At 71.9% G+C, this 57671-nt stretch carries 49 protein-coding genes (1 of these 49 only partly in view); 32 read left to right on the plus strand and 17 right to left on the minus strand.

What is annotated here, in order from left to right:
* The 6 genes in view from thyX to Voc01_RS21965 are tightly spaced (at most 36 nt apart) and all read left to right on the plus strand, a layout consistent with a single transcriptional unit that may run on beyond the window.
* Positions 1–729 carry the 3' portion of an FAD-dependent thymidylate synthase gene (gene thyX, locus Voc01_RS21940; protein ID WP_203929369.1) on the plus strand. 24 nt of this gene lie to the left of the window's left edge, so only the last 729 of its 753 coding nucleotides appear in the window; its start codon lies beyond the left edge, outside the window; the stop codon is at positions 727–729.
* A 35-nt stretch (positions 730–764) separates the two neighbouring features.
* Entirely contained in the window at positions 765–1715 is a 951-nt protein-coding gene (gene dapA, locus Voc01_RS21945) for a 4-hydroxy-tetrahydrodipicolinate synthase (RefSeq protein ID WP_203929370.1), read from the plus strand.
* Positions 1712–3400 carry a ribonuclease J gene (locus Voc01_RS21950; protein ID WP_203929371.1) on the plus strand — a complete coding sequence of 563 codons (1689 nt, stop codon included), beginning with the start codon at positions 1712–1714 and terminating at the stop codon, positions 3398–3400. The genes dapA and Voc01_RS21950 overlap by 4 nt, the downstream gene beginning before the upstream one ends.
* 36 nt (positions 3401–3436) lie before the next feature.
* On the plus strand, positions 3437–4936 hold the full coding sequence (locus Voc01_RS21955) for an NCS2 family permease (RefSeq protein ID WP_203929372.1): 1500 nt from the start codon (positions 3437–3439) through the stop codon (positions 4934–4936).
* Between the two features lie 10 nt (positions 4937–4946).
* Positions 4947–5321: a DUF2784 domain-containing protein gene (locus Voc01_RS21960; protein WP_203929373.1), complete on the plus strand. Its 375-nt coding sequence runs from the start codon at positions 4947–4949 to the stop codon at positions 5319–5321.
* 23 nt (positions 5322–5344) lie between these two features.
* Entirely contained in the window at positions 5345–7888 is a 2544-nt protein-coding gene (locus Voc01_RS21965; protein WP_203929374.1) for an FtsK/SpoIIIE family DNA translocase, read from the plus strand.
* Here the strand turns inward: Voc01_RS21965 and Voc01_RS21970 are convergent.
* Positions 7869–8495 carry a helix-turn-helix transcriptional regulator gene (locus Voc01_RS21970; RefSeq protein ID WP_203929375.1) on the minus strand — a complete coding sequence of 209 codons (627 nt, stop codon included), beginning with the start codon at positions 8493–8495 and terminating at the stop codon, positions 7869–7871. The genes Voc01_RS21965 and Voc01_RS21970 overlap by 20 nt on opposite strands.
* Positions 8496–8539: 44 nt before the next feature.
* Between Voc01_RS21970 and Voc01_RS21975 the strand changes: the two genes are divergently transcribed.
* The 8 genes from Voc01_RS21975 to pspM all read left to right on the plus strand — a co-directional run bounded on the left by Voc01_RS21975 (position 8540) and on the right by pspM (position 15285).
* Complete coding sequence (locus tag Voc01_RS21975) at positions 8540–8998, plus strand: DUF3291 domain-containing protein (protein WP_239160382.1); 459 nt, start codon at positions 8540–8542, stop codon at positions 8996–8998.
* On the plus strand, positions 8995–10167 hold the full coding sequence (locus Voc01_RS21980) for a low temperature requirement protein A (protein ID WP_203929376.1): 1173 nt from the start codon (positions 8995–8997) through the stop codon (positions 10165–10167). The genes Voc01_RS21975 and Voc01_RS21980 overlap by 4 nt, the downstream gene beginning before the upstream one ends.
* A 46-nt stretch (positions 10168–10213) precedes the next feature.
* Positions 10214–11626: a 30S ribosomal protein S12 methylthiotransferase RimO gene (rimO, locus tag Voc01_RS21985; RefSeq protein WP_203929377.1), complete on the plus strand. Its 1413-nt coding sequence runs from the start codon at positions 10214–10216 to the stop codon at positions 11624–11626.
* Between the two features lie 164 nt (positions 11627–11790).
* Positions 11791–12351, plus strand: a complete 561-nt coding sequence (pgsA, locus tag Voc01_RS21990) for a CDP-diacylglycerol--glycerol-3-phosphate 3-phosphatidyltransferase (RefSeq protein ID WP_239160383.1) — start codon at positions 11791–11793, stop codon at positions 12349–12351.
* Positions 12348–12833: a CinA family protein gene (locus Voc01_RS21995; protein WP_203929379.1), complete on the plus strand. Its 486-nt coding sequence runs from the start codon at positions 12348–12350 to the stop codon at positions 12831–12833. Before pgsA ends, Voc01_RS21995 begins: the two co-directional genes overlap by 4 nt.
* 107 nt (positions 12834–12940) lie before the next feature.
* Complete coding sequence (locus Voc01_RS22000; RefSeq protein WP_203929380.1) at positions 12941–13408, plus strand: helix-turn-helix domain-containing protein; 468 nt, start codon at positions 12941–12943, stop codon at positions 13406–13408.
* A 198-nt stretch (positions 13409–13606) separates the two neighbouring features.
* A complete protein-coding gene (locus Voc01_RS22005; RefSeq protein WP_203929381.1) occupies positions 13607–14467 on the plus strand; it encodes a PspA/IM30 family protein in 861 nt (286 codons plus the stop codon).
* 20 nt (positions 14468–14487) lie between these two features.
* Positions 14488–15285: a phage shock envelope stress response protein PspM gene (gene pspM, locus Voc01_RS22010; RefSeq protein ID WP_203929382.1), complete on the plus strand. Its 798-nt coding sequence runs from the start codon at positions 14488–14490 to the stop codon at positions 15283–15285.
* Positions 15286–15296: 11 nt separating this feature from the next.
* On the opposite strand, the gene Voc01_RS22015 is transcribed toward pspM, so the two are convergent.
* Entirely contained in the window at positions 15297–16130 is an 834-nt protein-coding gene (locus Voc01_RS22015) for a DNA-formamidopyrimidine glycosylase family protein (protein ID WP_203929383.1), read from the minus strand.
* A gap of 3 nt (positions 16131–16133) precedes the next feature.
* Positions 16134–16922 (minus strand): SAM hydrolase/SAM-dependent halogenase family protein, encoded by a 789-nt coding sequence (locus tag Voc01_RS22020; protein ID WP_203929384.1) that lies wholly within the window; start codon positions 16920–16922, stop codon positions 16134–16136.
* Positions 16923–17103: 181 nt separating this feature from the next.
* Here Voc01_RS22020 and Voc01_RS22025 point away from each other — a divergent pair, with 181 nt between their 5' ends.
* Entirely contained in the window at positions 17104–18048 is a 945-nt protein-coding gene (locus Voc01_RS22025) for an EamA family transporter (protein WP_203929385.1), read from the plus strand.
* 10 nt (positions 18049–18058) lie between these two features.
* Entirely contained in the window at positions 18059–18949 is an 891-nt protein-coding gene (locus Voc01_RS22030) for an LLM class F420-dependent oxidoreductase (protein ID WP_203929386.1), read from the plus strand.
* Between the two features lie 235 nt (positions 18950–19184).
* Here Voc01_RS22030 and Voc01_RS22035 read toward each other — a convergent pair whose 3' ends face one another.
* Positions 19185–20030, minus strand: a complete 846-nt coding sequence (locus Voc01_RS22035; RefSeq protein WP_203929387.1) for a hypothetical protein — start codon at positions 20028–20030, stop codon at positions 19185–19187.
* 24 nt (positions 20031–20054) lie between these two features.
* Here Voc01_RS22035 and Voc01_RS22040 point away from each other — a divergent pair, with 24 nt between their 5' ends.
* The gene (locus tag Voc01_RS22040; RefSeq protein ID WP_203929388.1) at positions 20055–20828 is read left to right on the plus strand and encodes an alpha/beta fold hydrolase; all 774 of its coding nucleotides are present in this window, start codon (positions 20055–20057) and stop codon (positions 20826–20828) included.
* On the opposite strand, the gene Voc01_RS22045 is transcribed toward Voc01_RS22040, so the two are convergent.
* From Voc01_RS22045 to Voc01_RS22055, 3 genes are read right to left on the minus strand one after another with little or no spacing between them, the layout of a single operon-like run.
* On the minus strand, positions 20797–25281 hold the full coding sequence (locus Voc01_RS22045; protein ID WP_203929389.1) for an ATP-dependent helicase: 4485 nt from the start codon (positions 25279–25281) through the stop codon (positions 20797–20799). The two genes, Voc01_RS22040 and Voc01_RS22045, sit on opposite strands and share 32 nt — an antisense overlap.
* Positions 25282–25285: 4 nt before the next feature.
* Entirely contained in the window at positions 25286–26254 is a 969-nt protein-coding gene (locus Voc01_RS22050; protein WP_203929390.1) for a DMT family transporter, read from the minus strand.
* A 41-nt stretch (positions 26255–26295) separates the two neighbouring features.
* Positions 26296–26955 (minus strand): pyridoxamine 5'-phosphate oxidase family protein, encoded by a 660-nt coding sequence (locus Voc01_RS22055; RefSeq protein ID WP_203929391.1) that lies wholly within the window; start codon positions 26953–26955, stop codon positions 26296–26298.
* Between the two features lie 28 nt (positions 26956–26983).
* Here Voc01_RS22055 and Voc01_RS22060 point away from each other — a divergent pair, with 28 nt between their 5' ends.
* The 8 genes from Voc01_RS22060 (at position 26984) to rny (ending at position 36063) form a co-directional block, all read left to right on the plus strand.
* Positions 26984–28309 carry an aminotransferase class I/II-fold pyridoxal phosphate-dependent enzyme gene (locus Voc01_RS22060; RefSeq protein ID WP_203929392.1) on the plus strand — a complete coding sequence of 442 codons (1326 nt, stop codon included), beginning with the start codon at positions 26984–26986 and terminating at the stop codon, positions 28307–28309.
* 16 nt (positions 28310–28325) lie between these two features.
* Positions 28326–28997, plus strand: coding sequence for a UdgX family uracil-DNA binding protein (locus Voc01_RS22065; protein ID WP_203929393.1), 672 nt, complete (start codon positions 28326–28328; stop codon positions 28995–28997).
* 40 nt (positions 28998–29037) lie between these two features.
* On the plus strand, positions 29038–29838 hold the full coding sequence (locus tag Voc01_RS22070) for a hypothetical protein (protein ID WP_203929394.1): 801 nt from the start codon (positions 29038–29040) through the stop codon (positions 29836–29838).
* Positions 29839–30150: 312 nt separating this feature from the next.
* Entirely contained in the window at positions 30151–31503 is a 1353-nt protein-coding gene (locus Voc01_RS22075; RefSeq protein ID WP_239160384.1) for an MFS transporter, read from the plus strand.
* A 9-nt stretch (positions 31504–31512) separates the two neighbouring features.
* A complete protein-coding gene (locus tag Voc01_RS22080) occupies positions 31513–31713 on the plus strand; it encodes a DUF3046 domain-containing protein (protein ID WP_203929395.1) in 201 nt (66 codons plus the stop codon).
* Positions 31714–31877: 164 nt separating this feature from the next.
* A complete protein-coding gene (gene recA / locus Voc01_RS22085) occupies positions 31878–32927 on the plus strand; it encodes a recombinase RecA (protein WP_203929396.1) in 1050 nt (349 codons plus the stop codon).
* Between the two features lie 2 nt (positions 32928–32929).
* Positions 32930–33571 (plus strand): regulatory protein RecX, encoded by a 642-nt coding sequence (locus tag Voc01_RS22090; RefSeq protein WP_203929397.1) that lies wholly within the window; start codon positions 32930–32932, stop codon positions 33569–33571.
* Positions 33572–34422: 851 nt separating this feature from the next.
* Positions 34423–36063, plus strand: coding sequence for a ribonuclease Y (rny, locus tag Voc01_RS22095; protein ID WP_239160396.1), 1641 nt, complete (start codon positions 34423–34425; stop codon positions 36061–36063).
* On the opposite strand, the gene Voc01_RS22100 is transcribed toward rny, so the two are convergent.
* Positions 36060–39356, minus strand: a complete 3297-nt coding sequence (locus Voc01_RS22100) for an ABC transporter substrate-binding protein (protein WP_203929398.1) — start codon at positions 39354–39356, stop codon at positions 36060–36062. The genes rny and Voc01_RS22100 overlap by 4 nt on opposite strands.
* A 121-nt stretch (positions 39357–39477) precedes the next feature.
* Here Voc01_RS22100 and Voc01_RS22105 point away from each other — a divergent pair, with 121 nt between their 5' ends.
* On the plus strand, positions 39478–39927 hold the full coding sequence (locus tag Voc01_RS22105; RefSeq protein WP_203929399.1) for a hypothetical protein: 450 nt from the start codon (positions 39478–39480) through the stop codon (positions 39925–39927).
* 91 nt (positions 39928–40018) lie between these two features.
* Here Voc01_RS22105 and Voc01_RS22110 read toward each other — a convergent pair whose 3' ends face one another.
* From Voc01_RS22110 to Voc01_RS22125, 4 genes are read right to left on the minus strand one after another with little or no spacing between them, the layout of a single operon-like run.
* A complete protein-coding gene (locus Voc01_RS22110; protein WP_203929400.1) occupies positions 40019–40990 on the minus strand; it encodes an amino acid ABC transporter permease in 972 nt (323 codons plus the stop codon).
* 3 nt (positions 40991–40993) lie between these two features.
* Positions 40994–41701, minus strand: coding sequence for an amino acid ABC transporter permease (locus Voc01_RS22115; protein ID WP_203929401.1), 708 nt, complete (start codon positions 41699–41701; stop codon positions 40994–40996).
* Positions 41702–41758: 57 nt separating this feature from the next.
* Positions 41759–42649: a glutamate ABC transporter substrate-binding protein gene (locus Voc01_RS22120; RefSeq protein WP_203929402.1), complete on the minus strand. Its 891-nt coding sequence runs from the start codon at positions 42647–42649 to the stop codon at positions 41759–41761.
* Positions 42650–42686: 37 nt separating this feature from the next.
* Positions 42687–43454 carry an amino acid ABC transporter ATP-binding protein gene (locus Voc01_RS22125; protein ID WP_203929403.1) on the minus strand — a complete coding sequence of 256 codons (768 nt, stop codon included), beginning with the start codon at positions 43452–43454 and terminating at the stop codon, positions 42687–42689.
* A gap of 206 nt (positions 43455–43660) precedes the next feature.
* Between Voc01_RS22125 and surE the strand changes: the two genes are divergently transcribed.
* Complete coding sequence (surE, locus tag Voc01_RS22130; protein ID WP_239160386.1) at positions 43661–44443, plus strand: 5'/3'-nucleotidase SurE; 783 nt, start codon at positions 43661–43663, stop codon at positions 44441–44443.
* A gap of 29 nt (positions 44444–44472) precedes the next feature.
* Positions 44473–45927, plus strand: coding sequence for a tRNA (N6-isopentenyl adenosine(37)-C2)-methylthiotransferase MiaB (gene miaB, locus Voc01_RS22135; protein ID WP_203929405.1), 1455 nt, complete (start codon positions 44473–44475; stop codon positions 45925–45927).
* A gap of 426 nt (positions 45928–46353) precedes the next feature.
* On the opposite strand, the gene Voc01_RS22140 is transcribed toward miaB, so the two are convergent.
* Complete coding sequence (locus Voc01_RS22140) at positions 46354–47562, minus strand: DUF349 domain-containing protein (RefSeq protein ID WP_203929489.1); 1209 nt, start codon at positions 47560–47562, stop codon at positions 46354–46356.
* A 294-nt stretch (positions 47563–47856) separates the two neighbouring features.
* Between Voc01_RS22140 and miaA the strand changes: the two genes are divergently transcribed.
* Together miaA and dapF are read left to right on the plus strand one after the other, a co-directional pair.
* A complete protein-coding gene (gene miaA, locus Voc01_RS22145) occupies positions 47857–48771 on the plus strand; it encodes a tRNA (adenosine(37)-N6)-dimethylallyltransferase MiaA (RefSeq protein WP_203929406.1) in 915 nt (304 codons plus the stop codon).
* Positions 48768–49538, plus strand: coding sequence for a diaminopimelate epimerase (gene dapF, locus Voc01_RS22150; protein WP_203929407.1), 771 nt, complete (start codon positions 48768–48770; stop codon positions 49536–49538). Before miaA ends, dapF begins: the two co-directional genes overlap by 4 nt.
* Here the strand turns inward: dapF and Voc01_RS22155 are convergent.
* The 3 genes from Voc01_RS22155 to Voc01_RS22165 are packed head-to-tail and all read right to left on the minus strand — an operon-like array spanning position 49503 to position 53243.
* The gene (locus tag Voc01_RS22155) at positions 49503–50081 is read right to left on the minus strand and encodes an adenylate kinase (protein ID WP_203929408.1); all 579 of its coding nucleotides are present in this window, start codon (positions 50079–50081) and stop codon (positions 49503–49505) included. The two genes, dapF and Voc01_RS22155, sit on opposite strands and share 36 nt — an antisense overlap.
* A gap of 38 nt (positions 50082–50119) precedes the next feature.
* Positions 50120–51727 (minus strand): sensor domain-containing diguanylate cyclase, encoded by a 1608-nt coding sequence (locus Voc01_RS22160; protein ID WP_203929409.1) that lies wholly within the window; start codon positions 51725–51727, stop codon positions 50120–50122.
* Positions 51728–51782: 55 nt separating this feature from the next.
* Positions 51783–53243: an NAD-dependent malic enzyme gene (locus tag Voc01_RS22165; protein WP_203929410.1), complete on the minus strand. Its 1461-nt coding sequence runs from the start codon at positions 53241–53243 to the stop codon at positions 51783–51785.
* 174 nt (positions 53244–53417) lie between these two features.
* Between Voc01_RS22165 and hflX the strand changes: the two genes are divergently transcribed.
* Entirely contained in the window at positions 53418–54887 is a 1470-nt protein-coding gene (gene hflX / locus Voc01_RS22170; protein ID WP_203929411.1) for a GTPase HflX, read from the plus strand.
* 52 nt (positions 54888–54939) lie between these two features.
* Entirely contained in the window at positions 54940–56604 is a 1665-nt protein-coding gene (locus tag Voc01_RS22175) for an NHL repeat-containing protein (protein ID WP_203929412.1), read from the plus strand.
* 233 nt (positions 56605–56837) lie between these two features.
* On the opposite strand, the gene lexA is transcribed toward Voc01_RS22175, so the two are convergent.
* Positions 56838–57518 (minus strand): transcriptional repressor LexA, encoded by a 681-nt coding sequence (gene lexA, locus Voc01_RS22180; protein WP_239160398.1) that lies wholly within the window; start codon positions 57516–57518, stop codon positions 56838–56840.
* Between the last annotated feature and the right edge of the window lie 153 nt (positions 57519–57671).

A 57671-nucleotide genomic window follows, 5' to 3' on the forward strand; every position in this document is an offset into this window, starting at 1 on the left:
GTTCAGCTGATCGCGTCGACCCAGTTCACGCCGCCCGACGACGTGCCGTGGTCGACCGACGCCGAGGGAGGCGAGGCCCTCGCCGAGTTCGCCGGCCGGGCCTGCTACCAGTCGTGGAGCAAGCCGAACCCGGCCACGGCCACCAACGCCGGGTACCTCCGGCACATCCTCGAGGTCGGCCACCTCTCCGTGCTCGAGCACGGCACGGTCAGCTTCTACATCTCCGGCATCTCCCGCTCGCTCACCCACGAGCTGATCCGGCACCGGCACTTCTCGTACTCGCAGCTGTCGCAGCGCTACGTGCCCGAGCGCGACGCCGCGATGGTCGAGCCCGACGTCATCGCCGCCGACCCGGAGCTGCACGAGCTGTTCCTCAAGGCGACCGCCGCCAGCGTCGACGCCTACAGCGAGCTGCTCGCGAAGCTGGAGGAGAAGTTCGCCGGCGCCGGCAGCGCGACGCTCCGCCGCAAGCAGGCCCGCCAGGCCGCCCGCGCGGTGCTGCCGAACGCGACCGAGACGCGCATCGTCGTCACCGGGAACTACCGCGCGTGGCGGCACTTCATCGCGATGCGGGCCACCGAGCACGCCGACGTGGAGATCCGGGCGCTGGCCGTGGAATGCCTGCGGCAGCTGCAGAAGGTCGCCGGAAACGTGTTCGCCGACTTCACGATATCCACCCTCGCCGACGGCACCGAGATCGCCGCCAGCGCCTTCGCCTGGGAGTCGTGACCGAAACCGCTATCGGCGGGCGATAGGTTGTCCTCATGACGCGCACGAGTTCCGACCCGCGGCGGCCCTTCGGCCGGCTGATCACCGCGATGGTCACGCCGTTCCGCGCCGACGGCTCCCTCGACGCCGACGGTGCCGCCGCGCTCGCCACCTGGCTGGTCGACAAGCAGGGCCACGACGGACTGGTCATCAACGGCACCACCGGCGAGTCGGCGACCACCACCGACACCGAGAAGGACGCCGTGCTCCGGGCTGTGCTCGAAGCCGTCGGCGACCGGGCGTTCGTGATCGCCGGCGTCGGCACCAACGACACCCGGCACTCGGTGGAGCTGGCGAGGGCGGCCGAGAAGGCCGGTGCCCACGGCGCGCTCGTGGTGACCCCGTACTACAACAAGCCACCGCAGGCCGGGCTGGTGCACCACTTCACCGAGATCGCCGACGCCACCGGGCTGCCGGTGATGCTCTACGACATCCCGGGGCGGTCGGTGGTCGAGATCGCCACCGAGACGCTGGTGCGGGTCGCCGAGCACCCGCGCATCGTCGCCCTCAAGGACGCCAAGGCCGACTTCGAGGGCACCGCGTGGGTCACCCAGCGCACCGACCTCGCGATCTACTCGGGCGACGACAAGATCACCCTGCCGCTGCTGGCGATCGGCGCGGTCGGGGTGGTCGGGGTGCCCACGCACCTGTTCGGCCCGCAGACCAAGCAGATGATCGAGGCCTACGAGGCCGGCGACGTGGCCGGCGCCCTGGCGCTGCACCACAAGCTGCTGCCCGCCTACTGCGGGTTCTTCCGCACCCAGGGCGTCATCATGACCAAGGCGGCGCTGCGGCTCGCCGGGAAACCCGCCGGTCCGGTGCGTCCGCCGCTCTGCTCGGCGACCCCGGCGGAGATCGCGCGGATCCGGGAGGACTGCGCGGCGTCGGGGCTCACGCTCGGCGACGCCGACCAGATGGCCCACCTGCACCCGGGTGCCGATCGGTGACGGCGGCACACGTCGAGCTCGACGCGCCACCGCCGCTTCCCGCCACCGGGCTGCGGATCACCCCCATGGGCGGGCTGGGCGCGATCGGCCGCAACATGACGTTGTTCGAGTTCGGTGGCCGGCTGCTCGTCGTCGACTGCGGGGTGCTGTTCCCCGACGTCGACCAGCCCGGCGTCGACCTGATCCTGCCCGACTTCGAGTCGATCCTCGACCGGCTCGACGCCGTGGACGCGATCGTGCTCACCCACGGGCACGAGGACCACATCGGCGCGGTGCCGTACCTGCTCGCGCACAAGCCCGACATCCCGCTGGTGGGGTCGCAGTTCACGCTCGCGCTGGTCGAGGCGAAGCTGGCCGAGCGGCGGATCACCCCGTACTCGCTCACCGTCCGCGAGGGGCAGACCGAGCGGCTCGGCCCGTTCGAGTGCGAGTTCTTCGCGGTCAACCACTCGATTCCCGACGCGCTCGCGGTCGCGATCAAGACGCCGGCCGGCACGGTGCTGCACACCGGCGACTTCAAGATGGACCAGCTTCCCCTCGACGGGCGGCTTACCGACCTGGCCGGGTTCGCCCGGCTCGGCGCCGAGGGCGTCGACCTGCTGCTCAGCGACTCCACGAACGCCGAGATCCCCGGCTTCGTCACCCCGGAACGGGAGATCGGTCCGGTGCTCGACCGGATCTTCGCCGGCGCCACCGGGCGGGTGATCGTCGCGTCGTTCGCGTCGCACGTCCACCGGGTCCAGCAGGTGTTCGACGCCGCCCGCGCGCACGGCCGGCACGTCGCGCTCATCGGACGCTCGATGGTGCGCAACATGGGCATCGCCCGCGACCTCGGCCTGCTCCGCATCCCGGGCGGCCTGGTCGTGGGCATGGACGAGGCGCTGAACCTGCCACCCGAGCGCATCGTGCTCATGTCCACCGGTTCGCAGGGCGAGCCGATGAGCGCGCTCGGCCGCATGGCCAACGGCGACCACCGGCACGTCACGATCGCGCCCGGCGACACCGTCGTGCTGGCGTCGTCGCTGGTGCCGGGCAACGAGTCCGCGGTCTACCGGGTGATCAACCGGCTGTCGCGGGCCGGTGCCGTGGTGGTGCACAAGGACGTCGCGAAGGTGCACGTCAGCGGGCACTCGCCGGCCGGCGAGCTGCGGTACCTGCTCAACGTGGTCAAGCCGCGCAACTTCATGCCGGTGCACGGCGAGTGGCGGCACCTGCGGGCGCACGCCGAGCTCGGCGTCGAGTCGGGCGTGCCGCGCGAGCAGGTGGTGCTGTGCGAGGACGGCGACGTGGTCGACCTGGTCGACGGCGTGGCCCGGCTCGTCGGGCACATCCGGTCGCGGTACGTGTACGTCGACGGCCTCGCCGTGGGCGACGTCAGCGAGTCGCTGCTCACCGAGCGGCGCATCCTCGGCGACGGCGGGTTCATCGCGGCCACCGTGGTGATCGACTCGGTCACCGGCAAGGTCGTGGGCGGGCCGGCGATCTCGGCGAAGGGCTTCTCGGAGGACCCGGCGGCGTTCGACGCGGTGCTGCCGGTCATCACGGAGGCGCTGCTGCGCGCGGCGGAGGAGGGCGTCACCGACCCGCACCAGCTGCAGCAGCTCGTGCGCCGCACGGTGGGCCGGTGGGTCAACGAGAAGTACCGGCGTCGGCCGATGATCGTGCCGAACGTCGTCGAGGTCTGAGATGCAGATGTAACAGGGGTTCCTTAGCGTCTTTGCATGGCGCACACCGAGGCGGGCCCTGACCTGCCGCCGGGCCCCGACCCGGAACCCCCAGCACCCCCGCGCAACGGTTTCGACCGGTACTTCGAGATCAGCGCACGCCGCTCGACCCTGGGTCGCGAGATCCGGGGCGGGCTGGCCACCTTCTTCACGATGAGCTACATCGTGGTCCTCAACCCGTTGATCCTGGGCGCGGGCGCCGACAAGAACGGCGACACGCTCGACATGACCCAGATCGCGGCCGCCACCGCCCTGGTGGCCGGGGTGATGACGATCCTGATGGGCGTCGTCGCCCGGTTCCCGCTGGCCCTCGCGGCCGGCCTCGGCGTGAACGCGCTCGTCGCGTACGAGATCGCACCGACGATGACCTGGGCCGACGCGATGGGCCTCGTGGTGATCGAGGGTGTGCTCATCACGATCTTCGTGCTCACCGGGCTGCGCGAGGCGCTGTTCCGGGCCGTGCCGCCGCAGCTCAAGATCGCGATCGGCGTCGGCATCGGCCTGTTCCTCACCATGATCGGCCTGGTCGACGCCGGCTTCGTGCGGTCGACGGGCACCGGGGCGCCCCCGATCCAGCTGGGCCTCGGCAACCGGCTCGTCGGCTGGCCGTCGCTGGTGTTCGTGATCGCGCTGCTGGTCACGCTCGTCCTGGTGGTACGGCGGGTGAAGGGCGCGATCCTGCTCGGCATCGCGTTCGGCACCGTGCTCGCGGTGATCGTCGAGGCGATCTTCAAGGTCGGACCGACGTTCGTCTCGCCGGAGAAGAGCAACCCGCACGGCTGGAACCTCAACGTGCCGGAACTGCCCGACAAGGTCTTCGACCTGCCCGACCTGGGCCTGCTCGGCAAGTTCAGCGTGCTCGGCGCCTGGGACTCGGGCATCACGCTCATCGCGATCATGTTCGTGTTCACGCTGCTGGTGACCGACTTCTTCGACACGATGGGCACGATGGTGGCCGTCGGCTACGAGGCCGGTCCGCAGGGCGGCCTGCTCAACGAGGACGGCACCCCGCCGCGCACGCGCGAGATCCTGCTGGTCGACTCGGTCGCGGCGGCCGCCGGTGGAGCGGCGAGCGTGTCGTCGAACACGTCGTACATCGAGTCGGCGTCCGGCGTCGCGGAGGGCGCCCGTACCGGCGTCGCGAACCTGGTCACCGGTGGGCTGTTCCTCGTGGCGATGTTCTTCGCGCCGCTCGTGGAGATCGTTCCGTTCGAGGCCGCGTCGGTCGCGCTCATCGTCGTGGGCTTCCTGATGATGACCGCCGTGCGCTCGATCGACTGGACCGACTACGGGATCGGCATCCCCGCGTTCCTGGCGATCGTGCTGATGCCGTTCACCTACTCGATCTCCACCGGCATCGGGGCCGGGTTCATCGCGTACGTGCTGCTCAGCGCCGTGCGGGGCAAGGCCCGCGAGGTCAGCCCGCTGATGTGGGGAGCGGCGGCGCTCTTCGTCGTCTACTTCCTGCGGGACCCCATCGAGCAACTCCTGTCGTAACACTGGAGCCATGGACGTTCTCGTCACGGTGATCCTCGTCGTGCACTTCGGTTACCTGGCGTTCGTGGTGGTCGGCGGATTCCTGGCCTGGCGGTGGCCGCGGATGTTCTGGGTGCACCTCGCGGCCGCCGCCTGGGGACTGGCCGTCGTCGGGATCCCGTTGACGTGCCCGCTCACCACCGCGGAGAACTGGGCGCGACGGGAGGCGGGACAGACCGAGCAGACCGCCGGATTCATCGACCGCTACATCGAGGGCGTGCTGTACCCGGAGCGGTACACGCTCCCGCTGCAGGTTCTCGTCGGCGTCACGGTCGTCGGGTCATGGGTGGGTGCCTATCTCTACCGGCGGCACCTGCGGCGGCGAGTCGAAACTGTCTCGCTGTAGATCCACCGCTACGGTGGGGACCTATGGCGGGCAGGACCTCTCAGCCGAGCCGTCGCCGTGCCCCGGCCAAGTCGGCCACCCCGGCCCGGCGGCCGACCCAGCGCACCCGCCAACCGGCCCGCAAGACCGCGCCGGCGCCGCGTAAGGCGGCGACGCGTCGCCGTACCTCGTCCGCCACCGGGTTCAACCCGCTGGCGCTGCTCGGCCGGGGCATGATCGCGCTGTGGATGGGCGTCGCCCACATCCTCGGCTGGATGGTGCGGGCGGTCGGCCGGCAGGCGGCCACGGCCCGCGACCTCGACCCGGAGCACCGGCGCGACGGCGTCGGGCTCGCCGTGCTCGGCATGGCGGTGCTGCTCGCGTTCGGGGTCTGGTTCAACTCGGCGGGACCGGTGGGCGAGTGGCTCGCCGACACCGTCCGCTTCTTCCTGGGTGGCATCTCCGCCGCGCTCCCGGTGCTGCTGCTGGTCGGCGCGGTGCGCCTGATGCGCAAGCCGGTCGAGGACGAGCCGCGTGGCCGGGGCGTCGTCGGCTGGTCGGCGCTGATCGTCGGCGTCGCCGGGCTGCTGCACCTCGCGTTCGGCCAGCCCGACGACCCGATCGACATGGAGAAGGCCGGCGGGGTGCTCGGCCGGTTCACCGGCGGCCTGCTCGCGAAGGCGATCAGCGGCTGGGTGGCCGCGCCACTGCTCCTGCTGCTCGTCGTGTTCGGCCTGCTCGTGGTGACGGCGACGCCGATCAACAAGGTCCCGCAGCGCTTCCGCGACCTGCGTGACCTGGCGCTCGGCCGCGCGCCGGAGGACGAGGAGGACGAGGAGGACTACCCCGCGGAAGCCGCCGAGGCCGCCGACGAGGAGGAGCCGAAGCCGAAGCGCCGCCCGTCCCGACGGCGGCAGAGCGCCCTCGCCGAGATCGACGCCGAGGCCCGCGACGAGCTGTCGATGGACGACGAGCCGCCGATGCCCGGCCCGATCGAGGCGCTGGAGACCCTCGCGCTCCCGCGCACCAAGCCGGCGCCGAAGAAGAAGGAGGCGCCGCCGCCACCCGAGCACACGCCGATGCCCACCCGGGCCGAGCAGCTCGCGCTCACCGACGCCGACTACAAGCTGCCGCCGCCGCACCTGCTGGCCAAGGGCGACGCGCCGAAGACCCGCACCAGGGCCAACGACGAGGTCGAGAACGCGCTGTCCGGCGTGTTCGACCAGTTCAACGTCGACGCGGCGGTCACCGGGTTCACGCGGGGGCCGACGGTCACCCGGTACGAGGTCGAGCTCGGACCGGGTGTGAAGGTCGAGCGGATCACCGCGCTCACCCGCAACATCGCCTACGCGGTCAAGTCGCCCGACGTGCGGATCATGTCGCCGATCCCGGGCAAGAGCGCGGTCGGTGTCGAGATCCCGAACCTCGACCGCGAGAACGTGACGCTCGGCGACGTGCTCCGCTCGCGCGCGGCGACCAGCGACCACCACCCGCTCACCGTGGCCCTGGGCAAGGACATCGAGGGCGGCTTCGTCGTCGCGAACCTGGCGAAGATGCCGCACATCCTGATCGCCGGCGCCACCGGTGCGGGCAAGTCGTCGTGCCTGAACTCCCTGCTGGTGTCGCTGCTCACCCGGGCCACGCCCGACGAGGTGCGGCTGCTGCTGATCGACCCGAAGCGGGTCGAGATGACCAGCTACGAGGGCATCCCGCACCTGGTCACCCCGATCGTGACCAACCCGAAGAAGGCCGCCGACTCCCTCGACTGGGTCGTCCGCGAGATGGACATGCGCTACGACGACCTGGCCGCGTTCGGGGTGCGCCACGTCGACGACTTCAACCGCAAGGTGCGGGCCGGGCAGATCGTCGCCCCGCCCGGCAGCGAGCGGGTGATCCGGCCGTACCCGTACCTGCTGGTGGTCGTCGACGAGCTGGCCGACCTCATGATGGTCGCCCCGCGCGACGTCGAGGACTCGATCGTGCGCATCACCCAGCTGGCCCGGGCCGCCGGCATCCACCTCGTGCTGGCCACCCAGCGGCCCAGCGTCGACGTCGTCACCGGTCTGATCAAGGCGAACGTGCCGTCGCGGCTGGCGTTCGCGACGTCGAGCCTCGCCGACTCGCGGGTCATCCTCGACCAGCCCGGTGCCGAGAAGCTGATCGGCCGCGGCGACGGGCTGTTCCTGCCGATGGGCGCGTCGAAGCCGACCCGGATCCAGGGCGCCTGGGTCAACGAGTCGGAGATCGCCGACATCGTCAAGTTCTGCAAGGACCAGCGCGAGCCGGAGTTCCGCGACGACGTCACCACCGCGCCGGAGTCGACCAAGAAGAAGATCGACGAGGACATCGGCGACGACCTGGAACTGCTGATCCAGGCCGCCGAGCTCGTCGTGACCAGCCAGTTCGGGTCGACGTCGATGCTCCAGCGCAAGCTGCGGGTCGGGTTCGCGAAGGCCGGCCGCCTGATGGACCTCATGGAGACCCGCGGCATCGTCGGCCCGTCGGAGGGGTCGAAGGCCCGCGACGTGCTGATCAAGCCCGACGAGCTCGAGGAGATGCTCGACAGTCTCAGGGCCGGGAGCGACTGAGCTTCACGCAGCACCCCTCGGACGCGGGGTCGAGCTCGGCCAGCGACTCGGGCAGTCCGCCACCGGCGAGCATGCCCCGCACGAGGCCGAGGTTCATCCCGCACACCAGCGGCGGGAACTCCTCGGCCACCGTGCCGAACGGGCAGTTGCGCAGCCGGATGCAGGCGCCGTCGACGAACGGCTCGTAACCGAGCGCCTCCAGATGCGTCTCCAGCTGCGCCTCCGGGTCGTCGGGGAACGGCTGCGCCCGCCCGCGCCGGTACGCCGCCGCATAGGCGGCGGCGTCGGCGCCCGTCTCCTCCAGGGCCTCGGCGAGGGCACCGGCGAGCATGCGGTACTGCCGCGGCGGGACGCTCACCGCAAGCTCGTCGGCGGCCCGCCGGTACAGCTTGGCCGGCCGGCCGGTACGCCCCGCACGGCGCGCGAACGACACCGCGAGCAGGCCCGCGTCGGCGAGCTTGTCGAGGTGGAACGCGGCCAGGGTGCGCCCGATGCCGACAGCGCCGGCCACGGCGTCGCGGCCGACCGGGCCGGACTGGGCGGCCACGTACTCGTACACGGCCCGCCGGACCGGTTCGTGCAGCAGGCCGATCGCGTCGACGGTCACCTCGCCATTCTAAAACCAATGCAGATTGTCTAAACTCCCGGGGCATGAACATCGCCCAGCCCAACATTGCCCAGCTCAACATCGCCAGGTTGGCCGCCCCGCTCGACAGCCCGCGGCTGAAGGGCTTCGTCGACCTGCTGGCGGAGATCAACGACCTCGCCGACCGCTCGCCCGGGTTCGTCTGGCGGCTGCAGGACGAGAGCGGCGACGCCACCGCCATCCGCCCGTTCGGCGACGACGTCATCGTGAACCTGACCGTGTGGGAGTCGATCGAGGCGCTCTACGCGTACACGTACCGCTCGGCCCACCTGCCCGTCCTGCAGCGCCGGCGGGAGTGGTTCGAGCGCTCCGCCGGTCCACACCTGGTCCTCTGGTGGATCGACGGGAGCGCGCGGCCGACGGTGGCCGAGGCCGCGCGCAGGCTGGCCCATCTCGACGAACACGGCCCGACGCCGGACGCTTTTACATTCCGGACGCAGTTTGCCGCTACGCTCCCCGCGTGACGGCTGAGTCAGCGGGGAACACCGGGCAGCAGACCCGGGTGTCGACCCTGGAGCTGTTCTTCGACCTGGTCTTCGTCTTCACGGTGACGCAGCTCACCGAGCTGCTCGCCGACCACCTCGACGTCCGCGGCGCCGTGCGGGTGCTGCTCATGCTCGGCGTGATCTGGTGGATGTACTCCGCGTACGCGTGGCTCACCAACGCGATGGCGCCGTCGAGCCCGTTGCGCCGGGTGCTGCTGCTGGTCGGGATGGGCGGCTTCCTGGGCGTCGCGATCGCGGTGCCGCAGGCCTTCGGCGCGGCGGGATGGCTGTTCGGCCTCGGCTACTTCGTGGTCAACGCGATCCACACCGGCGCGTTCGCGCTGGCCGGCGGCGACGGGGTGATGCGGGCGCTGCGCGGCGGACTCGCCTGGCTGAACCTGCTCAGCGCCACGCTGGTGCTGGTCGGCGGGATCCTCACGGGCCCGTGGCGGTACGGGCTGTGGGCGGTGGCGTTCGCGATCCAGGCGGCCACCCCGTACCTGAGCCCGATCGAGGGGTTCACGCTGGCGCCGGCGCACTTCGTCGAGCGGCACGGCCTCGTGGTGATCGTCGCGCTCGGCGAGTCGCTCATCGCGGTCGGCATCGGGATCCGCGGCTACGAGCTGACCCTCGGCATCGTGTTCGCGGCGGTGCTGGTGCTGACGGTCCTGTACTACCTCTACTGGGTCTACTTCGGCGGCGACGACGCGCGGGCCGAACACGCCCTGGAGGCCACCGCCGACCCGCGCCGCCGGGCCCTGCACGCCGTGCACGCGTTCGGCTTCGCGCACGTGCCGATGCTGTTCGGAATCGTGGTGTTCGCCGCGGGGGTCAAGAAGATCATCGGGCACCCGTTCGACGGGGCGAAGCTCAGCTATGCATTGGCGATCACCGGTGGAGTGGTTCTCTACCTGATCGGGCACGCGGTGTTCCGGCTGGTCCTGCGGCTCGGCAGCATCCGGCACGCCGTGCTGGCCACGGTGCTGATCCTCGCGCTCGGCCTGCCGCTCGGCCTGCTGTCCGCCGCGGCCATGCTGGGCCTGATCATCGCGGCGTTCGTCGTCTCCTGGTTCATCGACGCGGGCGGGATCCGTCCCGTCCTCCGCGCGTGGCGGGCGGGCGATACGCCGGTCATGCACTCGAGCTGAGTCAACGGCTGACGCCGCGGACAGGGCGGACCGGTACCCTCGACTCGTGTCCCAACGCCGTCTCGCCCTGGTCACCCTCGGCTGCGCCCGTAACGAGGTCGACTCCGAGGAGCTGGCCGCCCGCCTCGCCGACGGCGGCTGGTCGGTGGGAACCGACGCCACCGGTGCGGATGTGGTGGTCGTCAACACGTGCGGGTTCGTGGCCGACGCCAAGCAGGAGTCGATCGACACGCTGCTCGCCGCCGCCGACGGCGGGGCCAAGGTCGTCGCGACCGGCTGCATGGCCGAGCGGTACGGCCGCGAACTTGCCGACAGCCTGCCCGAGGCCCACGCCGTGCTCGGCTTCGACCACTACCCCGACATCGCGTCCACCATCGACGCCATCGCCCGCGGCGAGAAGGTCGAGAGCCACAAGCCGCGTGACCGGCGCACGCTGCTGCCCCTGACCCCGGTGCAGCGCCAGGTCAAGCGCGGGGACGTCAGCCTTCCGGGGCACGCGCCGGCACATTTGAAGGTGCTGCGGCAGCGGCTCGACAAGGGGCCCGTCGCGTCGTTGAAGCTGGCCAGCGGCTGCGACCGGCGGTGCGCGTTCTGCGCCATCCCGTCGTTCCGCGGTGCGTTCGTCTCGCGTCCGCCGGAGGAGATCCTCGCCGAGGCCGAGTGGCTGGCCGGCACGGGCGTGCGTGAGCTGGTCCTGGTCTCCGAGAACTCCACCTCGTACGGCAAGGATCTCGGGGACCCGCGTGCGCTCGACAAGCTGCTGCCCCAGCTCGCCTCCGTCGCCGGGATCGTGCGGGTGCGGGTGTCGTACCTGCAGCCGGCCGAGACCCGTCCGGCGCTGGTGGAGACGATCGCCACCACACCCGGCGTCGCGCCGTACTTCGACCTGTCGTTCCAGCACTCCAGCGAGCCGGTGCTGCGTCGGATGCGCCGCTTCGGCAACACCGCCCGGTTCCTCGACCTGCTCGAGATGGCCCGCGGCTACGCGCCGGAGGCCGGCGCCCGCAGCAACGTGATCGTCGGCTTTCCCGGCGAGACCCGCGCCGACGTCGCCGAGCTGGCGCGCTTCCTCACCGCCGCCCGGCTCGACGCGATCGGCGTCTTCGGCTACAGCGACGAGGACGGTACCGAGGCCGCCGGCATGACCGGCAAGGTGAGCACCACCACCGTCCGGCGGCGGGTCGAGCGGATGACCGAGCTGGCCGACTCCCTGTGCGCCCAGCGCGCCGAGGACCGCGTCGGCACCGAGGTCGACGTGCTCGTCGACGCGATCGAGGGCGGCACCGTCGAGGGTCGGGCCGCCCACCAGGCGCCCGAGATCGACGGCTCCACCACCCTGCGCGGCCCGCTCGCCGGCGACCTGCGGGTCGGCGACCTCGTCCGGGCCAAGGTCACCGCCAGCGACGGCGTCGACCTGGTCGCCGAACCGGTGGAGATCGTCTCCAAGGCACCGTCATGATCCCCGAGCCGGCGCCTGCGGGGCCGGCGGTGCCTGGACTGAGGAGCGCAGGGAGCGCAGCGACCGGAGCGACGAGGGAAGGCAGCGCCACAGAGGCCCCGCGGCCCGCGCCCGCGGAGGCGGGCGCATCGAGTTCGGCCACCGCGTCCGAGGCTCCGGCCCCGGTGGAGGCCGCGCCGGTCATCCCAGTCCTCAACATCGCGAACGCGTTGACGACGCTGCGGGTGCTCCTCGTGCCGGTGTTCGCCGTGTTCGTCGTGCTCGGCGAGATGGAGCACGCGGGCTGGCAGATCGCGGCGACGGTCGCGTTCGCCGTCGCGTCGATCACCGACTACGTCGACGGCTGGATCGCCCGGCGCCGCAACCTCGTCACGTCGTTCGGCAAGGTGGCCGACCCCATCGCCGACAAGGCGCTGATCGGCACCGCGCTCGTGCTGCTGTCCGGGTACGGGGTGGTGCCGTGGTGGGTCACCACGCTGATCCTGGTGCGGGAGATCGGCATCACCGCGATGCGGTTCCTCGTGCTGCGGCACGGCGTGATCCCGGCCAGCCCGGGCGGCAAGCTCAAGACCATGCTGCAGAGCATCGGCATCGGCTGGCTGCTGCTGCCCCTGCCCGGCGGGCTGCACGACCTCGGGCTGTGGGTGATCTACGCGGCCATGGTCGTCACCGTGGTCACCGGGGTCGACTACGTGGTGCGGGCGATCCGGCTCAGCCGCACATGAAGGTGGCCGCGGCCGGGGCCGTTCTGTCCCTACTGAAGCGGCGCGGGGAGACGCTGGCCACGGCGGAGTCCCTCACCGGTGGGATGGTGGCGGCGACGATCGTCGACGTGCCGGGAGCCAGCGCCGTGTTCCGCGGCGGGATCGTCGCATATGCGACGGAGCTGAAGGCCGCGCTGGTGGGCGTCCCGGATGATCTTCTCGCGGAGCGCGGACCGGTGGATCCCGACGTGGCCCTCGCGCTGGCGCGCGGGGCGCGCGAACGGTGCGGGGCCGACTGGGGCCTGGCCACGACGGGCGTCGCCGGGCCCGATCCGCAGGACGGAAAGCCGGTCGGACGGGTGTACGTGGCGGTGTCCGGACCCGGCGTCTCCGAGGTGCGGGAGCTGACGCTCGCGGGCGACCGGCCGGCGATCCGGGCGGGAAGCGTCGCGGCGGTGCTGGTGTTGTTGGAAGACACGCTGGTGTCCCCGCGGTTCGCTTAGGGCGCAAACGGCCCCGCCATGGTGCCGCCGCCCGCGACCAGCGGGTACCGTGGCAGTGCCGGCGGTGCCTCTGCATCGCCGGTGGCCTCTAGAAGAGGAGGTGCGCTGTGATCCTGCTTCGTCGGGTACTAGGCGACGCGCTTCGGGCGCGCCGGCAAGCCCAGCACCGCACGCTGCGCGAGGTCAGCGGTGCGGCAAACGTCAGCCTGGGCTACCTCTCCGAGATCGAACGGGGCCAGAAAGAGGCCTCCAGCGAGCTGCTGTCGGCGATCTGCGACGCGCTCGGTGCCCAACTCTCCGAGCTGATGCGTGACGTGAGCGACACCCTCGAGCTGGCCGAGCTCACCGAGTCCGGTCTGCTCAACCGCGAACGCCAGCTGGAGCCGGCGGGAGTGGGCTCCGGATCGGCGCCGGCCGCCGAGCCGGGGGAGTCCGTCGAGTTCACCGCGCCGTCGCAGCGCGACCCCGAGGCGTTCGGGGGTACGGTCACCAACTTCGTGGGTGTGGCCGTCCGGCACGAAGGCCCCCTCAAGACCACTCTGCGTGCACAGCGGCTCGACCTGGTCGGAGCCTGAGAATCTCCTGAGGGTCTCCTCCGCGTGCAGTCCGATTTGGCGCTTATTGTCGTGTCGCGACCCTGGATTGTCCCCTAGGCCTGGTGACGTTCTGGCGCATGCCTGCAACGATGGAAGCCGCCGGAGAGCTAGGCGGGCGGACACAGACGATGACTACAGCGGCGGCGCTGGTCGATGGGGGAGAGAGGACCGCGAACAATGGCGAACCCTTTCGCTAAGGGCTTCAAGTACCTGATGGCGCTGTTCGGAGCCAAGATCGACGAGTATGCCGACCCGAAGGTGCAGATCCAGCAGGCGGTCGAGGAGGCCCAGCGCACGCACCAGGCCCTGGTGCAGCAGGCGGCGGCGGTCATCGGCAACCAGCGTCAGCTGGAGATGAAGCTGTCGCGCACGATGGGTGAGGTCGAGAAGCTGCAGGGCTCGGCCCGGCAGGCGCTCGTGCTGGCCGACCAGGCCCGCGCGCAGGGCAACACGCAGAAGGCCGGTGAGTACGAGAACACGGCGCAGGTCTTCGCCACGCAGCTCGTCGCCGCCGAGCAGAGCATGGAAGACATGAAGACCCTGCACGACCAGGCGCTCGGCGCCGCGGCGCAGGCCCGGCGCGCCGTCGAGAACAACTCGATGGTGCTGCAGCAGAAGCTCGCCGAGCGCACCAAGCTGCTCAGCCAGCTCGAGCAGGCCCGCATGCAGGAGACCATCGCCCGCTCGCTCGAGTCGATGAGCTCGCTGGCCGCCCCCGGCAACACGCCGTCGCTCGACGACGTGCGTGAGCGCATCGAGCGCCGGTACGCCAACGCCATGGGCCGCGCGGAGCTCGCCGGAAACTCGGTCGAGGGCCGCATGCTCGAGGTGCAGAAGTCCACGCTCGACATGGCCGGTGCCTCGCGGCTCGACCAGATCCGCCAGAGCATGCAGGTAGACGCGGCGCCGCAGCAGCCGGCGGTCGGCCCCGGCCAGAACCAGGGCGGACACCAGGGCAACGGGAATGGCGACCCGGCGGGCGCGGCCCGGCTCGAGCAGCTGCGGGCGAGCCTGCAGAAGCCGGCCGGCTCCAACTGAACCGGTGAGGCGGCAGGCTCATGGCTGATCAGCGAACCAAGCATCTGCGCCGGCTGCGCCGCCTGTTGGGTTCGGCCCGCCGGTGGTCGGTCGTCGGCGGTGGGCTGGCCGGGGCGTCGGCGATCCTGGTCCCGTACGAGGGGCTCGGGCTCGGTGACGCGGGATGGGCGGCCGCCGCCGGTGCCTCGGTGGCCCTGGCGGTCTGGCGGTGGCGCGACTACCGCGAGATGAAGGCGCTACCCGTACCCGAGCCCACCGACCCGGCCACCGCCGCCGCGGAACTGCGCCGCAAGATGGTCTCGGCGGTGAGCAGCGTGCCTGCCGGGCAGACGGCGATCACCGAGATCCGCCGCCACCGGGCCCGGATCAAGTACCGCGGGCTGGCCGTCGCTCCACTGTGGATGCGGCTCGACCGGGCGTCGATGACGTTCGCCGGCATCGCGCCGCGGCTGCACGGCATCGCCGCCGACGCGGTGCTCGAGGCGGCCACCGCCGAGCGCACCCTCTACGACCTGGTCGAGCGGGCCGCCCACGTCGAGCGGACCATGAAGACCATTCCGGGACTGCCGGCGGGCACCGACGGCGCCCTCGACAGCCGCGACGGGCTGGCCGCCGCGCACCGCGACCTGATGGGCCAGATCACCGAGGGCGTCACCGCGTACGAGCGGCTCGTCGCCGCGGGCGCCAGCTTCATGGCGGAGGACGGCCGGATGGGCGCCAAGTTCACCGACCCGGCCGCGGCCCGGCTGACGGAGGCCGCCGACCTGCTCCGCGGCGTGTCGGCCGGCCTGGCCGACCTCCGCACCAACATGCCCTGATCCCTCCTGCTCTAGTCCTTCGCCAGGGTCGGGCGTTCCCGGCCCTCGGGGGACTCGGCACCGGGCTGGCATCGCGGGCACCAGTAGGTGATGCGGTCGTGGTCGCCCTGTTTCGCGCGTCGGATCGTGGTGCCGCAGCGGCGGCAGGGTGACCCGGCCCGCTCGAACACCCACTGCTGCTCGCCGCGGCGCAGGGACCCCGTCGTCGCCTGGTTCCAGCGGCCCCGGTTCGACGCCAGCAGCTTCTGCGCCAGGACGACCATCCGTCGCAGGTCCCCGATCTCGGCGACCGTCCGCCACGGGTTGACCCCGCGGAGGAACAGCGTCTCGCTCTTGTACAGGTTGCCGATGCCGGCCAGGTTGCGCTGGTCGAGCAGCGCGTCGGCGATCTGCCGGTCGGGCCGCGCCTCGATACGCCGGACGGCCTCGTCGGCGTCCCAGTCGGGGCCGAGGAGGTCCGGGCCCAGGTGCTCGACCAGCGTATGTTCCCGGGCGGCCGGCACCAGGTCGAGCTCGTGCAGGTGGTAGCCGACGGCCACCGCGCGTTCGGCCCTGAGGACCACGCGGATCAGGTGCGCGGGCCGGCCGGCCCACCGCTCACCGGGCTTGTAGACCCGCCAGGCGCCGTCCATGCGCAGGTGCGAGTGCAGCGTCCAGGGTGCGCCGTCCCGATCCGACAGGCGCAGGAGAAGGTGCTTGCCGCGGCTCGACGACTCGGTGACGGTCCAGTCGGCCACGTCGGCGCCGGCGAGGCGGGGAACCCGGAACTCACCGGCGGTGAGCGTCTGGCCCACCAGCCGGTCGAGCACCCGGGCGGTGTTCCAGACGGTGTCTCCCTCGGGCACGGGTCAGCTCTCGCGTTCCACGCGCAGGACGTCGCCCGGCGTGACCCCCAGCGCCACCACCGCCCGACCGCCGTTGACGGCCACCGCCACCCGGCCCGCGGAGTCGGTGTAGACGACCAGCTCGCCGGGGCGGGCGTCACCGAACGTGCGTCCGCGGGCGGCGCGCAGGCCGCCGACCACAACGGCCGACGGGAACCCGTCCAGGTCGGGCGCCGACGCGGCCAGCTGGACGTTGCCGAACCGGTCGACCGCGGTGACCTCCGCCTCCAGCCAGCCGTCACCGAGCACCACCACGGGGTCCGGCAGCCGGACCAGCGAGCGCGCCGGAACCTCCGTTCCCGCGTCCAACAGGTTGTTGCCCATCGCCAGACGGGCCGCGACCGGCGTGAACACGTCGCGCCCGTGGAACGTCGCCGACACCACCGGCAGATGCCATTCGGGGTTGTCGAGGACCACCACCCGGGTCGCGCCGCCGAGCGCCGCGGCCGCCGCGGGCAGCAACCCGTTGTCGGGACCCACGAGCAGCCCGGCCGGCGTCTCCACCGCGACGGCCCGGCGGGCCGTACCGACGCCCGGATCGACGACCGCGACGTGGACGCCCACCGGCAGGTGCGGCACGGTCTGCGCCAGCACGGTGGCGCCCTGGGCCACCTCGCCCGGCGGCACGAGATGGGTCACGTCGATCACCCGGGCGTGCGGCGCGAGCCGGGCCAGCACGCCGTGGCAGGCGGCCACGAACCCGTCTGACAGCCCGTAGTCGGTCGTGAGCGAGATGCAGTCGTACCGAGGCATGCCGGTAATCGTATGGATTCTCTTCTGTGTCGGCCGGTAACGTGCCGGCCCATGCGTCTGTTGTCGCCACCCACCGCCGCCTGACGGCGGCGGTTCCGCTCACCTGACCGGCGTTTCCGGCCGCTCGGGCGGGTTCGCGTCGCCTCGACCCGGCACGTGACCCGACTCAAGCGGAGACAACATGACAAGCAACTCCACCCTGCCCGTCGGGCGGGGACTCTGGTTCGTCTGCATCGCGGCCACAGCCTGGGGCACCGGCGGCGCGGTCGCGGCGGTTCTGTACGACACGAGCGGCCTCGGCCCGGTGGCCGTCTCGTGGTGGCGGTTCGTCGGCGGCGCGCTGCTGCTCGCCGCCGTGCGACGCCCGTCGGCGCCGTTCCCCTGGCACGGATGGCGGTCGATGGTGGTGACCGGCTGCGGCCTGGCGCTCTACCAGACCGCGTACTACGTCTCGATCCAGTACACGGGGCTGGCCGTGGCCACCGTGGTGACGCTGGGCGCCGGTCCGGTGCTGATCGCGGTCGGCGCGCGGGTCGCCGGCATCGAGAGTCTCGACGGCGCGGGCATCGCCGCGTGCGGCGGCGCGCTCCTCGGGCTGGTGCTGCTGGTCGGCGGCTCGTCCGGCGCCGCCGGCGGGCCGTCCGGCACCGCCGGCGGCCTGTCGGGGCGCGACATGACGATCGGGGTCGCGTTCGCGCTGCTCTCGGCGGCCGGGTACGCCGCCGTGACGCTGCTGACCCGGCGCGGCAACGGCATCGACCGGTACGACACCGCCCTCGGCGGGTTCGCGGTGGGCGCGGTCGTGCTCACCCCGTTGGCGCTGGTCGACGGTCCCCTTCCCGCGGGCAGCGGCGTCGCGGTGACCGCCGCGCTCCTGCTCTACCTCATGGTGGTACCGACCGCGTTGGCGTACGCCTTGTTCTTCGCCGGGCTCGCGGTCGTGCGGGCCACGACCGCGTCGGTGGTCGCGCTCGTCGAACCGCTGACGGCCGCGGCGGTCGCGGTGACGCTGCTGGGCGAACGCGTCACCCCGGTGGCCGCCCTCGGCGGGGCGATCCTGCTCGGCACGGTGTTCCTGCTGATGCGGTCGGAGCGACGCGGAGCGCCCGCCGGTGAGCGATCGTAGGGTGGGGATCATGCGCTTGTGTGTCTTCATCGAGCCCCAGATGGGCGCCACCTACGAGGACCAGCTCGCGGTGGCCCGCCGGGCGGAGGAGTGCGGCTTCGACGCGTTCTTCCGCTCCGACCACTTCCTCACGATGGGCCGCGACGGACTGCCCGGCCCGACCGACTCCTGGGTGACGCTCGGCGCGCTCGCCCGTGAGACCAGCACGATCCGGCTCGGGACGCTCGTCACGTCGGCGACGTTCCGGCTGCCGGGTCCGCTGGCGATCGCGGTGGCCCAGGTCGACCGGATGAGCGGTGGCCGGGTCGACTTCGGACTGGGCACGGGCTGGTTCGAGGCCGAGCACACCGCGTACGGGATCCCGTTCCCGCCGGTGGCCGAGCGCTTCGACCGGCTCGAGGAGCAGCTGGAGATCATCACCGGCCTGTGGGCGGCCGACAAGCCGTACTCGTTCACCGGGCGGCACTACACGCTGGTCGACTCGCCGGCGCTGCCGAAGCCGGTGCAGCAGCCGGTCCCGGTGATCGTCGGTGGCACCGGTGCCAGGCGGACCCCGGCGCTGGCGGCCCGCTTCGCGTCCGAGTACAACGTTCCGTTCTCGCCGCTCGCGAAGACGAGGGAGTGCTTCGACCGGGTCCGCGCGGTGGCCGAGCGTCCGCTGGTGCTGTCGATGGCGCAGACCGTCTCGTGCGGACGCGACGCCGCCGAGATCCGGCGCCGCGTGGAGGCCGGTGGCCGGATGGCGGAGAACGGCCTGCAGGGGACGCCGAGCGAGCTGGTCGACCGCCTGGCCGAGTTCGGCGAGGCGGGCGCCACGAGGGCGTTCCTCCAGATCCTCGACCTGTCCGACCTCGACCACCTGGACCTGATCGCGGAGGAGGTCCTGCCGCAGCTCCGCTAGCCCCTTCCCGTGCCGATCTTGCAGTCGTGGCCGCCCTGATGTCGGGCTTTATGCGTATTTGTCCGGGGCCACAACTGCAAGATCGGCGGACGTGGGGCGGGCGCGGCGCGGCGCGCGCGAGGGCGTGGGGCGCGGCGCGCGCGAGGGCGTGGGGCGCGGCGCGAGTACGGGCGTGAGGGCGGGTGCGGGGCGGGCGGTTGGTCGGTTCGGCGTGTGGATGGGGCGGTGCCGGCGGTTAGCCGTTTCGGCGGGGTTCGGGGGCCGTACCCGGGCGGGGGGTCGCTTTCGAGGGCGCGGTCGCGCGTCTTCCCGCACTGGCGGACACCACGGCCGCGAGGGTCGCGATCACCGCGACCGCGGCGGCGGCCGGGGCGGCCTCGGCGTTCCACAGGTCCATGCCGACGACCGGGTAGAGCGCGGCGGCCAGGACCGGCGCGGCGGCCGCCGCCACCACGGCGGTGCCGCGGGTGGCGCCGCGGCGCGCGAACCAGAACGCGAGGGCGGCCGTGACCACGACGGACGCCAGCGCGTACGGGAGCAGCGTGGGCAGGCCGTCCAGCACGGTGGTGGTGGCCGGGTGCACGAGGCCGGCGTAGACGACCGTGTCGGTGGTGGCGGTCGAGATCAGGGCGGCCAGCCACAGCAGGACGGCGTGGGTGGCGACACCGGTCAGGGCGTTCGTCGCCAGCGGGGCGAGGAGGAAACCGGCGATGCCGCCCACGATCACGCCGGCGAGGACGGCGTCGCTGGCCAGGCCGCCGATGTACTCGTCTGCGCGGGCGTTGAGCAGGGGAATCGGCGCGAGCGCACCCACGGCGGCGGCGACCGGCGGGATGCGGCGCAGCTTGCGGCGCCGGGTCGGCAGCGCCGTGGTCGCGATGACGACCGCCGTGGCGCAGAGATAGGCGACGAGCGTCATCTGGACGTCGATGACGCGTTCACCACCGGCCTCGAACGACTCGGTGAGCGTGGTGACCCCGGTGGCCTCGGCGAGACCGACCATCGCCAGGGAGAGGACGGCGGCGATGGCCAGGGGACCCAGCACGGCCGTGGACGCGTTACGCAGGACGCCGGGACGCATCGAGGCAGTGTAAGACTGGGCGACGTGTTACATGTGCACCAGTTCGGCGATCCCGCCGCCCCGCCCCTCGTCGCGCTGCACGGGGTGCAGGGGCACGGCGGCCGGTTCGCGCCGCTCGCGACCGCACTCGGGCGGCGGGTCCACGCCCCCGACCTCGCCGGGCACGGGCTGTCCCCGTGGGACCCACCCTGGACGATGGAGCGCTACGTCGACGACGTGCTGACGGTGCTCGCCGACCTGCCACCGGTCGACCTCGCCGGCCACTCGTTCGGGGGCGCGCTCGCCGTGTGGACCGCCCGCCGGGACCCGTCGCGGGTGCGCAGCCTGCTGCTGATCGACCCGGCGATGGGCATCAGCCCGGAGGCGGCCGGCCGCGGCGCCGACGACGCGGTGACGCAGCCGTCGTTCGCCACGCTGGAGGAGGCGTCGGCGTGGCTGGCCGCGATGTGGCCCGCCGTGCCCGACGGGGTGCGCGCGGCGGAGATCGACCAGCACCTCGCCCGGGGTGACGACAGGCGGTACCGGTTCCGGTTCCGGCCGGCCGCCGCGGCCACCGTGTACTCGGAGCTGTCCCGCGAATCGGTGACGCCGCCGCCATCTGTGCCGACGCTGGTGCTGCGGGCGCCCCGCGAACGCGTCGTGCGGCGGCACTTCCTCAAGCTGTGCGCCGCGGACGGATGCGACGTGACGCTCGTCGACATCGACTGCGGGCACCTGATGCTGGAGGAACGGCCCGACGAGGTGCTGGCCGAGATGCGCACGTTCCTCAGCCGCGTAGGCGCAGCCCCCGCGGAGTGACGCGGAACCCGGCCGAGGTGAGGGCGTCGCGCAGCGGCGAGGAGTGGATCGCCTCGCCGTCGACGCGCTCCACCGACATGGCGCCGAGGGCACCGCTGTGGACGGCGTCGGCCAGGGCCTTGGCGGCGGCGGCCAGCGCCTCGCCGTTGTCGGTGAACGACAGCAGCGTGCGTCCACCGCGTTCGACGTAGAGCGCCGGTTCGCCGCCGGTGACCACGACCAGCGCGCCGGCCTTGCGGCCGGGCCGGTGACCGGTGGTGAGCTCGTCGACCACCCGCTCCGGCCACGGGAGGGCCGCGCCGTACGGGTTGGCCGGGTCGGTGGTGGCGAGCACCACGGCCTGCCCGTCGGCCTTCTCGGCCATGCCGCGCAGCCGGTCGACGGCGCCGGGCAGGGCGAACTGGGCGGCGCCCAGCCCTTCGACGAAGTAGCCGCGCCGGGCGGCGCCGCGCTCCTCCAGCGCGGCGAGCACCGGGTAGACGCCGGCGAACCCACCGGGGTGCCCCTCGGCCATCACCGCGCCGCGGGTGACCACGCCGTACCGCTCGAGCAGCAGATCGGCGGTGAACGCGGCGCGCCGGGTGGGGTCGAGGTCGCGGTCGGGGAGGCGGTACCAGCGGCCGGCGCCGCTCGGCGGGCCGGCGCTCAGCACCGGACGGCCGGGACGCCGGTACCGGGCCCGGCTCGTGGTCGCCTTGGCCTTGTGCGTGCCGCTGCCCCTGGTGAGCAGGCCGCGCAGGGGAGCCAGGGTGTCGTTGGAGACGTGGCCGCCCCAGACGAGGTCCCAGAGCGCGGCGAGCAGGTCCTTCTCCAGCCCGCCGGCCTTGTCCGCGATCGCGCGGAGGAACAGCGCCTGCCCGTCGCCGAGGGCGTCGAGGATCGCCTCGTGCAGCGGGGTCGCGACCGCGTCGGGCTCCGGCTTCGGGAGGACGAGGGCCGCGTTCTCGGCGTACGCGAGGGTGACCCAGCCGTCGCCGCCGCCGGCGATGGCGCCGGCACCGGACCACACCAGTTCACCGGACGCGCACAGCTCGTCGATGAACGCGGCGGAGTAGTCGGCGACGCGGGCCGGCAGCACGAGCCGTTCCAGGGCCGACGCCGGCACCGGCACCCCCTGGATCTGCTCGATCGCCGCCGCGAGGGCCTCGACCCCGCGCGCGGACGACCCGACGTGCTGCCACCGGGGCAGGAACCGGGCCAGCACCGCCGGCGGCACCGGCTCGATCTCGCGCCGCAGCGCGGCCAGTGACCGCCGCCGCAGCAGGCGCAGGACCTCGGCGTCGCACCACTCGCCCGCCGCCACCTCGGGCGTGTACGAGCCGGGCACCGCCGACGTGAGCCGCTTGAGGGTCTGCTCGACCACGTAGACGCCGAGCCCGAACCGCTGCGCGGCCGCCGCGGCCGTGAACGGGCCGCGGGTGCGGGAGTAGCGGGCGATCAGATCGCCGAGCGGGTCGGCGACCTGGGCGAGGTGTGCCTCCGGGACCCCGACCGGCAGGGCGACGCCCAGCGCGTCGCGTACCCGGGCGGCGTCTTCGACCGCGATCCAGCGCTCGGTGCCGGCGATGCGCACCCGGATGGCGCGCCGGACCGCGCCCAGCTCGGCCGCCCACTCCCGGCTCGCGCCCCGTGCCTCCAGCTCCTCGTCGGACAGGTCGCCGAGGAGGCGCAGCAGCTCGGCCACGTCTTCGGCGTCGCGGACCCGACGGTCTTCGGTGAGCCACTGCAGCTGGTTGTGGGTGCTCTTCACGACCTCGGGGTCGAGGAGGTCGCGCAGCTCGACCCGGCCGAGCAGCTCGCCCAGCAGCGTGGAGTCGAGCGCCAGCGCGGCCGCCCGGCGCTCGGCCAGCGGCGCGTCGCCCTCGTACAGGAACGCCCCGACGTACCCGAACAGCAGCGACCGGGCGAACGGCGACGGGCGCGGGGTCTCGACCTCGACCAGCCGCACCTTGCGGCTCGCCACGTCACCCATCAGGCCGACGAGGCCCGGTACGTCGAAGACGTCCTGCAGGCACTCGCGGGCCGCTTCCAGGGTGACCGGGAAGTCGGCGTACTCGCGGGCCACGTCGAGCAGCTGGGACGCGCGCTGGCGCTGCTGCCACAACGGCTGCCGCTTGCGCGGGTCGCGCCGGGGGAGCAGCAGGGCACGGGCGGCGCACTCGCGGAACCGCGCGGCGAACATGGCCGACGTGCCGACGGTCTCCTCGACCATCGTGCGGATCTCGTCGGCGTCGAACGTGACCAGGTCGGCGCCGGGCGGCTCCTCGGCGACGTCGGGCAGCCGCACCACGATGCCGTCGTCGCTGGGCATGACCTGCCCGTCGACGCCGTACCGCTCGGAGAGCCGTCGCCCGATCGCCAGCGCCCACGGCGCGTTGACCTTCGCACCGAGTACACAGTGGACGGTGAGCCGCCAGTCGCCCAGCTCGTCGCGGAACCGCTCGACCACGACCGTGCGGTCGTCGGGCAGCTGCCGGATGGCCTCGCGCTGGTCGTCGAGGTAGGCGAGCAGGTTGTCGACGGCCCACTCGTCGAGCCCGGTTTCGGTGAGGCTGCTGCGCGCGTCGTCGTTCTTCGTCTTTGCCAGGGTCCGCAGCCGCTGGCCGATCGCCCGGCCCAGCTCGATCGGCCGGCCCGGCTGGTCGCCCTTCCAGAACGGCATCTTGGCCGCCTGGCCGGGCGCCGGGCTCACCAGCACCCGGTCGGGCGTGATGTCCTCGATGCGCCACGACGTTGAGCCGAGCAGGAACACGTCGCCCACGCGCGACTCGTAGACCATCTCCTCGTCGAGCTCGCCGACCCGCACCGGCTTCTCGGTGTGCGCGAGGAACACGCCGAACAGCCCGCGGTCGGGGATCGTACCGCCGCTGGTGACCGCGAGCCGCTGCGCGCCCGGCCGGGCGGTGAGCTCGTCGGTGGCCCGGTTCCACACGATGCGCGGACGCAGCTCGGCGAACGCCGTGGACGGGTACCGCCCGGCCAGCATGTCGAGGGTGGCACTGAGCGCGGACTCGGGAAGCTCGGCGAACGGCGCCGCCCGCCGCACGGCCGTGGCCAGTTCCGGAACCGTCCACGGCTCCATCGAGACCATCGCGACGATCTGCTGGGCCAGCACGTCGAGCGGGTTGCGCGGGTAGCGCATGGCCTCGATGCCGCCCTCGACCATCCGCTCGGCGACCACCGCGCACGACACCAGGTCGCCCCGGTGCTTCGGGAACACCACGCCGCGCGAGACCGCGCCGACCTGGTGCCCGGCCCGCCCGACCCGCTGCAGCCCGGCGGCCACGCTCGGCGGCGCCTCGATCTGCACGACCAGGTCGACCGCGCCCATGTCGATGCCGAGCTCGAGGCTGGACGTGGCGACGACGGCCGGCAGGTCGCCGGACTTCAGCGCCTCCTCGATGTGCTTGCGCTCCTCGCGCGAGACCGAGCCGTGGTGGGCGCGGGCGATGACCGGCGCCGCGCCGGCCGCGCCACCGGCCTGGGCCATCATCGCGGCAGGGGTCTTCGCGGGCGCGGGCGGCAGGTCGTCGGCCTTCTGCGCGGCGATCTCGTTCAGCCGGGCGCACAACCGCTCGGCGCCACGCCGTGAGTTGGTGAACACGATCGTGGACCGGTGCGCCGCGATCAGCTCGAAGACCCGCTCCTCGACCGCCGGCCAGATGGACGCCTGCCGGGCCACGCCGCTCTCGTCGGAGTCGGCCTCGTCGTCTTCGTCGAGCCGGGTCATGTCGGCGACCGGCACCTGGACCTCGACCTGGATGGTCTTCGGCGTGCGGGGCTGCACGATCTCGACCGGCGCCGCGCCGCCGAGGAACCGCGCGGTCTCCTCGATGGGACGCACGGTGGCCGACAGCCCGATGCGCTGGGCCGGCTTCTCCAGCAGCCCGTCGAGCCGCTCCAGCGACAGGGCCAGGTGGGCGCCGCGCTTGGTGGAGCAGACGGCGTGCACCTCGTCGACGATCACCGTCTCGACGCCGCGCAGGGACTCGCGCGCGGCGGAGGTGAGCAGCAGGAACAGCGACTCGGGGGTGGTGATCAGGATGTCGGACGGCGCCCGGCTGAACGCCCGCCGCTCGTCGGCCGGGGTGTCGCCCGTCCGCATCGACACGGTGACCTCGGGTACCGGGAGCCCCAGCCGGGCGGCCGACTGCCGCATGCCGGCGAGCGGCGCCCGGAGGTTGCGCTCGACGTCGACCGCCAGCGCCTTGAGCGGGCTGACGTAGAGCACCCGGCAGCGCTTCAGCTTGTCGGCCGGCGGGCCCTCCTCGGCCAGCTTGTTCAGCGACCAGAGGAACGCCGCGAGCGTCTTGCCCGACCCGGTGGGCGCGACGACCAGGGCGTGGCGACCCGCGGAGATCGCCTTCCAGGCGCCCTGCTGGGCGGCCGTGGGCTCGGCGAAGGCGTTGGCGAACCACTCGCGGGTCGCCTCGCCGAACAGGTGCAGAGCCATGCGGTCAATGGTGCCCCGCGGGTACGACAGTTTCCCCGGCGACCGCCACCTCGCGCCGCCGTTTCACGACACCCTGCGACACGGCCACCCCGAACAGGACGATCAGGGCACCGACCGGCTGGTACCAGGCCAGCCCCTCGTCGAGGACGATCATGCCGATCAGCACGGCGAACAGCGGAACGATGTAGGTGACCATCGACGCCGCGCTGGCGCCCGCGAGCCGCACGTTGCGGAGGTTGATCACAAAGGCCAGGCCGGTGCCGAGGACGCCGATCGCGAGCACGCTGCCGATCGCCTTCCAGGACAGCTCGCCGACGGCCGGGGGCGCCCCGCCGACCAGCGGCGCCACGACCGCGATCTGCGCGGTGGCGACGAGCAGCTGGGCGGTGGTGAGCGACAGCCCCGACAGCGGCTCACCCGCCAGGTACCTCTTCTGGTACGGGATCGCCACGCCGTAGCAGGCCGCCGCCGCGAAGCACATGAGCTGACCGGTGAGCTGCGCGCCACCGACGCCCTCCCAGACCCCGAGCACCACCACGACGCCGAGGAACCCGAGCACCACACCGACCGCCTTGCGCAGCGCCGGCCCTTCGGTGCGGAACACGAGCACCGCCATCGGCAGCACCACCAGCGGCGTGGCCGCGTTCCAGATGCCGGCGAGCACCGAGGAGATGCGCTCCTCGCCGTAGCCGAACAGCGTGAACGGCAGCACCACGCCGAACGCGCTGACGAGGTTGAGGTGCAGCCAGATCCACCGGCCCCGGGGCAGCCGGTCACGCGTGATCAGCAGCACGACGAGCAGCGCCAGCGCGCCCGAGCCCACCCGTCCCAGGGTCAGGTAGGTCGGGTGCATCTCGCCGACGGCGATCTTGATGAACAGGAAGCTCGAGCCCCAGATCGCGGCGAGCACCACGAGGCCCGGCAGCCACTCCTTGACAGGCGCGGCTGTGTCAGGAGCGGTGGCGGCAGTCATGGCTTACACCCTGGCCCTGGAACCGTTCGGGCGCAGCCGAATTAGGCCGTGACGCCGATCACGGCCCGGAGGTAGTCGGGCACGCCCTCGACGCCCTCGTCGGGCTCGGGCTCGCCGGCCACGGTGCGCAGCGGAACGACGCCGGCCCAGTGCGGCAGCGCGTAGTCCTCCGGCTCGTCGCCCACGCCCTTGGCCCGCACCTTCGCCGAGACCTCCGACAGCGGCAGTGCCAGCACCGACGTCTGCGCCAGCTCCTTCGGCGACGGCGCCCGGGTGTCGGCGGCCCGGCCGGCGGCGATCTTCTCGACGATCGCGGTGAGCACCGCCGACTTCTCCTCCGGGTCGGTGACCACGGTGGCGGTGCCGTGCGCGACCACCGACCGGTAGTTGGCGCTGTGGTGGAACTGCGAGCGGGCGAGCACCAGCCCGTCGAGCAGGGTGACCGCGACCGACACCTTGATGCCCTCGGCCTTCGCCCCGCGCAGCGGCCGGCTGCCGGTGGACCCGTGCACGTACAGCACCTCCCCGATGCGCACGTGCAGCGTGGGCAGGACCCGCGGTTCGGCCTCGTCTCCGGTGCCGACCACGAAGGACAGGTGGCAGACCCAGGCCTCGTCGAGGATCGAGTGGACGAGGTCGGCGTCGTACGACACGCGCTCGCGCAGCCGGGTGGCGGTGGTGCGGGGGGTACTTGTGTACATGTCTTTGTCCTATTACAATCTGCGGACTGTGGCAGTACATTATCAGTTCCAGGGATCCACCGCAGCAGGCATTTCGGTGAGCGTCGAGTTCGCCCTCACGCACGGCCACCTCGCGCCCGGCGACAGCCTGCCGCCGGTGCGCCAGCTGGCCGGCGAGCTGGGCGTCAGTCCGAACACGGTCGCCGCCGCCTACCGCCAGCTGCGCGACCGTGGGCTGGTCGAGACCGCCGGCCGCAACGGCACCCGGGTCCGCCACCGGCCGCCGCTGTCGGCGCGCCTGGCCGCCAAGCCGTCGGTGCCCGCGGGCCTCGTCGACCTGTCGGCCGGCGAGCCCGACACCGACCTGCTGCCCGATCCCGGTCCCGCGCTCCACCGGGTCGCGGCCACGGTCCCGCGTACCGGCTACTCGGCCGGGCCGTACCCCGAGCTGCTGGAACGGGCGCGCACGAGGCTCGGCCCGGTGCCGTCCGAACACCTCACGGTCACCGCCGGTGCGCTCGACGGCCTGGAGCGCATCCTCACCGCGCACCTGCGCGCCGGCGACCGGGTGGCCGTCGAGGACCCCGGCTGGGCCGCGCTGCTCGACCTCGTGGCCACGCTGGGGCTGCATCCGCTGCCGGTGCCGGTCGACGACGACGGTCCCGACGCCGGTGCGTTGTCCGACGCGCTCCGCCACGGCGCCAAGGCGGTGATCATCACATCGCGCGCGCAGAACCCCACCGGCGCCGCGGTCTCGGCGTCCCGCGCGGCCGGGCTGCGCGCCGTGCTCGCGCCGTTCCCCGAGGTCCTGGTGGTGGAGGACGACCACGCCGCCGAGCTGGCCGACGAGGAACTGCACACCCTCGCCGGCACCACGCGGAACTGGGCGTTCCTGCGCTCCACGTCGAAGCCGTTCGGCCCCGACCTGCGGCTCGCGGTCCTCGCCGGCGACGCCACCACCGTGGCCAGGGTCGAGGGTCGCATGCGGCTGGGTGCCGGGTGGGTCTCCACGATCCTTCAGAGACTCGTCGTGGAGCTGTGGTCGGACAGTTCGGCGTCCGCGCGGGTCGAGGCCGCGAAGATGGATTACGCCCACCGTCGGCTCCGGCTTGTCGCGCTTCTCCGGTCTCGTGGTGTGGAGGCGCGCGGCCGCAGCGGCGTCAACGTGTGGGTGCCGGTCGCCGACGAGGTGTTCGCGGTCACGCGGGTGCGCGACGCCGGTTTCGCGGTGGCGCCCGGGTCGCTGTTCCGCGTCGGCGCGCCGCCGGCCGTGCGGGTGAGCGTCGGGCGGCTGCGGCCGGAGATGTACGCGCCGCTGGTCGACGCGCTGGTCGGCGCGGTGCGGCCGTCCCGGCGGGTTCATCAGCCTGTGTGACGGGTAGGCGCCGGGAATGACGCAGCAGGAGATCCCGGTGGGCCGGCCCACCGCGGAACCGTTCGTCCCCGCCACCACCGACCTGGGTGAGCTGCGCGCGGCGGCCGCGGGCTGCCGGGGCTGCCACCTGTACGAGGACGCCACCCAGACCGTGTTCGGCGAGGGTCCGGCGCGGGCGCGCGTGATCATGGTGGGCGAGCAGCCCGGCGACCAGGAGGACCGGCGCGGCGAGCCGTTCGTCGGGCCGGCCGGCAAGCTGCTCGACCGGGCGCTGGGGGAGGCCGGCATCGACCGCTCGCTGGTCTACGTGACGAACACGGTGAAGCACTTCAAGTTCAAGCAGGCGGGGCCGGGCAAGCGGCGGATACACGCCACGCCCGACCGGGTGGAGATCACCGCCTGCCGGCCCTGGCTCGTCGCCGAGTTCGCGGCGGTCCGGCCCACCGCGGTCGTGGTGCTCGGCGCCACCGCGGCCAAGGCGTTGTTCGGCGCGTCGTTCCGGATCACGCGGTCGCGGGGCGAGGTGCTGCCGTGGCCGGCGTCGGCGCAGAACCCCGCCGAGTTCGCGCCGACCGAAGGTTTCGCTGTCGCAACGATTCACCCGTCGGCGGTCCTCCGTGCGGACGACCGTGAGCAGGCATTTGATGGGTTGGTGGCCGACCTGAAAGTCGTCGCTGAACAGTTGTAGGGTCGCAAGCGCGAACCGGATGCTTTCAGGAGGTCACTCCGTGCGCATATTTAAGTCGCTCACTGTTGCCACGGCGGTCACCGCGGTCCTGCTGGCGGCCGGGTGCACCAGCGATGACGACGACCCGCAGTCGAGCAGCGGCCCGAAGAGCACGAAGAGCAGCACGCCCACGGCCGCGGAGTCGTCGGCCGCGGCCGCCGCCACCAGCGATCTGAACGCGGCGGTGCAGGAGCTCACCCGCACCAGCTACAAGTACACGATGAAGGCGGGCGACGCGGCCAGCAACGGCACGGTCGACCCGGCGGCGAAGCAGAGTTCGATGACGGTCACCGTGGTCGAATTCAAGACCGAGGTCCTGATCGTCGACCCCGACCTGTACGTGCGGATCAAGGGCCTGGGCCTGCCCGGGCTCGACGAGAACAAGTGGCTGAAGATCGACCGCACGAAGATCAAGTCGTTCGCGGCCCTGGGTATCCGCGACGTCAACGACCCGACCGGCGTGAACACGCTGGCCAAGACGATCGCCACGATCCAGAAGACCGGCGACCGCTCGTACAAGGGCACGCTCGACCTCACCAAGGGCAGCGACGCGTTCGGCCTCGACGAGGCGGCGATCCGGGCCCTGGCCGAGAAGGCGCGGGCGATCCCCTTCGAGGCGACGGTCAACGAGGGCAACAAGCTGGCCACCTGGAAGATGACCATCCCGGCCTACGGCGCGGAGAAGGAGACGACCTTCGACCTCGCCTACACCGAGCACGGCGGCAGCTTCCCGGTCGCCCGGCCGCCGGCGAACCAGACGGCGACCCCGCCCCAGACGGTCTACGACATGCTGCAGGCCTGACGCCGGGCACCCGCGTCGAGCGGTCCAGGGCTCCCGCGCACGCGCCGGCGTGTGCGGGAGTCCTAGATCGTGAAATGGCCCGGTTCGTGACGCGTCGTAGAACTTGGCAATGTTCCGGCTCGGCCTAATTCGTGCGCCAGGGACGAGAACGGCGAAAATCGAGCGCCCGAATTAACGGGTAGTGAACGGCCAAGATCTTCGCGCTGGCCGTCTTTCCTGTGAGTTTCAGCCCACGACCTGGGCAACTCTGGTCCACGGGGATCTTCTCGGCAAGGATGTATACGGCCGTCGCCCCTTACGCCGAGGTCTTCTGTGGATTTGCCGCGCACCCCGCTCACTTCGTCAGACGTCAATGTAGATTCCGCCCAGATCAGCGCAGTTCAGCGCAAGACGCTCACGTTGTTGATAGCCACGCAGGTGATCGGTGGCATCGGCGTCGGTATTGGGATCTCTGTGGGTGCATTGCTGGCCGCCGATATGGGCGGTCCGGGCATCTCGGGCCTCGCGTCCAGTGCGGCGGTGATCGGTGGCGCCCTGCTCGCCGTGCCGGCGACCCGCCTCATGCGCACCGGCGGCCGGCGGCCCGGTCTCGTCTTCGCGTACCTGGTCGGTGCGCTCGGCGCCCTCATCGTGGTGGCCGGCGCGGGAGCCGACCTGATCATGGTGGTGTTCGCCGGCATGCTGCTGTTCGGCGGCGGCACCGCGGCCAACCTCCAGGCCCGCTACACCGCCGTCGACCTCGCCGAACCGGCCAGCCGGGGTAGACAGCTGTCGGTGGTGGTGTGGGCCACCACGATCGGTGCCGTCGCCGGTCCGATCCTCGCGCCGGTCGCCGACCGGGCCGTGCGTGGCTGGGGCATCCGCGAATATGCCGGGCCGTTCGTGTTCAGCGCGCTCGCGTTCGGACTGGGTGCGGTGCTGCTCCTGGTCCTGCTGCGGCCGGACCCGCTGCAGCTGGCCCGCCGCCTCGAGCTGGAGGCCGCGCCGCCGGAACCACCTCCACCGGTGGACCCGTCGGCGACCGACGCCGCTGTCGCCGGTCCCGTGGAGTCCGAAACCGAGACCGCGGGCGGCCTGAAGGCCGCCTGGCGGGCCGTGCGCCACAACCCGGCCGCGCGCCTGGGAATGTCGGCGGTGGCGGTCGGGCACCTGGTGATGGTCGGCGTGATGTCGATGACGCCGGTGCACATCAACGACGGCGGGCACGACCACGCCGACGTGCTGAAGATCGTCAGCATCGTGCTGAGCCTGCACATCGCCGGGATGTACGCGTTGTCGCCGGTGATGGGCTGGCTGGTCGACCGGCTGGGCCGGCGTCCGGTGGTGCTGCTCGGCATCGGCCTGCTGGTGGTGGCGTGCGCGGTGGCCGGGTCGGCGGGGCACGCGACCGGGCGGCTGTCGACCGGGCTGGCGCTGCTCGGGCTGGGCTGGTCGGCGACGATGGTGGCCGGCTCGACGCTGCTCACCGAGTCGGTCGACGTGGTGGTGCGACCGGCCGCGCAGGGGCTCAGCGACATGGGAATGGGCTTCGCCGGCGCGTTGGCCGGTGCCCTGTCCGGGGTGATCGTCGCGCTCGGCAGCTACGGCACGCTCGCGCTGCTCTCCGCGATGGCGGTGCTTCCGCTGCTGGCGCTGGCGTTACGGACCCCCGACCGGGCTGAGTAGGTTGGATCCGTGCGACTGACGGACTTCTGGGAGCGGTTGGAGCTCGTGTTCGGTGCCGGTTATGCGCAGAGCGTGGCCGAGGATCACGTGATCCCCGGCCTCGGCGGGCGGACGATCCGGGAGGCGCTGGCCCAGGGTGAACAGACCGTGACCGTGTGGCGGGCCGTGGTGGCCGCTTTCCCCGACCGCGTGCCATCCAGGCTGCACTGACGCCCTTCGTGGGCGTGTCGGGAGCTCCATCGAACAGGTGTACGGGTATCGTCCACAGGGTTGAAGGTCATCCACAGGGCACCACTTTTGTCGTACCCGGCGCTTAACGTGTCGGCGTGACGAGACGGACATCCGCGAAGCCCGCAACCTCAGGAGTATCCGACATGGCAGCAGGGCAGCCCGACCGCGAAAAGGCGCTTGGCCTCGCGCTCGCAGGCATCGAGAAGCAGTTCGGCAAGGGCTCGATCATGCGGCTCGGCGAACGGCCGGTCACCGAGATCCAGGTGATCCCCACCGGGTCGATCGCGCTCGACGTGGCGCTGGGTATCGGCGGCCTGCCGCGTGGCCGGGTCGTGGAGATCTACGGCCCGGAAAGCTCAGGTAAGACGACGGTGGCGCTGCACGCCATCGCCAACGTCCAGCGGGCCGGCGGCATCGCGGCGTTCATCGACGCCGAGCACGCCCTCGACCCCGACTACGCCCGTGCGCTGGGTGTCGACACCGACGCGCTGCTCGTCTCCCAGCCCGACACGGGTGAGCAGGCGCTCGAGATCACCGACATGCTGGTGCGCTCCGGCGCGCTCGACATCATCGTCATCGACTCGGTGGCGGCCCTCGTGCCCCGCGCCGAGATCGAGGGCGAGATGGGCGACAGCCACGTGGGTCTGCAGGCCCGCCTCATGAGCCAGGCGCTGCGGAAGATCACCGGTGCCCTGAACAACTCCGGCACCACGGCGATCTTCATCAACCAGTTGCGCGAGAAGATCGGTGTCATGTTCGGCTCGCCGGAGACCACCACCGGTGGCCGGGCGCTGAAGTTCTACTCCTCCGTGCGCCTCGACGTGCGCCGCATCGAGAGCCTGAAGGACGGCACCGACGTGGTCGGTAACCGCACCCGGGTGAAGGTCGTGAAGAACAAGGTCGCGGCGCCGTTCAAGCAGGCCGAGTTCGACATCATGTACGGCAAGGGCATCTCCCGCGAGGGCTCGCTCATCGACGTCGGTGTCGAGCAGGCGATCATCCGCAAGGCCGGTGCCTGGTACACCTACGACGGCGACCAGTTGGGGCAGGGCAAGGAGAACGCCCGCAACTTCCTCAAGGAGAACCCCGACGTCGCGGCCGAGGTCGAGAAGCGCATCAAGGAGAAGCTGGGCGTCGGGGTCAACCAGTCCGACGACTCCGCCGGTCCGGCGATGCCCCCGGTCGACTTCTGATCATGGCGGGTCGCCGTGGAGGGGTCGGTCGTAGAGGGCCGGCCCCCGATGCGGAGCAGAAACCGAAGTCGCGGGAGGAGCAGGGTACGGCCGCGCGTGACCAGTGCATCCGGTTGCTGGCGGTGCGGCCGCGTACCCGGTCGGAGCTCGACACCGCGCTGCGCAGGCGCGGTTACGACGACGACGTGATCTCGGAGATCCTCGACCGGTACTCCGACGTCGGGATCATCGACGACGAGGCGTTCGCCCGGGCGTGGGTCACCAGCCGGCACCACAGCAAGGGGCTGGCGAAGCGGGCCCTGGCCGGTGAGCTGCGACGCAAGGGCGTGTCCGACGACGACCTGGGCGCCGCGCTCGACGAGGTCGACGACGACAGCGAGGTCGAGACCGCGCGGACGCTGGTCGACCGGCGGCTGCGGGTCGAGCGGCGCCGGCCCCGGGAGGGCGACGCCGAGGCGGCCCGGAAGGCGGAGGCGGCGCTGATCCGCAAGCTCGTCGGGATGCTCGCCCGGAAGGGTTATTCGTCGGGCCTGGCCTACCGGGTGGTGAAGGAGGCCATGGCCGACAGCGGTGATGCCGATGGTTTGCTCGATCTTGATTCTTACGTCGAGGAATCCGACGACTTCGATCAGCTCCGATCATGAGTCCTTGACCCGGAGCCTTCCGAAGACCTAGCCTCGGCGTTACCGGATGGAGACCGCTCAACCACCGCGGGTTTACCGCACAACATAGATCGCATTACAGAACGACATCTTTTAGCTCGATAATCTTGCAGTGGCCCTCGATTCTGACGGGTCACACCGCGTCGTCGGCTTGGTCGAGCCGGCGATGATTCCGGCACAGTTGCCGGGCCGGGTTCAGGCATGCCCGGCAGGTGTACATCGGCCGTACCCACGGAATGTGGGCCGTCTCCGACTACCGGCTACACGCGCTGGTCCACACGGATCGGGCGCCAGGCGGGGAGGAGGCGGCGATGACACCGATCGAACTGGTGCTCGTCGTCGTGGTTCTGGTCCTCGCCATGGTCGTACTGGGTGCGGTGGTGGTCGGTGCCCGAGTCCTGCGCCGCATCGTCGACTCGACCGCGCGTCACCACGTGGGAGCGGTGCCAGGCGCCGCGGACGAGGTCGCGGGTGAGCCGGTGACGGTCGGCGCCTCGGCGGGCGGCTCTGTCGGCGGCACCGCTGGCGGCTCTGTCGGCGGCACCGTGAGTGGCTCGGTCGTCGGTGCCGGCTCGGCGGGTGCGGCTCTGTCCCCTGGCGCGGGCGACTCCGCAGGTTCGGGTGTGGGGGACACCGACGCCTCGTCCGGCTCCTCGGCCTCGGACGGCGCTCACGCCGGTCCCCAGGCAGTGGTCACGCCCGGCGACTCCACCTCGAACGCCACCGCCGCGGCGGCCGAGGTGCCCGCGGCCCGGGTCGCGGTCGACCGGCCGTCCGGCGCGGAGCACCGGCCGGAGCGCACCGACGTCCACGAGCAGGTCCGCGCCCCGCAGCTGACGCCCGACCGGCTCGCCGCCGAAGAGCGGACCCTGGCCGCGCTCCGCGCGGCCGCCGAAGACGCGAACGCCGCCGTCGACGAAGCGCGCGCCGCCGCCGCGGCCGCCCGCACCGAGGCCGCCGCGGCCAAGGCCGAGGCGGGTGCCGCGCGGGCCGAGGCGCGGCGGATCCTCGCGGAGGCGCGGTCCGAGTCGGAGGCGGTGCTCGAGCGGGCCCACCGGCAGTCCGAGCACGAGGCGGAGCAGGCGCGCGCCGCGGCCAAGCGGGCCGGCGAGCGCGAACTGGCCCAGCTCACGGCCGTCGCGCGGGAGCAGACGCAGGACGCGGAGCGCCGGCAGCGACGGCTCGACGAGCGGGAGCGCCTCCTCGCGGAGGAGGCAGAGCGGCTGGCCGAACGCGACCGGCGGATCAGCGCGGCCGAGCTCGACATGAGCTCCCGCGAGACCACGCTGACCAGCCGGGAGCTGTCGATCGCCGAGGCCGAGGAGGAGAAGCGGCGCGAGCTGGAGCGCATCGCGGCCCTCACCGCCGACGCCGCGAAACAGGAGCTCATCGAGACGATCGAGGCGCAGGCCAAGCGGGAGGCCGCGATCCTCGTCCGCGACATCGAGCACGATGCCCGCTCGACGGCCGAGCAGCGGGCGCGGCACGTGGTGGTCGACGCGATCCAGCGGGTCGCCAGCGAGCAGACGGCCGAGAGCGTCGTCAGTGTGCTGCACCTGCCCAGCGACGAGATGAAGGGGCGGATCATCGGCCGGGAGGGCCGGAACATCCGCGCGTTCGAGTCCGTCACCGGCGTGAACCTGATCATCGACGACACGCCCGAGGCGGTGCTGCTCAGCTGCTTCGACCCGGTGCGCCGCGAGATCGGCCGGCTGACGCTGGAGAAGCTGGTGCTCGACGGGCGGATCCATCCGCACCGCATCGAGGAGGTCTTCGACCTGGCCAGGCACGAGGTCGAGCGGCTGTGCGGACGGGCGGCCGAAGACGCGCTGGTCGAGGTCGGCATCACCGACCTGCACCCGGAGCTGGTCGCGCTGGTCGGCCGGCTGCGGTACCGCACGTCGTACGGGCAGAACGTCCTCAAGCACCTGCTCGAGACCGCCCACATCGCCGGCATCATGGCCGCCGAGCTCGGGCTCGACCGTCAGCTGATCAAGCGGTCGGCGTTCCTCCACGACATCGGCAAGGCGCTCACCCACGAGGTCGAGGGCAGCCACGCGCTGATCGGCGCCGACGTCGCCCGCAAGTACGGCGAGGCCGACGACGTCGTGCACGCCATCGAAGCGCACCACAACGAGGTGCTGCCACAGACGATCGAGGCCGTGCTCACGCAGGCGTCCGACGCGTGCTCCGGTGGGCGTCCCGGCGCGCGGCGCGAGTCGCTGGAGGCGTACGTCAAGCGGCTCGAGCGCATCGAGGAGATCGCCGCCACCAAGACCGGCGTCGAGAAGGTCTTCGCGATGCAGGCGGGCCGCGAGATCCGGGTGATGGTGCGGCCGGAGGACGTCGACGACATCGGCGCCGCCGTCCTCGCCCGTGACGTGGCCAAGCAGGTCGAGGAGGAGCTGACCTACCCCGGTCAGATCCGCGTGACGGTGGTCCGCGAGTCGCGGGTCACCGAGATCGCCCGTTAGGCCACTACGCGGTCCTTGTAGATCGAGCCGCCCCGCACCACGTACGACCACACCGTCGGCGTCGACGTGTCCAGGTCACCGGTCGGGGTGAACTTGATCTGACGCGACACGCCCTGGCTGTCGTAGGCGCCCACGAACGCGTTCACGTCCGCCCGCACCGACTTGCCCGCGGCCAGCGCCGCGAGCAGCACGTTCGCCGCGTCGAACGACTCGGGGCCGTAGTACCCGGCCGACTCGCCGAACTTCTCGCGGTATTCGGTGGCGAAGTTGTTCCGGGCCTCGCTGGGCGGCGCGCAGGGGCACGTCATCGCGACGCCCTCCGCCACGGCGGCGGTGGCACCCTCGATGAACAGGTCGGTGAAGATCCGGTCCCAACCCATGATCTTGATATCGGACTTGGCGGCCTTCATCTCCTTCACGAAGATGCTCGCCGCCTCGTGGTATCCGGAGAAGTAGACGGCGTCGGCGGTCGACGACGTCACCTGGCTCACGACGCTGGCGAACGTGGTCTCGTTGCCGGCGATGTCGGCCCGGCCGATGAACGCGGTGTTCAGTGCCCGCCGCGCCTCGTTGGCGACCCCGGTGGCGTACTCGTCGGTGTCGGACACGACGAAGACCCGGCGCGCACCCATCGTCTGCGTGAGGTGACGGGCCGCCGCGGCGGCCTGGTCGGCGTCGGTGCCCACCGTGCGGTGGAACGTCTTCCACCCCTTCTGCGACAGGACCGTGTACATCAGCGACGGCGAGATCACCGGCAGCCCGGCCGCGTCGAAGATCGGCATGGCCTTCTCGGCCTCGGTGAACCAGATCGGCCCCACCACGCCGACGACCTTCTCGTCGCGCACGATCTCCCCGGCCATCCGGCCGGCCTCGTCCTCGTCGCCCTGGGTGTCGTACTCGACCAGCTCGGCGGTGCAGTCCTGGTGGGCGGCGTTGTACTTGTCGACCGCCAGCTTCGCCGAGTTGCGGATGGCCTTGCCGTCGCCGCTGTTGTCACCCGACAGGATGCCGAGGTAGGCAACCTTGTAGCCGCAGGCCGCGGCCACCGGGGTCTCCGGTGGGGGTTCGGGCTCGGGCCGCGTCAGGGCGAACACGATGCCGCCCACCACCAGCAGCAGCACAACGGCGCCCGCGGCAAGAGCACCGACCAGCGGCCCCCGGGAACGGCGAGGCGGTCCGCCCGGCCCGAAACTTCCCATCGGGACCCCGTGAGCCCCACTGACAGGCGCCCCCGACATGGGTGGGCCGGACATGGGCGGCCCCGACATGGGCGGGCCGGACATAGGGGGTCCTGACATAGGGGGTCCGGACATGGGCGGGCCGGACATGGGTCGGCCGGGGATGGGCTGCTGCCCGGTGACACCGGGCTGGGCCTGCATGGGCTGGCCGGCCTGAGGGGGGCTGGGGTGAGGCTGGCTGGGGTGAGGCTGGCTGGGGTGAGGCTGGCCCGGGAAGGGCGGGCCCGACATGGGCTGTCCGGGTTGGCCTGGCTGCCCGGGGTAGCCCTGCTGCCCCTGCTGCCCTGGGTATCCCTGCTGGCCTGGCTGCCCCGGGTAGCCCTGCTGGCCTGGGTGGCCCGGCTGACCCGGTTGCCCCGGCTGTGCCTGTTGGCCCGGCTGCCATGGGCCGGATGCCTGCTGCGGTGCGCCGTACGTCGTGCCCGGCTGGGGTGGCGACGGTGTTCCGGCGGGAGGCGGTGGCGTACCCGGAGCCGACGGTGCCCCGGGCGACGCGGCGTACCCACCGGCGGGCGCGGGCGGCCCGGCCGGACCGGCTGACGGCATCGTGAAGGTCTGTGGCTCGGCGGGCTGGGTCGCGGCCGGGGGAGCGCTCGACTGCGGGGGGAACGGGCCCGTTGGCTGAGGCGGTCCTCCGAAGACGGGCGGACCTGACACCGGGGTCCCACCGGATCCCGACACCGGGACGCCGGACATCGGCGTGCCGGAGGCTGGCGTTCCCGAGACCGGGGTGGGGGGACCGGAGACCGGAGGTCCGGACATCGGTGCCGCCGAGACGGGGCGGTCGTTCGGCCGGCCCATCCCAGGAGCGGCAACCCCGGGACCGTACGGCGGCTGCGGAACGGAACCGTGTGGGCTCTGCGGCGCCGGCCCGCCCACGCCGGGGCTGGCGGGCCTCGGACCCGCCATCCCGGGACTGACCGGTCCCGGTCCCGCGGTCCCGGGCCCGGTACCGGAAGCGGCCGCACCCGGGCCGGCCACCAGTGGACCCGCGGCACCCGGTCCGCTCGGGGGTGGGCCGACCACCGCCCGGCCCGACCGGGGCGCGAGCTGCAGCGCGCCCTCCGCTACGACCAGTTCCGGCTGCTCGATCGCCATCGGCGCCGTGCCGAAACCGCGGTGCAGCAGCGTCGCCGCCAGGGGGATCCGGCTGGATCCGCCCACCAGGAACACCGCCGACAGCTGGGCGGGCGTCAGGCCCGCCGCGGCGACCGAGAGCAGCGTCGCCGTCACGGTGCGGTCGAGGATCGGGCGGGCCAACTGCTCGAGCTGCTCGCGTCCCAACGGAACGCTGTCGTCGACCAGGGGCACGTGCACGTACGTGGTCGCGGCCCGGCTCAGGGTCTCCTTGGCCTGCCGGGCGTCCTCCCACAGCTGCCACGCGGCGCGGCGGTCGGTGTCGTCGGCGGGATGGGACAGGCGACGCCACTCGTCGGCGGCCCGGTCGGCCAGCTGCCGACCCAGGTAGGTGACGATCGCGGCGTCTACGTCGAGGCCGCCGGCATCGGTGAGGCCCTCGGTGGCCAGGACGTCGAAGCCGCCGGCGGCGGTACGCCGGACGACCGTCGCGTCGAAGGTGCCGGCACCGAAGTCGTAGACGACGGCGCAGCCGCCGATCGGGAGGTGCGCTCCGATGGTCCCCACAAAATATGACGCGGCCGCGACCGGCTCGGCGACCAGCAGCGGCTGCGGCAGCCCGGCGGCGGCCGCGGCGCGACCCAGGGCGTCGCGGCGCTGGGCACCCCACGCCGCGGGATGGGTGAGCGTCACATGCGACGGCGTGGCGTTCGCGACCCGGTGCGCCTCCAGCGCGACGCGGCGCAGCACCGTGGCGATCAGCTCCGTCGACCGGATCTCCCGGTCGCCGAGGTAGACCGTCTCCTCGTCGATCCGGCGCTTCGGGTACGGCTCGAAGCGGTGCGGATGGAGCCGGGCGGAGTGGACGGCGTCGCGGCCCGCGAGGATCGATCCGTCCTCGGCGGCGTAGACGGCCGACGGCATGATCGGCGCGCCGTCGAACAGCAGGGCCTTGGAGCGTCCATCGGGCCAGCGCAACACGGCGACGGTGTTCGAGGTTCCGAAGTCGATCCCAAGCCGAAAGCCACTCTCCGCCACCCGCGCAGCGTAAACAAGCCGCGCAAGCCTGCAAACCGCCCCACAGGGCAAAATCGCGGGCATGACCGTACTGCTGGGGTTGATCCATTCCGGCATCGGCGCTGTCTGGCTGGGGTCGATGGTCTACAGCCTGGGCGTCGTGCAGCCCCGGATCGGCAGACTCTTCGGCGATCCGGCGAAGGCCGAGGACGTGTACCGCGAACTCGCCGCCGGCAACCGCTGGCGGGTCGTGGCGATGATCGTGTTCCTCGGCCTGTCCGGAGCGGCGCTGATACTCGGCGGGGGCGACAGAACCACGACCTGGTGGGCGCTGATCGCGGCGAAGGTGGCGCTGCTGCTGGCGGCCGCCGCCCTGTTCTGGTGGGTCTCCTGGCGCGGCTGGCCCGCCCGTGTGTTCGCGCTACCCGAGGAGCTTGCGCCGTTGCAGCGCCGCTTCCGCCGGACCGCCATCGTGATGACCGCTCTGGTGGGACTGGCGTTCGCGCTGGGGGTGGTGGCCGCCCACTCCTGAGCGCCGATCCTGCAGTTGTGGCCCCCTGTTTGCCCGGAATAACCCGGGTTTGCGGGGGGCCACAACTGCAAGATCGGCGGGGGACGGAGGGCTACGCGTCGGCCGCTACCGCCGCGGGGGGAGCTGGAGCGGCCTGCTTCGGGGATCTGCGGCCGCGCGCCAGGCGGCGCTGGACGTATTCGGCCAGCTTCGACAACGCGTAGTTGATGATGATGTAGATGGTGCCGATGACGACGTACGTCTGGATGCCGTTGCCGAGGAACTGGATGGTCTGGCCGGCGACCCGCAGGATCTCCTCGTACGTGATGATGAAGCCGAGCGAGGTGTCCTTCAGCACCACCACGAGCTGGCTGATCAGCGCCGGCAGCATGATGCGGAACGCCTGCGGCATCAGCACGATGTACAGCGTCTGGAACGTGCTCAGGCCGATCGCGTCGGCCGCCTCGCGCTGGCCGGACGGCAGGCCCTCCATGCCGGAGCGCAGGATCTCGCCGATCACCACGCCGTTGTAGATGGTCAGACCGATCACCAGCGTGTAGGTCAGTGCCGGGATCGTGATGAAGCCGAGGTCGAGGTCCTCCGCGCCGGCCTGGCTCAGGAGCACCCACACGAAGAAGATCGTGATGACCACCGGGATGCCCCGGAACACCTCGACGCACAGGCGCGTGATGAAGTTCAGCGTCACCACGAGCGCGCGGACGACCAGTCCCAGGCCGCCCATGTCGCCGAAGCGCCGCTTCATCACGGCCTTCAGCTGCACCCGCGCGATCGCGAGCGCGGTGCCGACGATCAGGGAGCACACGATCGCCAGCGACGCCGCGATCAGGGTGGCCTTGAAGCCCTCGCCGAACCGCTGCCACAGCTGGTCGAAGTTCTCGTTGCTCGGGTCGATGAGCGGGCCCCACAGCTCCATCGAGAGCTGGCCCTTCTCCTCGAGCGGCACGTAGACGAAGAAGTACGCGCCCACCACGGCGAGCACCGCGGCGACGATGCTCACGATGATCGTCACCCGCCTGGCGCGGGGGCCGGGAGCGTCGTACAGAACCGCCTGCTGGTTACTCATGGATCACCGGGCCCTTACCGTGCGACGTTCGAACCGGTCGAGCAGCAGGCCCAGCGGCATCGTCAGGATGAGGAAGCCGATGGAGATGCCGATGAACACCGGGATCACCGGTTCGCCCTGCGAGATCACCAGGTCGTAGCCGGTCTGCGACAGGTCTCCGACCAGGCCGAAGAAGCCGGCGAGCGCCGAGTTCTTGATCATCGCGATGATCACGCTGCCCAGCGGCACGGTGGCCGCCTGCCAGGCCTGCGGCAGCACCACGTACCGCAGGTTCTGGGCGAAGGTCAGGCCGATCGCCCGGGCCGCCTCGGCCTGGCCGGGTGGAACGGCGTTGATGCCGCTGCGGATCGCCTCACACACGAACGCCCCGGTGTAGAGCGAGAGCGCGACGACGGCGAACCGGAAGTACGGCAGGTCGTAGTCGAGCCGGCCGAACACCAGGTTCAGCCCGGGGATGTTCATGAAATCGGCGTTCGACCCCAGCACCGGGAGGCCGAACGCGATCATGAAGAACACGATCGTGAGCGGCGAGTTCCGGAAGACCGTGACGTACGCCGTGCCGAGGAACCGCAGCGGCGGCACCGGCGAGATCCGCAGCACCGCCACGATGGTGCCGATGAGCAGCGCGCCGGTGGCGGAGAGAATGCAGAGCTGGAGGGTGAGCCAGAAACCCTTGGCGAACAGATCGAGGTTGTCGAATAGGGCGCTCATGGGCTCGTATCCGTTCCGAACACGGCTGCCTCACCCTCCATCTCTGTCAATTGGGAACTAGTACCGCTGGATGGCGGGCATCGCCGGGAGCTTGGCGTTCGGGATCTTCCCGGCCGTGTCGTCCCAGGCCTTCTTGTAGCGGCCGTCCTTGTTGGCCTTCTCCAGGGTGTCGTTGATGAAGTTGCGGAAGTCGGTGTCGTCCTTCTTCAGACCGACGCCGTACGGCTCCTTGGTGAAGGTGTCACCGGCGAGCTTGAACTTGCCCTCGTTCTTCGAGATGAAGCCGAGCAGGATGACGTTGTCGGTGGTGACCGCGTCGACCTGGTTGCCGGTCAGGGCGTCCACGCACTTCTGGTACGTGTCGAACAGCACCAGCTGCTGGCCCTCGTTCTGCAGGTACTTCTTGATGTTGTTCGCCGGGGTCGAGTTCGTGACCGAGCAGACCTTCTTGGTCGTGGTCTTGAACGAGTCGGGTCCGGTGATGTCGGACTCGTTGTTGCGCACCATGATCGTCTGACCGGCCTCGTAGTACGGTCCGGCGAAGCTGATCCGCTGCTTGCGGGTGTCGTTGATCGTGTAGGTCGCCACGACGATGTCGACGGTGCCCTGCTCGATCACCTGCTCGCGCACGGCGCTGGGCGCCTCGGAGAACTCGACCTGGTCGTTGGTGAGGCCCAGCTCGTTCGCGATGATCTTCGCGATCTCGACGTCGAAGCCGGCGGGCTTGCCGTCCAGGCCCTTGAGGCCGAAGCCGGGCTGGTCGAACTTGGTGCCGACCTTGATCTTCTTGGCGTCCTTGAGCTTCTGCATGGTGCTGCCGGCGGCGAACGTCGTTTCGGTGTTGACGTCACCCGAACCGCCGTCGTCTCCGTCGTCGCCGCCGCACGCGCTGAGACCCAGCGCGAGCACCGCCACCGCCGCGTACGCGGCGAGCCGGTTGATTCGCATTGCTACTCCCTCCACATTCGACGCACTGGGAACAGAACTAGTGCGTCAAAATCTTCGACAGAAAATCCTTGGCCCGGTCGCTGCGGGGCCGCGCGAAGAACTCCGCCGGCTCCGCCTCCTCAACCAACTGGCCGTCGGCCATGAAGACCACCCGGTTCGCCGCGTGGCGGGCGAAACCCATCTCATGGGTGACGACCACCATCGTCATGCCGTCACTGGCCAGCGAGGTCATCACGTCGAGCACCTCGCCGACCATCTCCGGGTCGAGGGCGCTGGTGGGCTCGTCGAACAGCATCGCCTTCGGCTGCATCGCCAGCGCCCGCGCGATCGCGGCCCGCTGCTGCTGGCCGCCGGAGAGCTGCGCCGGGTACTTGTCGGCCTGGTTGGCGATGCCGACACGTTCGAGCAGGGCGTTGGCGCGGTTCCGGACGTCGGAGGACTTCTCCTTGCGGACCTTGACCGGCCCGAGCATCACGTTCTCGAGGATGGTCTTGTGCGCGAACAGGTTGAAGGACTGGAACACCATGCCGACCTCGCTGCGGAGCTTGGCCAGCGCCTTGCCCTCGGCCGGCAGGAGCCGGCCATCGAACGTGATCGCACCGGTGTTGATCGGCTCCAGCCGGTTGATCGCCCGGCAGAGGGTGGACTTTCCCGATCCCGATGGTCCGATGACGACCACCACCTCGCCGCGCGCGATCGACAGGTTGATGTCGCGCAGCACATGCAGTGAACCGAAGTACTTGTTCACCTCCGAGAGCACGATCAACGGATCGCCCGATGAACGCGCCGGCTCGGTCTTGGTCATTTCCATACAGAGCCGCTCCTAACGCCCGTAGCGTCCGCCACGATGGGCGAAACTCTAACCGTGGCCCAGTTCCGTGATCGGCGCGCCAAAGTCACGGACTGATAACGCCGTGCACTGTTTTCGCCCCTCACCGAGGTTTCGGTTGATCGGCCCGCTGTCGGCAGCCGACAGAAATAATGCAGGTAACCGACAAAGGAGGAATCCCGGTGCACGTGCTCATCACCAACGACGACGGGATCGACAGCCCGGGCCTCGCCGCTCTCGCGGTCGCCACCCGCGACGCCGGACACGAGATCACGGTCGCCGCGCCGAGCCGGGAGTACTCCGGCGCCAGTGCCGCGCTCACGGCGGTGGAGGCCGACGGCCGCATCCTGGTGGAACCGCGGACCCTGGCCGGCCTGCCCGGTGTGACGGCCTGGTCGGTGGCGGCGTCGCCGGCGTTCATCGTGCTGGTCGCGCTCACCGGTGGCCTCGGCGCGCCGCCCGACCTGGTGCTCTCGGGCATCAACATCGGCGCCAACGCGGGCCGGGCGGTCACCCACTCCGGCACCGTCGGCGCCGCGCTCACCGCCGCGCTGGGTGGCTGCCGCGCCGCCGCGTTCTCGGTCGGGCACAGCATCCGCCCGCCGGCGCAGCCGACCTGGCAGACGCCGGCCACGCTGGTCACCCGTCTGCTGCCCGCGCTCGCCGACATCCCGCCGGGCGTCGTGCTGAACGTCAACTGTCCCGACGTGCCGAGCTTCGACCAGGTCCGCGGCGTGCGGCGGGCCCGGCTGGCGACGTTCGGCGCCGTGCAGTTCACGGTGTCCGAGCGCGGCGAGGGCTACCTGCGGATGACGCTCGAGGACAACGAGGCCGCCCTGGAGGAGGGCACCGACGAGTACTACCTGAACCGCCAGTACGCCACGGTGACCCCGATCCGGCCGGCCGCCGAGGCCGCCGACATCGCCGTGCAGGTCGACGACGTGGATATCGCCCTGCCGGTGTAGCGGGTGACCGCCTACGCTGGTCCATCGAGATGGACATGGAACAGCGCACCTACGAGGTCCGCACCTTCGGCTGCCAGATGAACGTCCACGACTCCGAGCGCCTGTCCGGGCTCCTGGAGTCGGCCGGATACGTGAAGGCGGCCGACGGTGCGCAGGCCGACGTCGTCGTGTTCAACACCTGTGCGGTGCGGGAGAACGCCGACAACCGCCTCTACGGCAACCTCGGCCACCTGCGTCCCGTGAAGAACGCCCACCCGGGCATGCAGATCGCGGTGGGCGGCTGCCTCGCGCAGAAGGACCGCGGCGAGATCGTCCGGAAGGCACCGTGGGTCGACGTCGTGTTCGGCACGCACAACATCGGCTCGCTGCCCACGCTGCTCGAACGCGCCCGGCACAACGAGAAGGCCGAGGTCGAGATCCTCGAGTCCCTCGAGGTGTTCCCGTCGACGCTGCCCACCAAGCGCGACAGCGCCTACGCGGGCTGGGTGTCGATCTCGGTGGGCTGCAACAACACCTGCACCTTCTGCATCGTGCCGGCGCTGCGCGGCAAGGAGAAGGACCGGCGGCCGGGCGAGATCCTGGCCGAGGTGCAGGCGCTGGTCGCCGAGGGCGTCCTCGAGGTGACGCTGCTGGGGCAGAACGTGAACTCGTACGGCGTCGAGTTCGGCGACCGGCTCGCGTTCGGCAAGCTCCTGCGGGCCACTGGCGCGATCGAGGGCCTGGAGCGCGTCCGCTTCACGAGCCCGCACCCGCGCGACTTCACCGACGACGTGATCGCCGCGATGGCCGAGACCCCGAACGTCTGCCACTCGCTGCACATGCCGCTGCAGTCGGGCTCCGACGAGGTCCTCAGGCGGATGCGCCGCTCCTACCGGGCCGACAGGTACCTCGGAATCATCGAGAACGTGCGTAGGGCCATGCCCGACGCGGCGATCACCACCGACATCATCGTCGGCTTCCCCGGCGAAACCGACGACGATTTCGAGCGCACCCTCGACGTGGTGCGCCAGGCGCGGTTCTCCAGCGCGTTCACGTTCCAGTACTCCAAGCGGCCCGGCACCCCGGCCGCCGACATGCCCGACCAGCTGCCCAAGGCGGTCGTGCAGGAGCGCTACGACCGGCTGATCGAGCTGCTCACGGAGACCACCTGGGCGGAGAACAAGGCGCTGGTCGGGCGCCGCGTGGAGGTCCTGGCCGCCGTAGGTGAGGGCCGCAAGGACCAGGCGACCGGACGCATGTCAGGCCGCGCCCGCGACGGGCGGCTGGTCCACTTCGCGACCGGCGGAGCCGAGGTCCGCCCCGGCGACGTGGTCGAGACGGAGATCACCTACGCCGCGCCGCACCACCTGAACGCCGACGGCGAGCTACTCAGCCACCGGAAGACCAAGGCCGGCGACGTCTGGGCACTTGCCCAGTCCGTCCCCGCTCCCCGTCCGCAGGGGACCCTCCTGGGTACTCCAAAGCTGGCCGTCCGCAGCACCTGACCAGGCTGCTCCCGCCCTCCCGCTCCCGCGCTCCCGCCCTCCCGCTCCCGCCCTCGGTCCCCCGCGCGGGCGTCCACCCCGCCTCCCGGGCGGGCGTCCACCCCCGGCCCTCCGCGCCCCCGCCCTCTCCGCTCCCGCGCCGGCGTCCGCCCCTCCACCCGCGTCGATCTTGCACTTGTGGCCCCCGATAAAGGCGACAAGTCCTGACATAGTGGCGGCCACGACTGCAAGATCGACGCCGTGGAGGCGTGGACGCGGCAGGGCACGGTCGGGGCGCGCGGGAGCACGCGCTCGTGGATGTGCGGCAGGGCATGCGGGTGGTCGCGGCCGGAGCGCGCGGGAGCGGCGCGCGCGGTGGCGCGGGGCAGGGCGCGCGGTGGCGCGGGGCAGGGCGCGCGGTGGCGCGGGGCAGGGCGCGCGGAAAGGCTAGCTGGCGCCCTCGGCCAAGGCGAGGAACTGGCGCTTCGACTCGAGGGCCTTTTCGGCCTCGCGGATCCGTTTGGCGTCGCCCGCCGTGCGGGCTCGGGCCAGGCGCTGCTCGGCCTCGGCTACCTGGTCGCGCATCTGGGCCAGCAACGGGTTGTCGGCGGGGGCGGTTCGGCGCCACGCGGCGTCCATCGCGGACTTGACCTTGTCCTCCACGGCGCGTAGGCGGCGGTCGATGCCCGAGCCGGCGTCGCGGGGTAGGCGGCCGACGTCGTGCCACTGGCCCTGGATCTCGCGGAACTTCGCCTGCGCGGCCTTCGGGTCGGCGTCGACGTCGATGGCTTCGGCCTCGGCCAGGAGGGCCTGCTTGCGCTCCAGGTTGCCGCGGAGCTCGGCGTCACGGGCGGAGAACACCTCGCTGCGCCGCTTGAAGAACGCGTCCTGGGCGGCGCGGAAGCGCTCCCACAGCTTCTGCTCGGTCTCCTTCGACGCGCGGGGCGCCGCCTTCCACTCGCTCATCAGCTGCTTGAGCCGGTCGGCGGTGGCGTTCCACTCGGACGACTCGGAGAGCGACTCGGCCTCGACGACCAGCTCCTCCTTGCGGCCCTGGGCCTGCTTGCGGGACTGGTCGAGCGTGGCGAAGTGGGCACCGCGCCGGCGGGCGAAGCCGTCACGGGCCGCGGCGTACCGCTTCCACAGCTCGGAGTCGGTCTTCTTGTCGACGCCGCGGATGGTCTTCCACTCGTCGAGGATCTCCTTGAGCCGGTCGCCGGCGGACTTCCAGCCGGTGGCCTCGGTGGCGATCTTCTCCGCCTCCTCGACCAGCGCGGTCTTGCGCGCGACGGCCTCGACCTTCGCGGCCTCCCGCTCGGCCCGCGCCGCGCCGGCCCGCTCCTCGGCGGTGGTGGCGAGCTTGTCGAGCCGGGCCGCCAGCCCGTCGAGGTCGCCCACGACATGTGCCTCGTCGAGGCCGCTGCGGAGCCGCCGGATGCTGTTCAGCGTCTGGGACGCGTCGGCCGCACCGCTGCCCAGCCGGGCCTCGAGCAGGTCGACCTCGACCACCAGGTCGAGGTACCGGCGCACGAAGTGCGCCAGGCCCTCCTCCGGGGTGCCCGCCTGCCACGACCCGACCGATCGCTCCCCCGCCGCGGTCTTGACGTACACGGTGCCGTCGGAGTCGACCCGGCCGAAAGTCGCCGGATCAGCCATACCCCGCTCGCTCATGCCATCCTCGTTCCATCCGGCCCCCGGCGTCTCCGGGCCGCGTGACTCACAGCCCGGTGCCACCGGTGCCGCCATCGCACCAGCATTGTTTCCCCGTCCGGCATTCTCACAGGTCGTCCTAGGGCTAAGTCGACCCGTCGCCGCCGATTCGTGACCTTCTCCGACACGCTTTGCGCGTGTTACGGGCGGTACGGGAGTCGAACGGCGGTGCCGATACGGTAGTGCCGTGTTCCGCGTTACCGCAGCGTTCCGCTGGTATCCGTCGCTCGCGGAGCGATCATGGGGGCGGTCGTGATGGTCGTCGCGGTCGTCGGACCGACCGCTGCCGGAAAAACGGCACTTTCGCTTGCCCTCGCCGACGCCCTGGACGGCGAGGTGATCAATGCCGACTCGATGCAGCTGTACCGGGGAATGGACATCGGCACCGCAAAGCTGGCCGTATCAGAACGTGAAGGCATCAAGCATCACGTACTAGATATCTGGGACGTTACGGAACCCGCCAGTGTGGCCGGGTACCAGACGTTGGCCCGCGAAGCTGTCCGTGACTGTTCCGCCCGCACGCGCGTCCCCTTGCTTGTGGGTGGTTCGGGCCTGTACGTGCGCGCGGTCCTGGAGGACTTCGACTTTCCGGGTACGGACCCCGACCTGCGCGCGGACCTGGAGGCGGAACTGGCCGCCGACGGCCCGGCGGCGCTGCACGAACGCCTGCGTGAACGCGACCCCGCGGCCGCCGCGCGGATCCTGCCGACCAACGGTCGGCGGATCGTGCGCGCGCTCGAGGTGATCGCGATCACCGGGCGGCCGTTCGTGGCGGAACTGCCCCCACCCGCGCCGATGTACAAGTCGGTGCAGCTCGGCGTCGACCGCGACACCGCCGACCTCGACGACCGCATCGCCCGCCGGGTCGACGCCATGTGGGAGGCCGGGCTGGTCGCGGAGGTCGCGGCGCTCGCCGGGGTCGGGCTCCGCGACGGGCGGACCGCGAGCAGGGCGCTCGGCTACCAGCAGGTGCTCCGGTTCCTCGACGGCGAGCTCACCGAGGAGGAGGCGCGCCAGGAGACCGTACGGGCGACGCGGCGGTTCGTGCGGCGGCAGCGGTCCTGGTTCCGTCGTGACCCCTCGGTAGTCTGGCTGGACGCGGCCCGCCCCGACCTGGTGGAGGCCGCACTCGCCCTGGTAGCGGAGGCTCGATGAGGTTCTTGAAGGGCCATGGGACCGGCAACGACTTCGTCGTGCTGCCCGACCCCGACGGCGCGCTCGACCTCACGCCCGACCTGGTGCGCGCACTGTGCGACCGGCGGTTCGGCATCGGCGGCGACGGGGTGCTCCGGGCGGTCCGCCGCGACGACCGCTGGTTCATGGACTACCGCAACTCCGACGGCAGCATCGCCGAGATGTGCGGCAACGGCGCGCGGGTGTTCGCCCGGTACCTGGCCGCCGCCGAGGGGCTGGGGCCGAAGCTGTCCTTCGACACCCGGGCCGGGGTGTCGGAGGCCGTGGTCGAGGGCGAGACGATCGCCGTGACGATGCGCCGGCCGGTCCTGCGCGGGCGCGGGTCGGCGCGGCTCGGTCACCTGACGCTCACCGGCGAGGCCGTCGACGTGGGCAACCCGCACCTCGTGTGCCGGGTGCCGGACGTGTCGCTGGTCGACCTGTCGGTCGCCCCGGTGTTCGATCCCGAGCTGTTCCCCCACGGGGTCAACGTCGAGGTCGTCTCCGACGACGGGCGGATGCGCGTCTACGAGCGGGGCTCGGGGGAGACGCTGTCGTGCGGCACCGGGGCGTGCGCGGTCGCCGCGGTGCTGCTGGAGGGCGGCCTCGGCACTCAGGCGATCGATGTGCCGGGCGGGCGCGTGACGGTGACCGTCGAGAGCGAGCGGTGCTGGCTCGCCGGCCCGGCCGTGCTGGTGGCGTCGGGAGATGTGTCAATCGACGAGATGCTTGCGGCGCGCCCGCTGTAGCTGCACCACGATCGACCAGGTGACCTCGTCGACCGGCCGGCCGCCGTTGACCGTGACGAGCTTCTCCCGCTCGGCGTAGTACGCCAGCAGCGGCATCGTCTTGTCCTCGTACACCTTCAGCCGGTGCGTGATCACCGACTCGCTGTCGTCTTCGCCGCGGCCGCGGGCCTTCAGCCGGCGCGTCAGCTCGTCGGCGGGCACCTCGATGTGCACGGCCAACTGCACCTGGACCCCCAGCTCGCCGGCCACCGCGTAGGCCGCCTCGGCCTGCTCGACCGTGCGGGGGAAGCCGTCGAGGATGTAGCCGCCGGACGCGCTGGCCGCCATGACCGGCTTGTACAGCATGTCCATGATGATCGCGTCGGGGACGAGGTCGCCCCGGTCGATGTACTCGGCGACCTGCCGGCCGATCGTCGTGCCCTCGTCGACGTGCCGCCGCAGGAGGTCACCGCTCGAGATGTGGGTCAGCCCGAAGTGACGGGCGATGCGGGCGGCCTGCGTGCCCTTGCCCGCGCCCGGCGCACCGATCAGCAGCACCCGCACGCGCTAGATGCTACTCACGCCCGCGCACACGCCTCCACTCACGCCGCGGCGTGAGTGGTGCTCACCACCAGTCCCAAACGCCCCGTACGTTGGCGTTTAGCCTGGTACATCGCCGCGTCGGCGTGCGCGACGAGCGCGTCGGCGTCCGTCTCGCCCGCGTCGGCCCAGGCGATGCCGATGCTCGCGCGGACCGGCACCCGCCGGCCGCCCAGGTCGAGCCAGCAGCCGGCCAGGTGGTCGGCGATCTGCTCGCCGATCCGGCGGGCCTCGGCCAGACCGGCGACGTCGTGGGCGACCACCAGGAACTCGTCGCCGCCGAGCCGGCCGATCAGGTCGGTGTCGCGGACCGCCTTCGGCAGCTCGCCGGCCACGTACCGCAGCAGCGCATCGCCGGCGGCGTGGCCGAGGCTGTCGTTGATCTCCTTGAACCCGTCGAGGTCGAGGAAGACCACGGCGGAGCCGGCGCCGACTGCCGCGCCGTCCCCGAGCGCAGCCAGGATCGACGCCCGGTTGAGGCAACCGGTGAGCGCGTCGAACGTGGCGAGCTGCCGCAGCTCCTCGCGCAGGCGGGCGGACTCGGTGATGTCGGTGGCGCAGACGACCACGCCGGTCTGCGCGGCCAGCGGCCGGATGTTCAGCGCGCACCGCCGCGACTCGCCGTCGCGGGCCAGGTAGGAGACCTCGAGGTCGGAGTCGACGTTGTCGCGCAGGGCGGCGAGCAGCGCCGGCACGACCGTCGGACCGTCGTTGCCCACGTGCTCCGGGTCGATGACGGTGCCGACCCGGGGGCCGAACATCTCCGTGGACCGCTCGTTCTGGTAGGTGACCGTCAGCTCGGGGTCGATCTGCGTGACGCCGACCGGCAGCGCCTCGGTCAACCGGCGCAGCAGCAGCTCGCTCGCGGCCAGCGCCTCCTGCGCCGCCATCTCGTCGGAGATGTCCAGCATCTCCGCGATCACGCAGTTGTGCTCGGGATCGTTGAGGTGGTTGTGGTTGGTGATCTCCAGCCACACGTAACGGCCGTCGCGGTGCCGGTGCCGCAGGCGCACCCGCCGGCTCGCGCCGGGGTTGGCGAGCATGTCGATCCAGATGTCGATCGCGCGCTGGTGGTCGTCGGGGTGGAGCAGGTCGAGCGTGCGCCGGCCGACCAGCTCCTCCTCCGACCAGCCGAGCATCCGCGGGGTCGCGCTGTCGGTCGCGATGATCACCGCGAGCGGGTCCTTGCGCACGACGCCGAGCCGCGGAACCATCTCGACCTCGGTGATCCCGGTCGCGCCGCCGAAGCTGCCGGAGAAGTCGGTGACGAACCCGAGCACCACGCCGTACCGGTGCCGGGCGTCGATGAAATGCAGCCGCACGGTCTCGGTCGGCACCGTGAGCGGGTGCACCAGGGCGTTCGCGACCCCGTCGCGCTTGAGCAGCTCCCAGGCCTCGATGACCGTGACCCGGTCCTCGGGCGTCACGAGCTCCAGCGCCGTCGGCGCGCCGGTGATCACGTGCTGGCCGCTCAGCGGGACCGCGGTGGGCATCGGGGTGAACAGGCCGTTGTCGTTGATCGCGACGATCATGGCACCGGGGTGCTGCGCGAGCATCGTGTCGAGGACCAGGTCCCGGTCCGCCACGTCGAGCGTCGCCTCATGTGCCATGCCCGACCATCGGCGCGTACCGGGTCCTCCCGAGGGCGAACCCGGTGTCGTCGGGTTAGAAACCGGGTACCGCGGTGCGCCCGACCTCGGCGTCGACCTCGCTGTCCACCGGGATGGTCCCGCCCACGCTCTTGGCCGCCGCCCGGACCGCCGCCGCCACGGCGGGCGCGACGCGCGCGTCGAACACGCTCGGCACGATGACCGTCGGGTTGACCTTCTCCTCGCCGACGGTGTCGGCGATCGCGCGGGCCGCGGCAACGCCCATGTCGTCGGTGTACTCGGTGGCGTGCGCGTCGAGCATGCCGCGGAAGACGCCGGGGAAGGCGAGCACGTTGTTGATCTGGTTCGGCTGGTCGGAGCGTCCGGTCGCGACCACCGCCGCGTGCTGGCGGGCCTCCCGCGGGTCGACCTCCGGGTCGGGGTTGGCCAGCGCGAAGACGATCGAGTTCGGCGCCATCGTGGCGATGTCGTCGCCGCTGAGCAGGTTCGGGGCGCTGACCCCGATGAACACGTCGGCGCCCCGCAGGACCTCTTTCAGGCTGCCCTTCCGGTTCTCCCGGTTGGTGTTCTGGGCCAGCCACTCCCAGTTCGGGTTCACCGCCGGCGAGTCGCGGTGCAGCGCGCCGTCGCGGTCGACCGCCACGACGTCCCCCACGCCCTCGCGCAGCAGCAACTTGACGATCGCGGTGCCGGCCGCTCCGGCGCCGCACACGACGACGCGGACGTCGGCGATCGCCTTCTCGACGCAGCGCAGCGCGTTGGTGAGCGCCGCGAGCACGACGATCGCGGTGCCGTGCTGGTCGTCGTGGAAGACCGGGATGTCGAGCATCTCGCGCAGGCGGGCCTCGATCTCGAAGCAGCGCGGCGCGGCGATGTCCTCCAGGTTGATGCCGCCGTAGCCGGGCGCGATGCACCGGACCACGTTGATGATCTCCTCGGTGTCCTGCGTGTCGAGGACCACCGGCCAGGCGTCGACGCCGGCGAACCGCTTGAACAGGGCCGCCTTGCCCTCCATGACCGGCATCGCGGCCATGGGGCCGAGGTTCCCGAGCCCCAGGACCGCGGACCCGTCGGTGACCACCGCGACCGTGTTCCGCTTGATCGTCAGGCGGCGGGCGTCCTCCGGGTTGGCGGCGATCGCCAGGCAGACCCGGGCGACGCCGGGGGTGTAGGCGCGGGACAGCTCGTCCCGCGTGCGGAGGCTGACCTTCGACGTCACCTCGATCTTGCCGCCGAGGTGGAGCAGGAACGTGCGGTCGGAGACCTTGCGGACCTCGACGCCGGGCAGCTGCTCGAGGATGTCGACGACCTGCTCGGCGTGGCCCGAGTCGGCGGTGTCGCAGGTGAGGTCGACGACGACGCTCGTCGGGTCGGAGTCGACCACGTCGACGGCGGTGACGACACCACCGGCGTCGCCGACGGCGGTCGTCAGGCGTCCGATGGCCGACGCTTCCGCCGGAACCTGGATCCGGATCGTGATCGAGAACCCGGCGCTGGGAAGCCGACCCCTGCTCATGGTGTTGTTCCTTCCGGCCACGTCTTTGTGTCCTTCTCGGCGTCTTCGTGTCCGTCTCGGCCCTTCGGGCCTTCTGGCGGCGTCCCACTTTAGACCTCGGAGGGCTCCCGGAGCGGGTGCACCGGGGTGGGCCGCCCCCGATGCGGGGTGACCCGGGGTCGCGCCCGGGACGGAATGCACGTGCGCCACACGGCCGGGCGTGCCACGATCGAAGTTCTGGAGGGGTGTCACTTGCGACTTACCGACGATTTTCTCGAGCTCGACACCGATGGTGCTCTCGATCTCGAAGACCGCAACGCGCTACGGCGCGTCGCCGGCCTGTCCACCGAGCTCGCCGACGTCACCGAGGTCGAGTACCGGCAGCTCCGCCTCGAACGGGTGGTACTGGTCGGCGTGTGGACCGAGGGCACGGTGTCCGACGCGGAGAACTCGCTCTCCGAGCTCGCGGCGCTGGCCGACACGGCCGGCGCGGCGGTACTCGACGGGCTGATCCAGCGGCGCCAGCGGCCCGACCCGTCCACCTACATCGGCCGCGGCAAGGTCACCGACCTGCGCGCCGTCGTGGTCGACACCGGCGCCGACACCGTCATCTGCGACGGCGAGCTGTCGCCCAGCCAGCTCCGCAACCTGGAAGAGCAGGTCAAGGTCAAGGTCATCGACCGCACCGCGCTGATCCTCGACATCTTCGCCCAGCACGCGAAGAGCAAGGAGGGCAAGGCGCAGGTCGAGCTGGCCCAGCTGCAGTACCTGCTGCCCCGGCTGCGCGGTTGGGGTGCGGCGATGAGCCGGCAGGCCGGTGGTTCGGCCGGCGGCAACGGCGGCGTGGGCCTGCGCGGTCCCGGTGAGACCAAGCTCGAGACCGACCGGCGCCGCATCAACTCGCGGATCGCGCGGTTGCGCCGGCAGATCGCCGGCATGGCCTCGATGCGTGAGACGAAGCGGAGCAACCGCCGCCGCAACCACGTGCCCAGCGTGGCGATAGCCGGCTACACCAACGCCGGCAAGTCCAGCCTGCTCAACCGGCTGACCGGCGCCGGCGTGCTGGTCGAGAACGCGCTGTTCGCGACGCTCGACACCACCACCCGGCAGGCCCGCACAGCGGAGGGGCGCGGCTACACGCTGTCCGACACGGTCGGCTTCGTGCGGCACCTGCCGCACCAGCTCGTCGAGGCGTTCCGGTCGACGCTGGAGGAGGTCGGCCAGGCCGATCTCGTGGTCCACGTCGTCGACGGCACGCATCCCGACCCGGAGGAGCAGGTCCGCGCGGTCCGCGAGGTCCTCGCCGACGTCGAGGCCGACAAGGTCAGCGAGCTGCTCGTGGTGAACAAGGCCGACGCCGCCGACGAGGAGACGCTGCTGCGCCTGAAGCGGCTGTGGCCGGAGGCGGTGTTCGTCTCGGCCCGTACGGGTCTCGGCGTCGACGTGCTCCGCGCCGCGGTCGAGCAGCGGCTGCCGTGGTCGGCCATCGAGGTGCGGGCATGTGTCCCGTATTCGCGGGGTGAGGTGCTGGCGCGGGTCCACAGCCGGGGCGAGGTGCTGTCGACCGCGCACCGTGGCGAAGGGACGTTTGTCCATGCCCGGGTCGATGAAGCCCTGGCAGCCGAGTTGGCACCATATGTTGTCGATGGTGACCACATAGAGTGATGTGCCCATAGGGCCAACACCGGTACTGGGACGGCTCTGTCATTCTGGACGGATGCGGCGTCTCGGATCGGTGTTGGCGGCGTTTGGCGGCGTCGCTCTGATGGTGGTGACCGGTCCTGCCGGTGTGGGGTTGGCGGCCCCGTCACCGTCCGGTTCCGCGGCGGCGGCGGGCGGCGGGCAGACGGTCTGCAACATCACCGACCGGAACCTGATGGAGATCTCGGGGCTGGCCGCGATCGACAACGGGTTCCTGGCGATCAACGACAGTGCCAACGACACGTCGACCATGAAGATCTACCGGCTCGACAACCAGTGCAAGGTGATCACCTCGACGGCGTACCCGTCGACGGCGCTCGATCCGGAGGACCTCGCGGTCGCGCCCGACGGCACGATCTGGTCGGCCGACATCGGCGACAACGACGCCAAGCGGCAGACCGTGGCGCTGTGGCGGCAGGGCAAGGGCGAGCGCGCGCCGGTGATCAACCGGGTCACGTACCCCGACGGTGCCCGCGACGCCGAAGCCCTGCTGATCAACGGCGACGGCACGCCGATCATCGTGACGAAGGAGGCCGGCAAGCCCGGCATCTACGTGCCGTCGGCGGCCCTGCAGCCGCGGAGCAACGCCGGTGTCCAGTTGAAGAAGGTCGGCGACTTCTCGATCCCGGCGAGCACCACCCCGAACGGCATCGGTCCACCCGGCCGCGTCGTGATCACCGGCGGCTCCACCTCGCCCGACGGCAAGAAGGTCGTGCTGCGTACCTACAGCGACGCCCTCGAGTGGGACGTCGCCGGCGGCGACGTGGTCAAGGCGCTGACGACCGGCAAGCCGCGGGTCACCCCGCTGCCGAACGAGCCGCAGGGCGAGGCGATCACGTACTCCCGCGACGGCGCCTCGTTCGTCACCGCGTCGGAGGTGCCCGCGGGCAGCCAGCGGACCCCGCTCCTGCGCTACACGCCGGCGGCTGCCGCCCCGGCCGCCGCGGACACCAGGGCCGCCGGCGGCGACGCCGAGGACGAGGGTGGCGGCCTGCTCTCGATCGACTCGATCGACGACATCATGTACCTGGTCGGCGCCGTCGGGGTGCTGGGCCTGATCCTGGTGGTGGTCGGGGTGTTCGCGATCCGCCGGTCCCGCTCGAAGCGGAGGGCCGCCGCGGCCGCCGCCCGCACGGGACGCGGGCCGGGAGGCCCGGGCGGTCCCGGCTCCGGCGGACCTGGGGGCCCTGGCGGCCCCGGCGGGCCTGGCGGACGCGGCGGGCCGGGTGGTCCTGGTGGGCCGGGCGGTCCTGGCGCGGGCCGGGGTGGGCCCGGTGGCTCCGCGCGGGTGGCGGCGCGGTCGGCGCCGTTCGACGACTTCGCGGACTTCGACGAGCCCCGGACGCAGGGCGGCAGAGGCGCCCCCGTCGGCGGCGGCCGCGCCGGAATGGGCGGCGGCCGGGGTGCCTCCGAGCGCACGGGTGCGGTCTACCGCACGGGCGACATTCACGGCGGCGACGGCGGACCCGGACGCGGCGTCCCCTCCACCGGCGACGGCCGGGGCGGCGCCGGTCCCGGCGGCGGCCCGGGAGGTGGCGGTCCTGGCGGCGGCCCGGGTGGCGGTGGTCCCGGCGGCGGCGTGTACGGCGGGCGTCGGGCGCCTGCTCCGCCAGAGGTCGACTGGGACGCGGTGGACCCGCGCCACGACCCCGGATACGACCAGGGCTACGGCCGCCGCTGAGGCTCTCGCGCGGAACCCCTTGCGCGCCTGGCCGGCGCGGCCTGCTCATCATCTGACCGGTGCGTGGGATCGGCGGCCTCAAGGCATGCCGCGGGTCCTGCAGCTGTGCGCCCGCCCATCGGGGCGTCCGGCTCCTTCATCCCGGCTGGGCACAACTGCAAGACCGGTGTGCGGTCGTGCGGCTGGGGCGTGGCCGCACGTGGCCGCACCTCGCCGCACGTGGCGAGGTGCGGTCAGATGCGGCGGAGGACGGCCACCACCCGTCCCATGATCGTGGCCTCGTCGCCGTTGATGGGCTCGAAGGCCGGGTTCTGGGGCAGCAGCCACACGTGGCCGTCGCGGCGGCGGTAGGTCTTGACGGTGGCCTCGCCGTCGAGCATGGCGGCGACGATCTCGCCGTTGTTGGCGGTGGGCTGCTGGCGGACGACGACCCAGTCGCCGTCGCAGATGGCGGCGTCGAGCATCGAGTCACCCTTGACCTGGAGCAGGAAGAGAGTGCCCTCGCCGACCAGTTCCCGGGGGAGCGGGAAGACGTCTTCGACGGCCTGCTCGGCCAGGATCGGTCCACCGGCGGCGATGCGGCCCAGCACCGGCACGAAGGCGGGGGCGGGACGCGCGGAGCGCATCGCCTCCTCGTCCTCGTTGACGAGCTCGCTCGGCGGCCGGACGTCGACAGCGCGCGGACGGTTGGGGTCACGCCGCAGGTAGCCCTTGCCCTCGAGGACCTTCAGCTGGTAAGCGACGCTGGACGGCGACACCAGCCCGACGGCCTCACCGATCTCGCGGACGCTGGGTGGGTACCCGTACCGCTCCACCCAGCTCCGGATGAACTCCAGAATGCGCTGCTGGCGGGCGGTGAGGTCGGACGCGAAGAGGTCGGGGAAGGCGCTCACCACGGCCGTGACGGCGCGGATCTCCTGGTCGCCGCCGCGCTGACGGCTGGACTTGCGGGGCCGGCCACCCGCGGCACCGGTGCCGCGTCCGGAACCGGCGGGCTGACCCGCCTGCCCGGCCGACCCGATCGGCACCGCCGCCGGAGCTCCGCCCTGCGACGCCGCGGCGCCCTG

Origin of the sequence: Virgisporangium ochraceum (assembly GCF_016863655.1) — a bacterium.
In the GTDB taxonomy this organism is placed as follows: domain Bacteria; phylum Actinomycetota; class Actinomycetes; order Mycobacteriales; family Micromonosporaceae; genus Virgisporangium; species Virgisporangium ochraceum.

Bases quoted from the DNA above. Each gene is read 5' to 3' on its own strand.
- recA (WP_203929396.1), top strand. From the start codon at position 31,878: ATGGCAGCAGGGCAGCCCGACCGCGAAAAGGCGCTTGGCCTCGCGCTC.
- Voc01_RS22035 (WP_203929387.1), bottom strand. From the start codon at position 20,030: ATGCGTCCCGGCGTCCTGCGTAACGCGTCCACGGCCGTGCTGGGTCCC.
- Voc01_RS21975 (WP_239160382.1), top strand. From the start codon at position 8,540: ATGAACATCGCCCAGCCCAACATTGCCCAGCTCAACATCGCCAGGTTG.
- Voc01_RS22045 (WP_203929389.1), bottom strand. From the start codon at position 25,281: ATGGCTCTGCACCTGTTCGGCGAGGCGACCCGCGAGTGGTTCGCCAAC.
- Voc01_RS22055 (WP_203929391.1), bottom strand. From the start codon at position 26,955: ATGTACACAAGTACCCCCCGCACCACCGCCACCCGGCTGCGCGAGCGC.
- Voc01_RS22110 (WP_203929400.1), bottom strand. From the start codon at position 40,990: ATGAGTAACCAGCAGGCGGTTCTGTACGACGCTCCCGGCCCCCGCGCC.
- Voc01_RS22120 (WP_203929402.1), bottom strand. From the start codon at position 42,649: ATGCGAATCAACCGGCTCGCCGCGTACGCGGCGGTGGCGGTGCTCGCG.
- Voc01_RS22165 (WP_203929410.1), bottom strand. From the start codon at position 53,243: ATGAGCAGGGGTCGGCTTCCCAGCGCCGGGTTCTCGATCACGATCCGG.
- miaA (WP_203929406.1), top strand. From the start codon at position 47,857: ATGGGGGCGGTCGTGATGGTCGTCGCGGTCGTCGGACCGACCGCTGCC.
- Voc01_RS22125 (WP_203929403.1), bottom strand. From the start codon at position 43,454: ATGACCAAGACCGAGCCGGCGCGTTCATCGGGCGATCCGTTGATCGTG.
- Voc01_RS22140 (WP_203929489.1), bottom strand. From the start codon at position 47,562: ATGGCTGATCCGGCGACTTTCGGCCGGGTCGACTCCGACGGCACCGTG.
- Voc01_RS21965 (WP_203929374.1), top strand. From the start codon at position 5,345: ATGGCGGGCAGGACCTCTCAGCCGAGCCGTCGCCGTGCCCCGGCCAAG.
- Voc01_RS22175 (WP_203929412.1), top strand. From the start codon at position 54,940: ATGCGGCGTCTCGGATCGGTGTTGGCGGCGTTTGGCGGCGTCGCTCTG.
- Voc01_RS22050 (WP_203929390.1), bottom strand. From the start codon at position 26,254: ATGACTGCCGCCACCGCTCCTGACACAGCCGCGCCTGTCAAGGAGTGG.
- Voc01_RS21960 (WP_203929373.1), top strand. From the start codon at position 4,947: ATGGACGTTCTCGTCACGGTGATCCTCGTCGTGCACTTCGGTTACCTG.
- Voc01_RS22160 (WP_203929409.1), bottom strand. From the start codon at position 51,727: ATGGCACATGAGGCGACGCTCGACGTGGCGGACCGGGACCTGGTCCTC.
- Voc01_RS22025 (WP_203929385.1), top strand. From the start codon at position 17,104: ATGACAAGCAACTCCACCCTGCCCGTCGGGCGGGGACTCTGGTTCGTC.
- Voc01_RS22030 (WP_203929386.1), top strand. From the start codon at position 18,059: ATGCGCTTGTGTGTCTTCATCGAGCCCCAGATGGGCGCCACCTACGAG.
- Voc01_RS22065 (WP_203929393.1), top strand. From the start codon at position 28,326: ATGACGCAGCAGGAGATCCCGGTGGGCCGGCCCACCGCGGAACCGTTC.
- Voc01_RS22090 (WP_203929397.1), top strand. From the start codon at position 32,930: ATGGCGGGTCGCCGTGGAGGGGTCGGTCGTAGAGGGCCGGCCCCCGAT.
- Voc01_RS21995 (WP_203929379.1), top strand. From the start codon at position 12,348: ATGAAGGTGGCCGCGGCCGGGGCCGTTCTGTCCCTACTGAAGCGGCGC.
- Voc01_RS22105 (WP_203929399.1), top strand. From the start codon at position 39,478: ATGACCGTACTGCTGGGGTTGATCCATTCCGGCATCGGCGCTGTCTGG.
- Voc01_RS22020 (WP_203929384.1), bottom strand. From the start codon at position 16,922: ATGCCTCGGTACGACTGCATCTCGCTCACGACCGACTACGGGCTGTCA.
- pspM (WP_203929382.1), top strand. From the start codon at position 14,488: ATGGCTGATCAGCGAACCAAGCATCTGCGCCGGCTGCGCCGCCTGTTG.
- miaB (WP_203929405.1), top strand. From the start codon at position 44,473: ATGGACATGGAACAGCGCACCTACGAGGTCCGCACCTTCGGCTGCCAG.
- Voc01_RS21955 (WP_203929372.1), top strand. From the start codon at position 3,437: ATGGCGCACACCGAGGCGGGCCCTGACCTGCCGCCGGGCCCCGACCCG.
- Voc01_RS22115 (WP_203929401.1), bottom strand. From the start codon at position 41,701: ATGAGCGCCCTATTCGACAACCTCGATCTGTTCGCCAAGGGTTTCTGG.
- hflX (WP_203929411.1), top strand. From the start codon at position 53,418: ATGCACGTGCGCCACACGGCCGGGCGTGCCACGATCGAAGTTCTGGAG.
- dapA (WP_203929370.1), top strand. From the start codon at position 765: ATGACGCGCACGAGTTCCGACCCGCGGCGGCCCTTCGGCCGGCTGATC.
- Voc01_RS22005 (WP_203929381.1), top strand. From the start codon at position 13,607: ATGGCGAACCCTTTCGCTAAGGGCTTCAAGTACCTGATGGCGCTGTTC.
- dapF (WP_203929407.1), top strand. From the start codon at position 48,768: ATGAGGTTCTTGAAGGGCCATGGGACCGGCAACGACTTCGTCGTGCTG.